Source organism: Gordonia sp. (in: high G+C Gram-positive bacteria) (genome assembly GCF_049647785.1).
Taxonomy (GTDB): domain Bacteria; phylum Actinomycetota; class Actinomycetes; order Mycobacteriales; family Mycobacteriaceae; genus Gordonia.
This window is the reverse complement of sequence record NZ_JBARYI010000100.1, coordinates 1-43698: the sequence shown is the minus strand read 5'-3', so window position 1 is coordinate 43698 and position 43698 is coordinate 1. Positions and strand designations below refer to the sequence as shown.

Here is a 43698-nt window from a genome sequence, read left to right as displayed (position 1 = left end):
TGGCTTCGCCGGGGCCGCCGAACATGGTGGCGAATAGGTGGCCGCCGTCGTCGGTGGGGAGTCGGAACTTTCCGCCGGCAATTCTTTGTTGGTACGTGTTGCGTGCGGCCGTGATTAGCTGGTCGATTTTTCCGGTGGCTCGGACTACTCGGGCGAGCGCGTCGGTCTCGTAGATGAACCGGCCGCGGTTCACGATGTAGCGGGTATTTGGCTGGGGTTTGTTTAGTTCCTTTTTCCAGGCTCCCTTTGTCCCGGAGTCTAGATGGACTTCTTGGAGTTGGGTCCGCGGTTTGGTTCCGGGCGCGGGTGCGTTCGGAGCCTTGCTCGGTCCAGTGGGGGGTGCTGGGCGAGTTGGGTTGGGGGCCTTCGGGGGAAGGCTTGGTGGGTGTGGGGTCTCGGGGAGTGGTTTGGGTTTAGGAGTTGGCGGTGTTGGGGCCGTTGGTGCGAGGTCGGGGGCGGGGTTGGTGGGGTTTGCCTTGGGGGTGGTCTTTGGGGGTGGGAGGTCGGGTGCCGGGTGTGGCGTGATGGGTCGTTCGGGGATTGTTGGCCGCGGTGCTTGTCTGGGGACTGCCGGCGTGCTCAGGGTCGTTCCGGGTTGGTGAGTTTTAGGCATCGTCGTTGACGGGATCGGTGCTTTAGGGCTCGGGGCACCGGTACTGATCTTCCGGGGGCGTCCTTTGAGTGCAGACAATCCCTTGACCGGTATGATGGCGAGGCCGACGCCAAGGATGAGTTTTCCGCTCGTTCCCCATGGGTCTTCCCCAGCGAAGTCTCGGAAGTCAACTCCGACGAGGGCTTCGGTGACCCACGCGTAGTGGTCTCCGATTGTGTCGGTGCGGACGAAGTCGGGGTCGGTGGCTTGCTTGTACTCGTTGTAATAGAAGATGGCACCACTGGTCATAATCCCAGTTTTTAGAAGGCCTTCGCCGAGACCCTTCCAAGTGTCGAATGTACCGTCTGGCCCTACGCCGACCATTGACTTTAGGCCGTTCACCGTGCCTTTTCCTGAGTCCCACGCACCGTCCCACAATTTCCGGATCCCTAAGCGGGTGTCTGGCGGATTCAGCGCGGCGTTGAGATCCTCACCCGGCTTGGCAGTTGCGGTCCGCCCGTCGGAGGTTTTCGCAGTCCGGTTACCGTCGGGCGAAGTGCTGATCTCGATCCAAGTCCCGTCGGAACCGCCAATTCGTTGAGTGACTGTGCCGTTATTCCATTTTGTGAGGACGCCGTCTTCATTCAGGCGACCGGAGGTGATTTTGCCATCTTTGCCATAGTTGATTCGCCCGATGACCTTGCCGGATTTATCAGTGATCTGACTTTGTTGTAGCCCAGTCTTGGCGTCGATGTAAGTGAAGGTGCGAGACCCTGTTTCCGGGTTGGTTGACATATAGACAGGTGAGCCAGCCGGATCCTTGTAGGTCGTCACCTTCTGGCCCGCGTCATTAATGAGCCATCCGGACCCGCGAGCGTCGATCTTTCCCGTCACCGAGGAAGCGCCCGAGGAATCTGTTTTGACCAGGGTCACACTTCCGTCGGGTGCCGTGCTCGAATGCTCCCAGTTCGATCCGATCTTCTGCGACACCGTGACTGTTTCACCGGTCGGACCATAGCTGCTGGTCACTGTCTCGCGGCCGTCCCACCGCTGAACAAAAGCCGAAGCCGCCCCGTCATTGGCCGGGTCAGCGCCGGGCGACCAGTTGGCCCCCGTCACCACCGCACCAGGCTCAAGTTGGGACTGGTAGCCCGACTGTCCGTCGGAATCGCTACTCCAGCGTTGGAATCCGCCCTCCCCGTTGGAGACCACCCGCTGACGGGACACGACATTGCCCGCCGCGTCATAAAAGACCTGATCAACGGTCTGATCGCCATTGCCTTCGGGGATGACATTGACGACCTTGCCGCCATTGAATGTCGTCTCCCAAGTGTGACCGGGCTCCTGCCCGGCAGCTTCCGTCAGGACCGCGCCGCCAACGCCTACCTGCTCTGCAACGGGAACCTCCGGACTATCGGCCAGTGCGACCCCCGGGGAACCGTCTCCGTCGGGGTCATCGACGGTGCACTCTCCGACGCCGTCGCGCTCCACCTCGAGCTTCTGGATATAGCCGGTTGGCAGAGTCGACGCCGGGGCTGCCACATCGCCAGTCTGAACATTCGTTCCGCCGAGCGTTTCGATCGGCGTCGAGCTGTAGTCCGGAACGGTGGTATTGCCCGATGGCGCAGGGACCCCAGCCGGTGCTGTGATTGACGGAACACTCATGGTGCTAGGTCCTCAGCTCTCAAGATGGTCGGTGAACAAGGTCTGCGCCAACCGGAGCATCGCGATCGAACCGGCCGGACCCAGCAATCTGTAATCAGGTGGCGGCGACCAAGACCAGGCATCCCTTGTGAGGTTCATATCGGCAAGCGCAGGCGTGAGGTCGACGACATTCGGAAATTGCACGGTATCTCTCTCATCGTGTGCGCCAAGCGTGACTACGGTCAGCCGACCAGCGTCGCGGAAACGTGAGAGTGGGTGCTGGCCTGTCCACAACCAGCCCGGCGGCACGGTATCCGGAGATACCCCAACGACGTGAGTGACCTTCCGAAGCGCTGGCTGCATGAGGTCATCGGCGACCGTCGGATCTATCACGGTGATCGTCGAGCGGAACCGTCGCGCCAGAACGTCGCACGTCAATTGGACTTCGAACTGTGCCAGGGATGGGTCGCCTATGCCTAGGGCTAGTAGCGCGATGGGGCCATCGGCAGGAAAACTCAAGTAGTCGTCGATCTCCTTGCGCGGCACCGTCGCAGAGTCGACGTCCATCAAATCTAAGAGCCGTCCGACATCGGAGCCCGCTCGCAGTGACCTCGCGCTTTGGCCTGTTGCAGAAGGATCAAACACTGCGACTTCTTGTCGCTTCACAGTCGTCCAAACGCGCGCGATCACCGCGGCAATAAGTGCCACCGGTGCGTCGCTACTCAGGGGCACGACCGCAATTTTGCGAGGACGCCAGTCAGTCACGGCAGTCCGCCGCTCAAACGCAACTGCTGCGCGCAGGCGGCGGTGGTCGCTGAACACCTCAACAAGGTACATCGCGGACTCCGCGGCTCAGTCAATCGAGGTACGGGGCACTAGTATCGACAGCGTGAGAAAGCTAGTGGATCTGCCTGGGATGCGCGTCGGATATCAGGCAGGCGATGACGCCGCGGGGGCCGACGGGGTCGCGGCGAATCTGGATCCGACGTGGCTGACCGGGGAACCGCCATGGCGCGAACTGTTCGACGCCTGGCTGGCAGAGGCGGTGGCCACGCGGATTCCCGAACCGAACGCGATGGTGATCGGGACGGTCGACGCAGACGGACACCCAGCAACGCGGACCGTGCTGTGCAAAGGCGTCAGTGACGCGGGGATCGTCTTCTTTACCGGCTACGAATCCCAAAAGGGGCTGGCGTTGGCCGCCAACCCGTATGCGTCCGTGACCTTCCCCTGGATCGCGATGGAACGCCAGGTCCACTTCCGTGGGCCCGTCGTCAAAGTGGATCCCGAAGAGACCCAACGCTATTGGGATTCGCGACCGCGCGGATCCCAACTGTCCGGGTACGCGTCGGCACAGTCGCAGCCCATCGGGTCGCGAGCTGAACTCGAGGAAGCGGCCCGCGCTGCCGCCGAGCGATTCGGCGACGACGAACTCATCCCGGTTCCCGAAGCCTGGGGCGGCTATCGGCTCGAACCAGAAATCGTCGAATTCTGGCAGGGCCGTGCCAACCGCCTGCACAATCGGGCGCGGGCCGTCCGGACCGCTGACGGATGGCGCCTCGAGCGGCTCCAGCCCTAATGGCCAAGCGGATATTCGCCGACACGCGACCGCTGCAAAATATCTACTTCCGGCGGCTCTGGACCGCCAACATCATTACGGTCATCGGCGCGCAGCTGACGGTGGTAGCCGTGCCCGCGCAGCTGTACGCCATCACCGGCAGCTCCGCCTACGTCGGCCTGGCGGGCATCTTCGGGCTCGTGCCGCTCGTCGTTTTTGGCCTGTGGGGCGGGGCCCTCGCCGACACCTACGACCGTCGCCGCATCCTCATCGTCACCACGATCGGTCTCATCGTCACGTCGGCGGCCTTCTGGGCGCAAGCGGCGGCCGACCTCAATAATGTGTGGCTGCTGCTGATGATCTTTGCTGTTCAGCAAGGCTTCTTTGCGGTCAACCAGCCGACGCGGACCGCCGTGCTGCCGCGCATCATTTCGATGGAACAGCTCCCCGCCGCGAACTCCCTCAACATGACGGTGATGCAGGCCGGAGCCATCGCCGGGCCGCTGGTGGGCGGGGCGCTGATCCCGTTCATCGGGTTCTCGATGCTGTACGCGGCCGACGCCGTGTTCCTGTTCGCGACGCTGTGGGCCGTCGTCACGCTGCCACCGCTGCCTCCCGAACACACGCCCGGTATGGACAAACCGACGGCCGGCTTCAAATCAGTGATCGACGGCCTTGTCTACCTCAAGGGCCACAAAGTGCTCCTGATGTCGTTCGTCGTCGACCTCATCGCCATGATCTTCGGCATGCCGCGCGCCCTGTTCCCGCAGATCGCGCATGAAAGTTTCGGCGGCCCCACCGACGGCGGCCTCGCCTTCGCGCTCCTCTTTATTGCGATCCCGCTCGGCGCGGTGGTCGGAGGCGTGCTGTCGGGATGGGTGTCGCATGTGCGACGGCAGGGTATGGCCGTCATCATCTGCATCATCATTTGGGGACTGTCGATCGTCGTCGCTGGCGGTGTCCTGATCTTTGCCCACGGCACCATGCTGCCGATCTTGCCGATTGTGATCGTCGCTTTGATGATCGGTGGTGCCGCCGACATGGCGTCGGCTGCGTTCCGTCAGACGATGCTGCAGTCGGCCGCCAACGACGACGTCCGCGGCCGCCTACAGGGTGTCTTCATCGTGGTCGTGGCTGGCGGACCGCGCATCGCCGACGTGACCCACGGTGCGTCGGCCGCGATGGTCGGCACCGCCGTGACCTTCGCTGGCGGCGGCATCCTGGTAGTAGTGCTCACGGTGGTCGCGGCCTTCGCAGTCCCGGTGTTCTGGCGCTACCGGACGTCGTTGAAAGAAACCGACGCCACTTAAAGGTCGTTCAGAAACTCGATCATGGCGTCGTTGACCTGCTCGGCAGCTTCCATCTGCACAAAATGACCGGCACCGGGAACGATCAACGACCGCCGCAGTCCGGGCGTCATCTGCGCCGTGAGATCCAGAGCTTTGCTGCCCATCATGGTCAGCACCGGGTCTTCTGCGCCAGCGATGAACAGGGTCGGGACGGTGACGGGTTGGTCGTGGAGTTCGGCCATCTGCTCCCAGACGAGGTCTTCGGCGCGGTACCAGTTGAGGCCGCCGGTGAAGCCGGTGCGGGTGAATTCGTCGACGTAATGGTCGAACGATTCCTGCGTCAGCCACGGCCAGGGGAGTGCGGGCGGATCGGGGAGAACGTCGAGGTAGCCGTTGCCTTCGGTCGGGAACTTCCAGCAATCGAGGTAGTTCCCGTCGCCCGACAGCGCGTGAAAAATCTTGCCGAGAAACTCGCGGGGCGCAGCGTCCAACTCGCGGTCGGCGACGCCGTACTCCTGGAAGTAGTGGAAGTGCACGAAGTGCTTGGACGCCATGTAGGCGAAACCGTCGGTCGGTCGGATCTTTTGCCGCGGCATGCGGGGCACGCTCAATTGGATGAGGGCCCGCACGCGGTCGGGTGCGAGCGCAGGGAGATCCCAGGTCAGGTGGGCCCCAAAGTCATGGCCGCCGAACACGGCATCGTCGATCCCGAGGGCATCGAGCAGCCCGGTGAGATCGGCGACAGTGTGCGTGCGGTCGTAGGCGGCAACGTCAGTTGGGGCGTCGGTGCCGCCGTAGCCGCGCGCATGTCGGGTGCGATGACCCGAAAACCGGCGTCCGACAACGCCGTCAACTGGTGCCGCCAACTGTAGGCAAGGCCAGGGAAGCCGTGGCACAACACAATCGGCGTACCTTCGCCCTGCTCGGTGACGCGCATGGTGATGTCGCCAACCTCGACGGAACGGTGAACCAGCGGCGCAGGCATAGGAAGGCTCCTTGTTTCGGGGCAGGTGGACGGTAGTCAGTTGGACGGCCCAGACTCCGCTTGACCTTACGTACGCGCCGTCGCTCCGCTCCGTCTTTCCCCTTTTCTGTCACGATTCGACCAGACCGTCACCAAACGATGCGTTCGGTGACGGTCTGGCGGACGCCGGACCCGTGGATGTGACAGAAAAGGGGAAAATCCCGGGGCACAAAGCCCCTGCTACGTGCCCTTAACGTTCAGGATCTGGCGAAGGGTGTGTTCGACGTCGACGAGGTCGCGGGCGTCTTCCATCACCTGGTCGATGTCCTTGTAGGCGTCGGGGATCTCGTCGACCCATGCTTCGCTGTGCCGGTATTCGATGCCGACCATGCGGGCGGCGAGGTCGTCGGCGGTGAAGCGGCGCCTGGCTTCGGTCCGCGAGAACCGGCGTCCGGCACCGTGCGGCGCCGAATCCAATCCGGCCTTGCTTCCTTTACCTCGCACCACATACGACCGTGTGCCCATGGAACCCGGGATGACGCCCCGGACACCGTCGCCGGCATGGATCGCACCCTTTCGGGTGAGCCACACCGTCTTGCCGTGGTGCTTTTCCTGCACCGTGTAGTTGTGGTGGCAGTTCACGCGGTCGGTCTCGATGCTGTCGCGGTCGGCGCCCGTCCAATGTTCGACGGCGCGCACAAAGCGGTCCATCATTTCGCCACGGTTCTCGAGCGCAAACTTCTGCGCCCACTTCAGGTCGGCGAGGTAGGCGCTGAACTCGGGCGTGCCCTGCGGCAGGTATGCAAGCTCGGGCGTCGGCAGCTCAATCCACCACTGCTTGCAGAGGCGTTCGGCGATCTTGATGTGCTTCTTCGCGATCTTGTTGCCAACCCCGCGAGACCCAGAGTGCAGAAACAGCCACACGTGGTCGCGTTCGTCGAGGCACAACTCAATAAAGTGGTTGCCGCCGCCCAGGGACCCCAGCTGCCGCTGCCACGTCGGCGAGTGACTCAGGTCGACGCCGGTGCGCTCGGCCAGTTCCGTCAGCTCGTCGAGGCGGGCCTGAGTGAAGTCGTAGCGGCCGGTCCCCGAGTTGTAGACGCCGGGCGACAGTGGGATCGCCGATTCCACCGAATCACGCAGCGCCGCCAGATCGAGGCCAGCGATGTCGGACGCGGTCAGGTGCGTTTCGACGGCGATCATGCCGCAGCCGATGTCGACGCCAACGGCTGCGGGGATCACCGCGTTCAACGTTGGGATCACGGTGCCGACCGCCGACCCCAACCCATGGTGGGCGTCGGGCATCAATGCGATATGCGAGTGCACGAAAGGCATTGATGCGGTCTGACGTGCCTGGGCCAGCGTCTTTTCTTCAAGGCTGGAGGCGTAGTTCAGGACCTTGGGTGCAATCATTTCGGGCATGGCGGTCATTTCTACCGGCGATCGCGTTGCCGGTCCACCCTTTTACTTTTAGTCGTTGACCTCGTTGGTGTTCCACGGCAGATTCGCGCGACGTTTGGCATGCACGGGGCAGTAATGGATCGGGTTGTCGCGCTCGGCACCCGACGGCAGGTTGCGGGCAGGTGTTTCCAGGAGTGGGGCGTCGGGGGCGACGCGGCCGGTCAAGCGATCATCGGCATCGCGGGCTCGGGGGTGGCGACGGTACCTCTTGGGCACCAGGCTCATCGTCGTGTGGACGAAGCGGCCAAACAATCGGAACCGGCGCTGATCGGCATCGGACCACTTCAGGCCCATCATTTCGCGGATCGGCTCGTCGTAGAGGCCGGTCGTAACCCACATGTAGAAGCGTTGAATCTGCTGAATCTGGATGCGCCACAGCCAGTTCGGGACAATCCCCGGCATCCACGGCGGCTTTGGCAAGGTGGTGATGTCGAGGACGGTGCGGACGGCCTGATGGTCGCGCAGCACGTACCGGCACATGTGGTCCCAATACTCAAGGAAGTCCTCGTACGTGTCCGGACAGGGCCGCATGCTGACGCCGTACTGTGCGTACCAACCGCGCGACTCGTCGAAGAGGCGACGCTTGTCGGCCTCGGAGATCGGCGGTCCGAAGGCCTCGGCGCAGCGGATATTGCCGTACCAAAACGTGGCGTGCGCCCAATAGAAGACGTCCGGGTCGAGCGCGTGATAGCGCTCGCCGTTGTCCATCGTCCCCTTGATGGTGCGGTGATAGTCGCGGACCGTGCGACCGGTTTCGGGCGTGCGGTCGAACACGACGCCGCTGATTGGGTACAGCGATCGGTTGAGTCGTTCCCATCGTTCGCCGAAGAAGTCGGAGTGGTCCCACACGCCTGCGGCCAGTTTGGGATGCATGTTTTGCATGGACCCCGACCACAGGCCCATCAGGATGCCGCGCCAGTCGCCGAAGTAGCGCCACGTCACCGAGTCGGGGCCCGGCGGGGCAAGGGATTCGGTCGACGGGGAACCAGCCTCAACCTGCGTCATGAGACGAACCTATCGATGCGTCTCAGTCCTGTCAATCGCCGCGCTATCGAAGGATTAGTCGGACTTCATCGCCCGCCACCAATTGCGCAGCCAGCCACAGGGATTCGGTCGTCAGCACGGCGACCACCGGGTATCCGCCGGTCACCGGATGGTCGGCCAGGAAGATCACCGGCTGCCCACTAGGCGGAATCTGAATGCCGCCGAGCGGCACGCCCTCCGACAGCATGCCCGGGAGGTCCCGATGCTCCGGAAGTGGGGCATCCCCGACGCGATCGAGGCGCACCCCCACCCGATTGCTCGCGGGCGTCACCTGCCAGTGGCCTTCACTCAGCACGTCGACGTCGATTAGTCGCGCATCGCGCGGTCCCACTTCGGCAACTAGTTCGACGACCCGTGGGCTGCTGCCAACGGGGGCGAGTTGCGTTGTTGGCCAATCGAGTTCGTCGGAACGCAGCCGAATCTCGTCGCCTGCGCGGAGCGGTCGGGGGCCAAGGTGCGAGAGCAAGTCGGTCGACGCAGAACCAAGTTCCTGCGGTGCCAGAATTCCCCCGCGGATAGCCACATAGTTGCGTGCACCGCGCGACGGAGTGCCCACCCGCACCACCGCCTCGGCGGGAACCTCGATGGTTGCGTGGCTACCGACCGGGACGTCGTCGACGAAGACGTCTACCGCCGGACCGGTCACTGCCAGTACGACCGCCCGCTGTGTCCGCGCCGACCATCCGCCGAGGGTGATTTCGATTCCTGCGGCATCCTCTGGATTGCCGACCAATCGGTTCGCCAACGCAAGGGCCGGAAGGTCGGCTGCCCCCGACCGTGCGACCCCCATATCGGCGAGCCCGGGGCGCCCAAAGTCTTGAATTGTGGCCAACAATCCGGGGCTTAAAACGGACAAAGACGCCGGTGTGACCGAGATCGCTCGGTGGTCTGCGTCGGTCATTTTTGGGTCGCCAGAATCGACGTGATTTTGCATGGCCGACGGTCCGTGTGTCGCTGCCGAATCGACGGCGACAAACCGCACCAGCATCCCCGCGGCGAGCATCGCCGGCTCTCGTCGGCTGGGTTCCCAAAGCGGCGCATCGGTGTGACCCAACAGGTACCAACCGCCGGGCCCTTCGCGCGGATAGATGGCGCCGTATCCGGCCGCGACGGCCACCGAACCGGCGGGCACGGATGGTCGAGATTGAGGACGTCGAGCGATCTGCGCGAGGAGTTTGACGTCGCGGAGGGGGCTCGCCGGGTGGGGAACCAAATATGCGAAACCCGGTGCAAAGCCCAGGAATTGGGCCCTCCAGATGATCCGGGCATGTGCTTGGGCGAGGTGATTGGGACTCACTCCGACGAGCTCGGCGGCCTCGGCGAGATCGGCCCCGTCGTACACCGTTGGGATGACGGCATCGGCCCCCACATCGGTGGCGGTCTCCGGTTCGCGATGGCTTGCGGCGAAGGCTCGCCGCGCCCGGCGAACGACCCGTCGTACGCCGAGCTCGTCGAGTCCAGAACCCGGCCGCGCCTCGATCAGGATCGCCTGTGCGGACGACACCACATCGCACGGTGCGAGCCGCCCGCGAAGCACTGCCGAACGAAGTTCATGTGCCACCGAGGTGGTCTCGGATTCGCTGAACGCGACGCCATGAAAGTCCAAGACGATCGCATCGCCGCCCGCACGGAGCTCTCGCATTCCAACACGGTACCCACTTATGAGTAAGCTGAGCACGCGACAAATGTCGCGGCGCTGAACATGGGACCCACGTGCGGCGTCCGAGTCGAACCACGACTAGGTTGTTACCCAGCAACTGCTCACCCGCGAGTTATAAGGGGTTTGTGTGTCCGTTGATAAGGACGTGACCAACCAGGCGACAGGTAAGTTCACCTATCCCGGTGGCGAAATTGACCTGCCCATCCTTAAGGCCACCGAGGGTAGTGACTCGGTTGAGCTGGGGAAGTTCCTGGCTGATACAGGTATGACGACGTTCGACGGAGGCTTCGTCAACACGGCAGCCACCAAGTCGTCGATCACGTACATCGACGGCGACGCAGGCATCTTGCGTTACCGCGGCTACCCGATCGAGCAGCTCGCCGAGGGCTCGACCTTCATCGAGGTCAGCTACCTGCTGATTTACGGTGAGCTCCCAACTCCGACGCAGCTGGATGAATTCACCAACCGCATCCAGCGTCACACCCTCCTGCACGAGGACCTGAAGCGTTTCTTCGACGGCTTCCCGCGCAACGCGCACCCGATGCCCGTCGTTTCGAGCGCCGTCAACGCGCTCAGCGCCTACTACCAGGACTCGCTCGATCCCAAGGATCCCGAGCAGGTCGAACTGGCAACCATCCGACTCCTCGCGAAGCTGCCGACCATCGCGGCCTACGCCTACAAGAAGTCGCAGGGCCAGCCGTTCCTGTACCCGGACAACTCGTTGAGCCTGGTCGAGAACTTCCTCCGCATGACATTCGGCTTCCCGGCCGAGCCTTACGAGGTGAACCCCGAGGTCGCCAAGGCCCTCGACATGCTGTTCATCCTGCACGCCGACCACGAGCAGAACTGCTCCACGTCGACCGTCCGCCTCGTCGGATCGTCGCAGGCCAACCTCTTCACGTCCATCTCGGGCGGCATCAACGCACTGTGGGGCCCGCTGCACGGCGGCGCCAACCAGGCCGTGCTCGAAATGCTCGACGACATCCGCGCTTCCGGCGGCGACACCAAGGCCTTCATGACCAAGGTGAAGAACAAGGAAGACGGCGTCAAGCTCATGGGCTTCGGGCACCGCGTCTACAAGAACTACGACCCGCGTGCTGCGATCGTCAAGAAGACCGCCGACCAGATCCTGGAATCCCTGGGTGTCAGCGACGAACTCCTCGACATCGCCAAGGGCCTCGAAGAGGTTGCCCTCAACGACGACTACTTCGTCGAGCGTCGCCTGTACCCGAACGTCGACTTCTACACCGGCGTCATCTACCGGGCCATGGGCTTCCCGACCCGCATGTTCACAGTGCTGTTCGCTCTCGGACGCCTGCCCGGTTGGATTGCGCACTGGCGTGAAATGCACAACGACCCGACCACCAAGATTGGCCGCCCGCGTCAGCTGTACACCGGCTACACCGAGCGCGATTTCATCCAGATGGGGGACCGTTAAATCATGAGCAAGCCTGAAGTTGATTTTCCCGAAGGCCCGGCACCGAGCAGCTTGGAGATCACCGACCTGGTGGTTGGCGAGGGCCCCGAGGCGCAGCGCGGCGGCACCGTTGACGTGCACTACGTTGGCGTTGAGTTTGAGTCCGGCGAAGAGTTCGACTCGTCGTGGGACCGCGGCCAGTCGGCCCGCTTCCCGCTGGAAGCGCTCATCCCCGGATGGCAAGAGGGCATCCCCGGCATGAAGGTCGGCGGTCGTCGTCGGCTGGTCGTGCCGCCGGAGCTGGCCTACGGTCCGGCCGGTGCTGGCCACCGACTGTCGGGCAAGACCTTGATCTTCGTGATCGACCTGCTTGGCGTCTAAATGATTGTTCTTGAAGAGCCGCGTCGCATCTGCGACGCGGCTCTTTGGTTTGGGTGAGCTTCGTAGTTGAATCCCCAATTTGGCCAAAAATGGCCGAATTTGCCCAGATGATCTCGGGTAGGGGATTCAAATACGAGCGAGGAGATTGCCAATGACATTCACCGCGATGGTTGCCCGCGAAAACGACGGGGTTATCACCCTGGCGCGGGAAGACGTCGACGAGTCGTTCCTTCCCGAAGGGGACGTCACGGTACGCGTGGAATATTCGTCGATCAACTACAAGGATGCGCTTGCGGTGACGCCGCGCGGCGGTGTGGTTCGCACCTATCCGATCATTCCGGGGATCGACGTCGCTGGCGTGGTTACCGAGTCGTCGTCGAACCTGTTTTCCCCGGGTGATCGGGTGGTCGCTCATGGGCATGCGATCGGCACCGCCCAGCATGGCGGGTATGCCGAGTACGCACGGGTTTCCAGTGATTGGACGATGAAACTGGATGCATTGAGCACCCGCGAAGCTGCCGCGATCGGTACCGCGGGCTTCACTGCGGCGATGAGCGTTCAGGCTCTCCTGAATCGGGGAGTGCAGCCGTCCGATGGGCCGGTGCTGGTGACCGGTGCCAGCGGTGGCGTCGGCACGGTGAGCGTTGACCTGCTGGCGAAGCGCGGTTTTGAAGTGATTGCGTCGTCGGGCAAAGCCGACGCCGTCGAACTTCTGACGAGCCTCGGGGCATCGTCGGTGATCGGCCGTCTCCCCGAGGATCCGGATGCGAAAATCCGTCCGCTCGACAAGCAACGTTGGGCGGCGGCCATTGATTGCGTCGGTGGTCGTACCTTGGCGTATGTTTTGGCCACGACGCAGTACGGCGGGACGGTCGCTGCGAGCGGGCTTACCGGTGGTGCTGGGCTGGAAACGACAGTGATGCCGTTTATCTTGCGCGGCGTGACGCTGGAAGGCATTGATTCGGTGATGGCGAGCACCGATGTGCGTCGCGGCTTGTGGCGGCGTCTCGAATCCGACCTTCGGCCCGCCCACCTAGACAAGCTCATCTACGAGACGAGCCTCGACGACTTGCCTGCGGCCTTGAGCAGCATTCTTGCAGGTGAAGCGACCGGCCGGGGGATTGTGAAGGCGATCTAGCTGAGGCGGTGCGACCCCGGTCGGGTGAATGTCCGAATGGGTCGATAGCATTTGCGCATGATTGTGAGCAATGCCATCGGACAGGTTGTAACGATCGAGCTGGCCCGCGAAGAGAAGCGAAATGCCCTTGACGAAGCGATGGTCGCTGACCTGTCGTCGGCTTTTACCGAGGCGGTTGAGGGCGGTGCCCGAGCGATTGTGCTGACCGGTCGCGGTGCAGTGTTCAGCGCTGGCGCGGACCTTTCCGGACCCGTCTACGACCAAGCGTTCATTACCAAGTTGGTTGCTCTCGTCGCGCAGATTGAGGCGACGCCTGTCCCGGTGATTGCCGCGATTAACGGTCCGGCGCTGGGTGCCGGTCTGCAGTTGGCGATGGCCGCCGACCTCCGGGTGATGGTGCCCGGTTCGGTTGTCGGGATTCCGGCGGCGAAGATTGGGGTGGCGGTTGACGAGTGGACGATTCGTCGGCTCGTTTCGCTGGCTGGTGACGGTCATGCCCGAGGCATGTTCTTGGGTTGTGAGCCGCTGTCGGCCGATAAGGCGCTGAGTGTTGGTTTCGCGAATCGTCTCGGTGACCTTACTGACGCCCAGCATTGGGCTTCGGAGATCGCCACCTACGCTCCGCTCACTCTCCGCCACTACAAGATGGTTTTGACCGGTGACGGTGCCCGCGACGAAGCCCCAGAAGACCGCACGGCCGCCCAAGTCGCGGCCTGGATGAGCGATGACCTCCAAGAGGGCCGTGTTGCCCGCACCGAAAAGCGCGCCCCCGTCTTCACCGGCCGCTAGCCGCCCGACCGGTATTTTTCGCTCCGCTCAACCGCCCCTTTTCTGTCACGATTCGACCAGACCGTCACCGATCACTGCGATCGGTGACGGTCTGGTCGCTTCGCGACGACGTTTTGCGTCAGAAAAGTGCAGATTTTTTGGGGCGCAAATTAGACGTGCAGCGGCACCTCGGTAACCTTTGTAAGTCTTTGCCTGTACCGAGAGGAACGTCGTGCGTAGAAGAGCCTGGGTAGGAGTTGCCCTCGCATCCGTGACACTGCTTTCGGGCTGCGGGTCCGACGACGCTTCCGCAGGTCCACAGGTGAAGACGCTCGGTGAGGCGTGCGATGTCCTCGGGCCATCAATCGCTGAGTTCACCCGACAGGCCGTGCGCTGGCAGCTACCTTCGGCACCGTCCGCGGATGGGCCGATCATCCCATTCGACACTTACGTGAAGATGGTCGACGACGCCGATCCCGACCAGCGTCGTGCGAAAGACCTTGCAGTGCAGATCAACCGCCTAACGCCAGAGATGAAGGCGGCGATCGACAACGGTAACGATGCGGCCGCACGGAAGGTCGTCGACTCTGCACGAAAGCTGGAGGACGAGTTCATTGCGGTCTGTTCCACCGACGCGACATGGACGGGGAAGAACGCCCTTGTCAGCATCCGCAAACAGCTGGACGAGCAGCCGTTGACTGGGACCCCGGTCCTCGCTCCGCCGTCGTAGGGTTCGCACGCTGTCACGTCGTAGATTTCCCGCGAGATAACGTCTCGGGCCCTCTCAGGCGGTTCTGCGGGCCCCGAATCTGAACCTTTCTGTCACAAAACCGTGGCCCCATTCGACCAGACCGTCACCGATCGCGGTGATCGGTGACGGCCTGGTCGAATCGTGACAGAAAAGCGGAATTGAGCGGAGCGAAATAGGCCGTCAGGGATGGCGGGCGTGGGGCTATTTGCCGAGGGTTTGGGTTAGGTAGGGGTTGGCGAAGGTGCGGTTGGGGTCGAACTTGTCGCGGATGGCGAGGAAGTCGTTGAACTTCGGGTAGACGGACTCGAAGTAGGCGGCGTCGCGGTTGTGCATCTTGCCCCAGTGCGGACGACCGCCATGCGCCATCATGATGTCTTCGACGTCACGGAAGTACGCGTGGGAATCCGCCACGTCGTCGCGGTGGTAGCGGTGCACGGCGATATATCCGCTGGCACGACCGTGTGCTGTCGACAGCATGAGGTCATCGGCAGCGGCGGCGCGCACCTCAATCGGGAAGCTGACCTTGTACTTGCGGCGATTGATCATCGACCGCACCTCGCGCAAAGCGTCCGGGACCGCCTCCAGCGGCACCGCGTACTCCATTTCGCGGAAACGGACGTCGCGGTCGGAGATAAAGATCTTGTCCGACCGGTCGACGTAGCGGCGGGCCGACAGTCCGCGCCCGGTGAGCTGGCTGATCGCCGGAACCAGTGCCGGAGCCTTGGAGCCGATGGTGCACAGGACTCGCAGCAAGTCGTTCGACAGGAGTTCATCATCGATGTAGCGGCGGACCTTGCCCGGCCCGCTCGCTGGCGTGCTCGCAGGTAGACGTGTGTTGGTCTTGGTAAGCGTGCAGGTGGTGTGCGGGAACCAGTAGAACTCGTAGTGGTCGACGTTGGCGACATTCTCAAGGAAATTGTCAATCGTCTCATCGGCGTCGCCGGGGGCTTCGATCGCTTCGATGGCGTACGCGTCGGTCACCTGCAAGGTGATTTCGGTGAGGATGCCGAGAGCACCGAGACCGAGGGCGGCGGCCTTAAGCTCGGGATCGTTCTCGCCAATGGTGCGGACCTTGCCTGTGCCGTCGACGAGGGTGACCCCGCGGATCTGCGTCGAGATGCCGCCAAACTGGCCGCCGGTGCCGTGGGTGCCGGTCGACGTCGCGCCCGAAACGGTCTGCCGGTCAACGTCACCGAGGTTGATCATCGCGAGGCCCAGCGGGTCCAGGATGCCGGGGATTTGGTGCAGGTTGGTTCCGGCACCCAGCGTGATCCGCTTGGTTTCGGGGTCAAAACTGCGTACACCCTTGAACCCGGCCATCGAGACCTGGATGCCGGGAGCGATGGCGATCTCCGAGAAACTGTGGCCTGCGCCGACGGGTTTGACGACATCGCCGCGCTCAGCAGCTGCGGCGACATCTGCGGCCAACTCATCAACGTTCTGCGGGACGATCAACCGGTTGGGGGTGCAGCTAGCGGTATTGCCCCAGTTGCTCCACGTTCCTGACGCTGCATTGCTCACAAGAAACACTTCCCTTCTCCACGGTAGGTCGGGACCACGTCGACGACCTTTGCCTCGCCGTCAGCACTGCGCTCAATGAGCGCGACTGACGCGGAACGCTCGCATACTTCACCCGATTTGGTGTGCCGGAACCAAACTCTATCGCCCACAGACAGCGACGCTGCAGCCTTACCCTGCAACGGCGTTTGCACTTCGCCTGCGGCCTCGGTGCCGACAAATTGCAGGTCGGCGGGCCACACGGGCTTGGGGAGACGGTCGGGGCCGGGAGGCCCGGAAGCGATCCAGCCGCCGCCAGCGCACGTCACGATTTCGTGGTCGGGTCGACGCAGCACGTCCAGCCCGAACGACAGTGCGGGCGCGGGCTGGAAATGTTTGTAAGTATCGAACAGGTGGCCGCCGAAGAAGCCGCTGCCCGCAGCGATGTCGGTGATGGCGGCGTCTTTCGCCGTCTCTTCGAGCGAACCGGTGCCGCCGCCGTTGACGAACTCAAGATCGGCGACCTCGCGCATGGCGGCAATCGCCTTCGCGCGCCGGTGGCGGAGTTCGCGCATCGACACGGCCTGCATCGCTTGCACGGCGGTATTCATCAGGGCCTTGCCAGCGACTTCGTTGCCGACGCCGGCGACCTGCGCCTCGTACGACATCGCACCGACGAGGCGGAAACCCTTGCGTGAGTCGATAGCTCGCGCAAGCCTTCGTGCCTGCTCGACGCTGTGAATGGGGGAGCGACGCACGCCAACGTGAATGTGGCCAGCGACGGCGCGCAGAGAGGCGTCGAGGTCGATGGCGATCCGAACGGTCGGACGCTTTTCCGGCGGCAGCACGGAGTCGACGATGTCGAGTTGTGCCACGTCGTCAACGAGCAGGGTGACTCGTTCGCAGGCGGTTTCGTCGGCGAACAACTCGGCGAGCGCGCCACGCTTCACCGACGGATAGCCGAGGAGCACATCGGTGATGCCCGACTCGACGGCCAGCCAGTGAGCTTCGGCGACGTCGTAGGCGAGGACGCCAGCGAAACCGTCACGGCCCAAGATGTCGTCGATGACCGAGCGCACGCGCAGCGATTTGCTGGCTACGCGGATCGGGACGCCACCGGCACGGCGGCGAAGGTCGGCGATGTTGTGTTCTAAGGCGCCAAGATCGAGGGCGATAACCGGGGAGTCGAGCCCGGCGCGCGCGACCGCGTCGTTGATTCCGCCCCAGTACGCTTCCGGGTCCGTGACGTAGGGCAAGCCGGTAGTCATTGCGCAGCACTCCTTTTAAATGCGAGCGTTTCGGAAGACCCGAATTACCCGTTACCGATTACGCTAGACAAGCGTGAGGTCTCTGGGAAACGCGGCTGCGGCGAGTGCATCGGCATTACAGGTGAAATTGGCAAAGAAGGCACGGATCTTGCCTCCGATGCGGGCTCTCGGTGCAAATCGTGAGCAAATCGCGCCGATGACCGCATCGTCGGACTTCGCCCGCGACGGTGTCTTCGCGAACCTGGATCCGGCCCCCGACATCGAGGGGCCCGACATGGGAATCGCGATGGACATGCTGCGACACCCAGGCAAACCGAACGCCCCAATTCCGGTACTGCGCCCGACGTTTCCGGCAACTCCGGACGGCATGTCTGTCACGTGGCTGGGGCATGCGAGTGCCGTCGTCGACCTCGACGGCGTCCGGATGGTCACGGACCCGGTACTGTCCCAGCGGTGTTCGCCGTCGCAATTCATCGGACCGAAACGCCTGCACCGTGCACCGTTGACCGCCGCTGAACTGCCACACCTCGACGTCGTCCTCATCAGCCACGACCACTACGACCATCTCGACACTCCGACAGTGATCGCGATTGCTCGAGCACAACCGGAAGCGATCTTCGTTGTCCCGATCGGGGTGGGTGCGCACTTGCAGGCGTGGGGGGTTGCGCCCGACCGCATTCGGCAGGCCGATTGGTACGAGCAGGTCGATCTCACGGTCCGCGGGACAACCATTCGCTTTCATGCCGCACCGGCACGGCACTTTTCCGGGCGCAGCGTCGCCCGGAATCTGACCCAGTGGGTCAGCTGGTCGGTGATCGGTCCACACCACCGGTTCTTTTTCTCCGGAGATACGGGGATGACGCAGTCGTATGTGCAGACCGGCCGGGATTTTGGGCCCTTCGATGTCACCCTGATTGCTATCGGTGCCTACGACCCGAGCTGGCCCGATATCCATTTGACTCCGGAAGAGGCCGTGGCAATCCACCAAATGCTCAACGGCGCGCCCGGACCAGGCATTCTGCTGCCAATCCACTGGGGTACTTTCAACTTGGCGCGCCACTCGTGGGCTGATCCGATGGTTCGGCTGACAACCGAAGCCCAGCGGCTCGGCTTCGACGTATGTGCGCCACGGCCCGGAGCCACGTTGGTCGCGGAAAACCGCACCGGCACAGCCTTTTTCGACGCGACATGGTGGGAGCGATGCGCATGACCACGCCGACGACAACCGAGCGAGACCCCGGACTGACGGCAGCTCAAGTCGCCGAGCAGGTCGCGGCGGGCCGCACCAACGTCGCCGATAGCAAGTCGGGGCGCACTGTCCTCGACATCGTGAAAGCCAATGTCTTCACCCGGATCAACGCGATTCTGGGCGTGCTCTTCGTCATCGTCGCATCGACCGGTTCGTTTATTAATGGGCTCTTCGGGCTGCTGATCATCGCGAACAGCGGCATCGGCATCATTCAGGAAGTCCGCGCCAAGCGGACCCTCGACCGACTGGCGATTGTCGGACAGGCCAAGCCGATGGTCCGGCGCGACGGCGTTGTCACCGCGATGGCTGCCGAAGAGGTGGTCCTGGGCGACATCATCGAATTGGGCCCCGGCGATCAAGTTGTTGTCGACGGCGAGGCAATCGAGTCCGAGGCCCTCGACATCGACGAGTCGCTCCTGACCGGTGAAGCCGATGCCGTCGATAAGGCCTGCGGTGACGAGATCATGTCGGGCAGTTTTGTCGTCTCGGGCTCAGGCGCCTATCGCGCCACCAAGGTGGGACCGGACTCGTACGCGAACAAGTTGGCCGCAGAGGCCTCCACCTTCACCCTGGTGTCGTCGGAACTGCGGTCGGGTATCGACCAGATCCTGAAGGTCATTACGTGGCTGCTGATTCCCGCAGGCATCTTGACGATCGTCAACCAACTCTTCATTAGCCAGAATGGGCTGCGCTCGGCGCTGCTCGGCATGGTCGCGGCGCTGGTGCCGATGGTCCCCGAGGGCCTCGTGCTGATGACGTCGATCGCCTTTGCTGTCGGCGTGGTCCGGCTCGGCAGACGCCAATGCCTGGTGAATGAGTTGCCCGCGATTGAAGGTTTGGCTCGCGTCGATATCGTCTGCACCGACAAGACCGGCACGCTCACCGAGAACGGCATGCGCTGCGCCGAGGTGCGCCTGGTGTGTGACGACGTCGAGCAGGCTGCGGTCGAAGCAGCCCTCTCGGCGATCGCCGCCAACGACCCGCACCCAAACGCCAGCATCGAAGCGGTTCAAGAAGCGTTTCCTGACGCCCCCGCCTGGACGACGTCGTCGATCCTGCCGTTTAGCTCGGCCAACAAGTTCTCGGGCATGTCGTTTATCGACGCGCAGCAGGCCTCTCAGGGTAACTGGCTGATCGGTGCGCCCGACGTGCTGTTGGACCCGGAATCGGAGACCGCGAAACTGGCCTCCGACCTGGGATCCACAGGGCTACGCATACTGCTGGTCGCAACAACTGACGTCCCGGTCGACACGGTGCCCAGCGGTGCGTCAAAGATCCCGGGCACCCTCGTGCCCACCGCGCTGATCGTGCTCGAACAGCGTGTTCGCTCCGACGCCCGCGACACCATCGAGTACTTCGAATCGCAGCATGTGGCCGTCAAGATTATTTCGGGCGACAACGCTCGTTCGGTTGGTGCTGTTGGCGCATCGTTGGGGCTCGGTTCCGCAGATACGGCCGTCGACGCCCGCGAACTGCCCACGGACGGCGACTCGCTGGCGGCGGTGATCGCTGACGCGGACGCATTCGGTCGCGTGCTGCCCGATCAGAAGCGATCCATGGTGAAGGCGTTGCAGGCCAAGGAACACACTGTCGCGATGACCGGCGACGGTGTCAACGATGTCCTGGCGCTCAAAGATGCCGACATTGGCGTCGCCATGGGTTCGGGTTCGTCGGCGGCGCGTTCGGTGGCGCAGATTGTGCTGCTCGATAACAAATTCGCCACCCTCCCGTACGTCGTCGGTGAGGGTCGTCGCGTCATCGGGAACATTGAGCGGGTCTCGAACCTGTTCCTCACCAAGACCGTGTACGCGGTCCTGCTGGCGCTGCTCATCGGCGGTGCCGGGCTCCTGGCCAAGCTGATGGGTTGGGCTGCCATTAGCTACCCGTTCCAGCCGATTCACGTCACCATTTCGGCATGGTTCACGATCGGTGTGCCAGCATTCGTCTTGTCGCTGGCCCCGAACAACGAGCGTGCCAAGCGGGGTTTTGTTCGCCGAGTGCTGACCCAAGCGGTCCCGAACGGCATCATCGTGGGGCTGGCAACGTTTGTGTGCTTCTTGCTGGTGAACCGGGACTATTCGGGGATGCTGGGGAGTTACGTGGGGCATTTAGCGACGAACCCGGGCGACGGTGTCGCGACGGTCGCTAACGCCAGCCAAACTTTGGGGGCAGTTCAAACACAGGCCGCAACAGCAGCTCTCGTCACGATGATTTCCATCGCCCTGTACGTGCTGGCGGTGGTGGCGCGACCGTACAACTGGTGGAAGATTGTGCTTCTCGCGGTGTCGGTCGGCATGTACGTGCTCATCTTTACGGTCCCGTTTAGTCAGCGGTTGTTCCACCTGGATTCGTCTAACGGACACATGATGACGATCGCCGCAGTTTGTGCCATTGTCGGCTGTATTGCAATTGAGGTTTCTACGCGAGTTTTGAGCCGAATCTTGGCGCGGACATCGTAGTATTACCTGCATGGACATGGATGGAATTGTTAACAAGGCAAAAGACGCGCTGAAGTCGAACCCGGATCTCATCGAGAAGGGTGGCGACATGATCGATAAGGTCACCGGCGGAAAGTTCGCAGACAAGGTCGACCAGGCGCAGGACGCGGCCCGCAAGGCTGTTGGCGCTGATGGTGAAGCGCCAGCCGCCGAATAGTAGCGAGCAACCTGATCTCAATGCGTTAAGTCAGTTTTGCTTTGGCATGCCGTCGGTATGCCGAAACGGACTGCGCGTCAGCTATCCAAAATCGCCACGGCCAATCTGCGGCGAGGCGGATACCGACGCGCGGTCCGTTTTTGATTTCAATGGGCTCGTTCGGGCGTTGCGGTGATAGATGAACGCCGTTCTCGGTTAAGAGGTCGGTCGCGAGATCGGCTTTCGTAATTCCCAAGGCGCGTGTCAGATTGCCCGGTCCTCGGGCCAACAGATCGTCGGCGACGTTGCCCCGTCGTTCTCTGGCGAGTTCAATACCGTCGACGATCCGTCCCGCACGCAACAGCACGGCAGATCCCTGGCCTTCCTCGCTGGTGACGATATTTGCGCAGAAATGCGTGTGGATCTGATACACGTAGAGCCGGAACGGCGGCCCGTACATGATCTCCGACCGCGGGGTCCGCTTATAGGCGTGTGAGGCGGGGTCGTCGGGTCCGTTATACGCTTCAACTTCCGTGACCTGCACGGACACCCCGTGGCCCACCAGGGTTCTGCCGAGGATTCCGCGCGCGGCAGCCAGGACTGGCGGCTCGTCGAGCCGAGAATTTCCATCCAAATCTACCTGTGACGGTGAGTTGCGGTTAGGGTATTCAGTCATGGCGAAGACCAGCGAATCCATTCATGTTGCGCTCTCCCCGGACGATACCTTTGCGTGCGTCGCGGACCTCTCGCGGTACTCCGAGTGGTTGGTGCTGCACGACGGATGGCGCAGTCCACTCCCACCGGCCGACGATCTGAAGAAGGGCACCAAGATTTCCTCGGTGATCGTCGCCAAGGGTATTCGAGTGCGTTTTGCGTGGGAGATTGAGAAGTTTGACCGGCCCAAGCAGGTGATGCTCAAGGGCAACGGCAAAGGTGGCGTGAAGGCCAAACTTGACCTCGTGATTACGCCCATCGGCGACGACTCCAAAATCACGTTCAACGTCGACCTTGGCGGTCTGCCACTGATCGGCCCGGCGGGCAAGGCGGCGATCGCCGCAGTCAAGGGCGACATCGCGAAGTCGTTGGTGAAGTTCAACGAGATCTACGGCCAGTAGTCGGCCCAAGTCTTGATGTTCGGCCAAACCATCGGCGTCGAGCATCACAAAAGGGGCCACCCGATCGCGTGTAGATGTCGACAATTAGCGGCATCGAAGGCGAAGGGGTGACCCCAATCGTGGATCGTTAGTCTTCGATGGGGCGGAATCCACCGGAGATAGCAGTCGGAACAGTCGCGAACCACAGGTCAGGTTTCACGACGTCGTACAGGACCTCGCCGGGCACGTAGAAGAGCCCGGTTTCGTTGACGGCCTTGATGGGGTAGCCCTCAGGTGCGCGCATCGGGTCGGCCGCGAGCGGACGCGTTGCGCCGATTGGCAGTGGCACGGCGCCACCTTCGGCCGGGACTCGGGCACCCGGACGAACGGGGGTTGCCGCAGCGGTCGCGGCAGCTGCGGACTTGGCGATCGAACCGGCTGCACTCGATTCGGTTCCATCGGCCAAGCCAGCGAGCCGCTTGGTGCGCTCAGGCGTGACTTCCGGGAAACCTGGGCCGGTTGCGGGTTTGACGGCCTTGTAGTCGTACGACTTCCGGCGACGCGTCCATGCGAGCAGGAACAGTAGCGGCAGCAGGAGGAGCAGCAGCCACCACCAAGGCGAGATGCCGCCGTTGTCAGCGTTCACATTCGGGGTGTCGACGTTGACCGTCGGAGCATCGATGCTGACGCTGGGGGCGGTCACGTCGACCGACGGAAGGCTCACCTTGGGCAGTTCAACGCCGGGCAGGCCGAAGTCAGCACCCCAGTTCGGGAGCTTCAGTCCGCTGAGCGATGCGGCGAGTGATGCGGGCATCGAGCTCCACTTGCCGGTCTTCAGGTCGAAGGTCAGGTCGCCGTTGGCGAAGCTCTGGGTCAGGTTGGTTCCGTCGACCTTCATCTCGGCGGTCGGAACTCCGAGGGTCTTGCCGAGTTCGGTGCTTGCCGCACTCATCGGTCCGCGAACCAACCATGCGCCGTCAGTCGGGGTCCAGAAGATCTTGGGGTCGCCCGTACCGGCAAATTCGGCGACGCGGCTGGGGTCGCCCACGGTGCTGTCGGCTTCGTTGGTGTCGGGGAAGCCGATGTCGGCCGGGCCATTATTTTGCTGCGTGTAACGCTCGTCGATGGCGCCGTAAAGGACCTTTGCGCCAGTCTTTTCGGACCAGAAAATGGTGCCGCCCGCAAAAACCTGCTTGAAGCCGTCGCCGCTTTCGGTGACCGATCCCTTTTTAGCCCCGAGTCCGGCGTCGTTAAAGCCGCGATCGACAGCACCTGATTCGATCTGCGACGACAGCTGGTTAATCGCTGTCGTGGCGTCGTCAACAGGTGCGGCAAGTGCGGTGGCGGGAACCAGCAGTGCGGAGCCGACCGCTACTGCGAGTCCTAAGGTGAGGGCGCTTAAACGCGTCTTCATCGCTAGATCCTCCTAGTCCGAAATGCGAAGCATTTGCTTCGGTTTTGACTGTAAGCCACAAAACGGCACGGTTCGGGGTTTTGCCTGGCTGACATGCCATTTTTACCATAAGTCATGGTCGGGCATATGTTGCCTTATGTTTAAGGCAAAAAGGGATGAGCGAAATTGGACTGTAGGGCTGAGTGTCGTAGGTATTAGTTATTGATCTCGCGGTGGAATCCACTTAATTGGTGCGCCGGATGCGCGTTTACTGACGGTTGCGTCGGGCGTGTCGAGAAAGTGATTACCGCCGACTGCGGCGATATGAGTGCTCCCGGCAGGATTCGAACCTGCGACACCCGCTTTAGGAGAGCGGTGCTCTATCCCCTGAGCTACGAGAGCGGAGACCGGTGGTGATGCGGGCAGATTGAACTTCTCGCCGCATCGGCCAGTCACGGTCGGCGGGCACGGTGGGGATTGTGTTGCCGACGGAAAGAGTCTACGTGAAGCCCCGCCTACACCTTGCTCAGGTCAACCTCTCGCGTCTTTTGACCCCGGCCAAGCGACCATCTCCGAGCTCGCCGACTACCTTATTGTCATGACCAAATCGACTACCGGACAGCTGACTGTGCTGGTCACCGGAGCAAGCTCGGGAATTGGCGAGGCCGTCGCACGGCAGTTCATCGCCCTCGGACACAAGGTATACGGGACCAGTCGGAACCCTGAGACGGTAAAGAACCCAATCCCCGGTGTCACCTACGTGCGCCTCGACAACGCCGATTACGCCACGGCTACCGCGTGCGCCCAAACCGTCGGCGACATCGACATCCTGATTAACAATGCAGGTGAAAGCGCTGCTGGCGCATTTGAAGACACCCCGATGGAGGCCGTCGAGCACCTCTTTCGAGTGAATGTTTTCGGGCCGATTGCGTTGACGAAGGCCGTGCTTCCCGGCATGCGCCGCCGCCGCACCGGCACCGTCGTGATGGTCGGGTCGATGCTCTCGAGTTTTCCCGTCGCCTTCCGAACCAACTACTCGGCGACCAAGTCGGCCCTCAAGGGGTACGCGATGGCGCTGCGCCGCGAGGTCGCGCCGTACGGAATCCGCGTCACCACCGTAGAACCCGGCACGATCGCCACCGGAATCGGCGATCACCGCACCATTCACATCGGCGATGATTCGGTGTATCGCGACGAGTACGAAACGGTCGCCGCGGCCACCAGACGCAACGAAAGTAAGGGCATCGCGCCGGAGAAGATGGCCGAGAAAATTCTGGAAGCGGCCCTCGCGTCGAATCCCAAACCGCTCTACGCGCGTGGCAACAGTGCACCGCTGGTGTTCAGCCTCGCTCGAATCGCCCCGCGTCAGTTGGTTCTGGACCTCACTGCACGCAAGCACGGACTGAAGAGGGTTCGCCGCTAGCCCAGGTTTCGATTTGCGTTGGGACATGCCGCGCGCTGCGGCGTGTCCCAACGCAAATCGCCTAGCGATCGAGAGTCACCATGGGTGGGCGACGGCATCTAAGACCGCGTCGGCGATTTCCTGTCGGCAGATGACGAAGTCGGGCATGTACGGTTGCGGATTGTTGTAAACGATGGGGCGACCATTGAGCCGACTGCAATGCAGGCCCGCGGCCAAAGCGACGCCGACCGGCGCGCAATTGTCCCACTCGTACTGGCCGCCGGAATGGACGTAGGCGTCCACATCGCCGCGCACGACCGCCATGGCTTTGGCGCCGGCCGAACCGATACGAACCGGGTTCAGTCCCACACGTTCGCAGACCGCCGCCGAATGGTACGAGTGCCCGTAGCGTGACACCGCGATTCGGCCCGACAGGGGACCATCGACCGCTGGGACTTCGTCACTGCGGAACACCTGCCCTTTGGCGGGGAGGGACACCGCGGACGCGACGGGTGCGCCGTTGATGGTGAGCGCAACGTGGACCGCCCAATCGGACGTGCCCATTGAGTATTCGCTTGTCCCATCGAGGGGATCGATGATCCACACCCGTTCTGCGGTGGAGCGATCGCCGACGTCCTCGGCCTCCTCCGACAGGACCGCGTCGCGTCGACGGTGCCTCCGCAGCACTTGGGAAATCCAGGCCTGCGCCATCGCATCGCCCACGTCGCCGAGTTGCTCGCCAGCGAGTAGCCCCTCATGTCGGACGCCGTTCAAGATCTCGCCAGCCCCCTCGGCAATCGCCGCGGCGAGTTGAGTGTCGGACATCGCAGGCGGAGAGTGACGCATCCTCTAACTAGAACACACCGGCCGCGCCGACCGTCCACAGATTGCCGGGGCGTGGCGCACACTGGGTTCATGCCGGAACTTCCCGAAGTGACCGCCATTGCGACGTTCCTCGATTCACGTATCGCTGGACTGCCGATTCGGCGCGTCGATATTGCCTCGCTGTCCGTACTGAAGACCGCAGATCCGCCGTACTCGGCGCTGGCTGGTCGAACCGTGTCGAGCGTCGACCGGATCGCCAAATACCTCGTTATCCGAACAGTGCCGGGCCCCGATGGCTCGCCGGATGAGGAGATCGATTTGGTGGTGCACCTTTCGCGCGCGGGCTGGGTGCGATGGAGTGAAGCGCTGTCCCAGGCGCCGCCCAAACCCGGTGGAAAGGGGCCGATCGCGCTTCGTGTGCACTGCGGCCTCCCGGGTGAGGGGTTCGATGTGACCGAGGCGGGAACACAGAAGCGACTGGCCGCGTGGGTCGTGCGCGATACCGCCGATGTGGAACGTATTGCCACCCTCGGGCCAGATGTGCTGGCACTGTCGAAGGAACAGTTCGCGCAGATCCTGGCTGGCCGCAACGCAAGGATCAAGAATCTGCTCACCGACCAGCGCGTCATCGCCGGCGTCGGCAACGCCTACTCCGACGAAATCCTGCACACCGCACAACTCTCGCCCTTCGCGACCGCCAGCAAGCTCGACGCCGCGCAGGTGGAAGCGCTTTATACGGCGACACGAACGGTGCTTCTCGACGCCGTCGAACGTTTGGAAGGTCAGGGCGTCGGGAACCTGAAGTCGGAGAAGCGCACCGGCCTGCGCGTGCACGCGCGGACCGGCATGCCGTGTCCGGTGTGCGGTGACACGGTCCGTGAGGTGTCATTCGCGGACCGCTCGTTCCAGTACTGTCCCACCTGTCAAACCGGTGGGAAGATCCTGGCCGACCGTCGGATGTCGCGCCTGCTGAAGTAGCTACTTGCGCACCTTGGTGCGGACCAGCAGGACGTTGTAGTCGTCCCAGCGGCTCGCGTTGAAATACAGTTCCGGGCCGCTACCGCGCAGTGCTGGCGAGTTGGGCAGCATCATCGGTGCATACAGTTCCAAGCTCGACGGCGCGATGCGCCGCGCGGGACTCCACGGGCCCTGCGGGTGCGCCGCAGTGCGTAGGAGAACTCCGCGCGGGCTGTCGAGCATCACGTACCGGTTTAGGTAAGGGCTCCACGCGACCGACAGTTCGGTGACGGGTCCGCGCACAATGGGGCGGGCCGAGTCGGGGGACGGAGTCCAACCGCGACCGTTCCAGTATTGGTAAGCACCAAGATTCAGGATGTCGTTGGGCCGGAAGCGGGCAATGTGTGCCGCGCCGAAGCGGCCGTTGGGAGTGCCGTACTGGTAGACCCAGCCAGCGTCCGGGCCGACCCCCTTGACGTAGGCGCCCTGCTGGAACTTGGCGTCGCCGTTGATGCCGAGGTTGGGGCGAATCGTGCCCTGGGGGGTGCGCCAGCTACGACCGTTGTCATTGGAAACCGCGGTCGCCGAGTAGTTGGTGAACCACGTGCTGGCCGGGCCCCACGAACGTACCGACATGAAGTTCACGTACTGCTTGCCGCCGATGGAGATGCCTGCGGTCGGGATGGTGGTTTTCTCGATGCCGTCGAAGCCGACAGCTCCAAACATCTCGCCGACGAAACCGCGGCCGTCCAGGCGCACACCGTCGGACAGGTTGCCGTCGCTGGACCTCAGCAGGGCATTGTGTCGCCACTGCTGGTCACTGGTCAGGCAGTTGCCGAACGTGTCGCCGAAGGCCATCAGAGTTTGGCCGCGGCCGTTGTCCCATGCGACGCCGACGTCGGTACCGGAAATGCCAAAGCGCTTGTACGTCTTGTTGGGACTGAGCGGGCCGGTGACCCACGACACTGTTTGCGTGCGGCCGTTGTTGAAGGCGGGCATCGCCTTTTGCGGTCCGGTCGCGGAGCCACCGCGCGGAAGGAACTTATTAATGACCGGGATGTTGACGCCCGTACCGCTGTTGCTGCAAGACCGAGCGTCGGCGGCACCGACGCCGGAAACGGCGGTCAGGGTCGAAGCGACGACGACGCAGGCGGCAAGGGCAGGTAGAACTCGGCGCATAGATCTCAATCTTCTCTACTGGTAGTGCATTGTCTTCCTTGCTATCAGTCGGGCTGGCAGGACACAGCCACTTGCATCACGATCCGGACTCGATGCCTCATCTGCGGAGTTTCGTTTCCACGAGTACGACGTTGTACTCAGCCCAGCGACTGCCGTTGAAGTACAACTCGGGTCCGGTGCCCTTCAACGCCGGAGACTGCGGCAGCATCATCGGGCCGTAAAGACCGTGGGTACTCGGCACCAGGATCCGCGGCAGACTCCACGGGCCTTGGGGATGCTCGGCCGTGCGGAAGTGCACGCCGAGAGTTCCGGTGTCGAGCATGACGTACTTGTTCAGGTACGGACTCCATGCGACGGAGAGTTCGCTGACGGGCGCGCCGACTACGCGCGCTTTGCTGGAGGTGATGCCGTCGATGGTCGGGGACCAACCCGAGCCAGTCCAGTACTCGAACTTGGTGAGGTCGAGGATGTCGGCCGGGCGAACTCGCGACAGATAGAGCGCCCCGTAGCGGCCGTTGGGGGTGCCGTATTGAAAGATCCATCCGGCCTCGTCGCGCTGGCCTGCCACATAGGCCGCTTGCTGGAACTTGGCGTCGTTGGCCTGCGCCGACGGCCACCCGACTGGCAACGGCACGGTGACGCCAGCGTTCACGCGGATCGTATCGAGCGGGGTGGTCCAAGTTTGACCGTTGTCGCTGGATACGGCGGTTGCCGAAAAGTTGGTCGCCCAGACGCCGGAGTCGCCCCACGATCGCACCGACATGTAGTTGAGGTATTGCTTGCCTGCGATGGAGATGGCCGAGGTCGGGATGGTCGTGACTTCGATGCCACTCCACCCGATGGCACCGATCATCTGGGTGGCGTAGCGCGGTGCGGCGGCAGTCACCGACGCGCCGGAGTTGATGTCGCCCGGGATGCCGTAGGGGACGGACAGGCCGTCGTGGAGGTCGTTGTCGTTGGTGCGCAGCAGCACATTGTGGCGCCACTGCTTACCGGCGACGCTGCAATCGCCAAAGGTGTCGCCGAAGGCGAGGAGCGTCTGGCCCGAACCGTTGTCCCACGCCACGCCGAGGTCCGTGCCGGAGATGCCGAATCGGTCGAAGGTGTCGTTCTTGCTTTTGGGGCCGGTTACCCAATCGATGATTCGAGTCACGCCGTTATTGAAATAGGGGGCCGGGCCCTGCGTCCCGGTGACGCCGCTAATAGATCCGCCGATGGAACCGCCGATGGAACCGCCGATGGATCCGGTGTCGAGGAAGGGCAGGCTCGAGCCGTTGGCGTTGCTGCCGCACGGGGCAGCGTCGGCGGTACCTGCGGTTCCGGCGAGAGGGACAACGGTGAGGCCTACTGCAGCGAGTGTGACCGCGGCCAGCGCGAGTGTGAGCGAGCGTGCGGGAAAGCGCATGCAACTCTCCTGGTATCAAAGTGACTCAAGTTACTAATGTGGCTAGAGTGGTAATGGTTTCATCAGGCCTGCGGCTCCGCAAGGCCTGGCCGGATCCGAGATGCTCTTGAAACCCGACCCGTTGACCGGGATGGCCCCACGCGGCAATGTCACAGAAACCGGTACATTCGGGCCATGTTGCGCGAGAAGATCATCATCACCGGAGCAAGTTCGGGTCTCGGCGAAGGCATGGCGCGCGAATTTGCCGCGCGCGGCCGCAGTCTGGGACTGGCCGCCCGCCGACTCGATCGTCTCGACGAACTTGCGGGCGAATTACGTTCGCAGGCAAAGCAAGTCGCGATATCCAAGCTCGACGTCACCAACGTTGAGTCAGTGCCCGTCGTATTCGACGCGCTCGCCGACGAACTCGGCGGACTCGATCGTGTCATCGTCAACGCGGGACTCGGCAAGGGTGCGCCCATCGGAACCGGTCACGCCGCCGCCAATATCGAAACGATCGAAACCAACCTCGTCGGTGCCCTCGCTCAGATCGAGGCAGCCATGAGCATCTTCCGCAAACAGAACGCCGGGCACCTGGTGCTTGTCAGTTCGATGAGCGCGGTCCGCGGGATGCCGAAAGCGCAAGCGGCCTACTCGGCGTCGAAAGCCGGGCTGTCCGCGCTCGGGCAGGGACTGCAGGCCGAAATGGCTCGCACCCCAATCAAGGTGACCGTGCTTCTGCCGGGCTACATCGAGACCGATATCAACCGCGGCGTCAAAACATCAATGATGACTGACACCGATACCGGAGTGAAGGCGATGGTCGCGGCCATTGAAGCCGAACGCACACGTGCCGCCGTCCCATCCTGGCCTTGGACTCCTATTTCGTGGGGTCTGAAATTCCTGCCGGACGCCCTGTCTTCCAAGTTGATCTAGCCACCTGTCGGCAAGGCCTAAACGAAACGCATAATGTGGAACCAATGATGACCAATCTCCGAGGACGACTCGACGGGGGCGATGACACCGACATCACCTCTACCGTCTCCTGGCACGCGTTGGCCGCCCACCAGCAGCACGTGTACTCCCTGCACCTGCGCGAGCTGTTTGTCATGGAGCCCGACCGAGGCCGCGAAATGGTGGTCGACGCCGGCGACGTCCACCTGGACTTTTCGAAGAACCTGATCACCCACGAGACGGTCGAACTCCTTTCGGCGTTGGCGCGCGAAGCCGGCGTCGAAGAAAAGCGCGACGAAATGTTCGCCGGAGCCCACCTCAACACGTCCGAGGACCGGGCGGCGCTGCACATCGCCCTGCGACTGCCCCGCGGCGCAGAGTTGCTCGTCGATGGGCACAATGTGGTCGACGACGTCCACGCCGTTCTCGACGCCATGGGGGATTTCACCGACCGCGTCCGCAACGGTGAATGGACCGGGCACACCGGCAAGCGCATCACCGACGTCGTCAACATCGGGATCGGTGGCAGCGACCTCGGCCCCGAAATGGCGTACGACGCCCTCCGCTTCTATCGCCATCCGGAAATTACCGGACACTTCGTGTCCAACAGCGATCCGTCCGACGTGATGTCGGTCCTCAACGGCCTCAACGCGGAAACCACGCTGTTCGTCGTGTCGTCAAAAACCTTCACCACCCTGGAAACCATCACCAATGCCACCGCCGCCAAGCGGTGGCTGTTGCGTGAACTCGGCGCGACCGGCGATTCCGACATCGTCGCCAAACACTTCGTCGCAGTGAGCACGAATACTGACGAGGTCGAGAAGTTCGGCATCGACACCGACAATATGTTCGGCTTCTGGAACTGGGTTGGCGGTCGCTACTCGATCGACTCGGCAATCGGACTGTCGTTGATGATTGCGATCGGTCGCGATCACTTCGCCGACTTCCTCGCTGGCTTCCACGCCATCGACGAACATTTCCGCACCGCGCCGCTGGAAAAGAACGCACCGGCACTGATGGGCATGATTGGCCTTTGGTACTCCAACTTTTGGGATGCGCAGTCGCAGGCCGTGATGCCTTACTCGAACGACCTCGCGCGATTCCCCGCCTACCTGCAGCAGTTGACGATGGAGTCGAACGGGAAGTCCGTCACCACATCAGGCCATCATGTGACGACGCCGACCGGATCGATCTATTGGGGTGAGCCCGGCACCAATGGTCAGCACGCCTTCTTTCAACTGCTGCACCAGGGCACCTGGCTGATTCCCGCCGATTTCATCGGGTTCGCGAAGCCGCTCGAAGACCTGCCTGCCGCTGATGGTCGCAGCATGCACGACATTCTCATGAGCAACTTCTTCGCCCAAACCGACGTCCTCGCGTTCGGCAAGACGGCCGACGACATCGCCGCCGAGGGGGTGCCGCCAAAGTTGGTGCCGCACAAGGTGATGCCGGGCAACCGCCCGTCGACGTCGATCCTCGCACCGCAACTCACGCCGTCGGTCCTCGGGCAACTGATCGCGCTGTACGAGCACGAGACGTTCGTGAAGGCGATGGTCTGGGGAATTAACCCCTTCGATCAGTGGGGCGTCGAATTGGGTAAGAAACAGGCCAACGAACTCGTCGGAGCCATCAGCGACCCCGAACCGCCCGCCACCATGCCCGACTCATCAACCGACGCCCTCGTGCGCTGGTACCGCGAGCAGCGCGGCCGACGGTCGTAGGGGCACAGGAACCGAACCGTTCTGCGGAAAATTCTGCGGGAAAGGCGGGGCTAGCGGCCGAGGGGGCCGCGGCCTAGGCGCAGCAGCAGCATGGCCAGGGTGTGGCCTTCGGTGCCGAGGGCAGAGAAGCGGTCCAGAACCTTCATTTCGCGGCTGTGCACCAGACGCGGGCCGCCCGTTGCCATGCGATGCGCGCCGATCTTCTTCGACACGGCGCTGCGACGCTCAATGGCGGCCAAGATGATCGCGTCCATCCGATCGATTTCGGGACGCAATTCGTCAATGTCGTCGGGGAGCAGGCTCACATCGGACGACAGATTTAGGGCGTCGAGGTCGAGGGCAAACAGTTCCGCGTCGGACGTCGTGTTATCTGCCGGGTTGGTCTCGCGCTGCTGCTCATCGTTGCCACTCACAGAGCCAATTTTGCCACGCGGGGTTCGCGGGGTGGACGGCGAGTGGTGAACAATGCGGGGATGACGACCGACACAATCACTGCCAGACGGGTCGGGGCCATTGCGCTCGGACTGATCGCCGCACAACTGGTAGTGCGCGCTGTCCTGGTGATTTGGGGCAACTTCTACTGGGACGACCTCATTCTGATCGGTCGCGCAACATCAAATCCGATCCTGTCCTGGGACTTCCTGGGGTACAGCCACGACGGTCATTTCATGCCGGGTGCATTCCTCCTGGCTGGCCTGACGACGGTCCTCGCACCGGTCCAATGGTGGCTACCCGCCGTGACGCTGGTGGTATTGCAGGCGATCGCGTCGCTGGCGGTGTGGCGGATGATCTCGATCATCGCCCCGCGCGCCCGCGGTTGGAGCCTGGTGGCGCTGACGTTCTATCTCTTCGCGCCAATGACGGTGAGCGCGTACGTGTGGTGGGCGGCGGGCCTGAATACGCTGCCGATGCAGGCGGCGATGGCTGTCGTGGTTGCCAACGTGGTGGTTTTGGTGCGCGATCGACCGGATGCCGAGCGGAGTCGACGTCTCACGATTGGTGCTGCCGTGGCGTTCGCCGTCGGGTTGCTGTTCTTTGAGAAGTCTCTGTTCATCCTGCCGGTCGCGGTCGTGGTGGCAGTGCTGGTGATGCGATCGACGCGAGATCCGCGCGCCGATGACGACGACTACCGAAACTCGCCGCTCACCCAGGCCTTCTTGCGGGCCCGGACCCTGTGGCTGGTTCTTGCCACCATGTTCATTGCGTGGATCGTGTTGTTCTTTGCCACTTCCACGGCCACCGCCGGCGAACACTCGCTGGCGCAGACGGCGAAACTGGTATGGCGCAGCATCAATGAAGCGATCATTCCGTCGCTGGTCGGTGGACCGTGGGTGTGGGACCGATGGACGCCGTCGCCGCCCATGGGTTTCCCCAGCATTTGGATGATTGTCGCGGGCTGGGCGGTGCTGGTCGCGGTGGTCGTCCTGACCTCCAGGAATCGGCGGGGCGCGCCAGCGATCTGGGTGTTTGCACTCGGCTACGCGGTTCTCGCGCAGGTCCCGGTGATGTGGAATCGGTCGAGCGATAACACGGCCCTCGAACTCGCGCAGACCATGCGCTACCTGCCCGACACTGCGCTGGTGCTGGCAATTGCTTTGGCGCTGATCGCTGCGGCCCCGCGCAAGGGTGGCGCACATGTCGCGGCCCCGGCGGCTGTTGATCGTCGTCCCGCGGGGATTGCGACGGCCGCATGCGTGCTGTTTGCGGTGTCGGCGATGGTCTCAACCATGTCGTTTGGGCAGTCGTGGCGTGACGACCCCACCGGTGACTACATCGCGACGGCCCGCGAATCCCTCGCCCAGATGGATGGCAAGACGATGTTCGACCAACCGCTGCCGATCGAAGTGTTGCTGCCGGTCGCGTTCCCAAACAACATGATTAGTCACGTCTTCGGTCGGCTCGACCAGCGTCCGGAGTTCGGGACTGTCACCGACGAACTGAAAGTGCTCAACCCGCGCGGGCAGTTGGTGGCAGGTGCGGTGACGCCGCAGCGAACCTTCGACGCCAGCCGGGGTAGCTGCGCCAAACCCAGCATTGATGGACCCACGGCGTTGTCGCTGAGTGGACCGCTGATTGTCTGGCGTTGGACCGTCGGATTCAGTTACTGCGCCAACCAGGACGGGATCGTCGAATTGGCTTTGGGCGGTGGCAAGGCGGTGCGGGTCCCGGTGAAGCAGGGCCTGCATCCGGTGTATGTCCAAATCGATGGCAGTGGACTCAAGTTGCGCGTCCGGCCGGTCACTCCCGGGCTGCGACTGCACACCGGAGAGGGGCGAGTCGGCGAAGCGGTGATGGCGGAGTACGCACCGTAACCGGAGACCGGATCTGTCGGAGGTCGCAGGTAATCTGAATAGGCCATGAACTCTTCACTTGCCGCCCTCGACGAATCCACTCTGAGCGTCCGAGGACGTGAACTTCTCGACGGACTCAATCCGCAGCAGCGGGCTGCGGTCTTGCACACGGGTGCGCCGTTGCTGATCGTCGCAGGTGCAGGGTCAGGTAAGACGGCTGTCCTGACCCGCCGGATTGCGTTCCTGCTCGCTGAACGCGGTGTCACCCCAGGTCAGATCCTTGCGATTACCTTCACGAACAAGGCCGCCGCCGAGATGCGGGAGCGCGTCATCGACCTCGTCGGGCCGCGCGCGGCATACATGTGGGTCTCGACGTTCCACTCCACCTGCGTGCGGATCTTGCGCGCGCAGTCAGCCCTGCTTGGCAATCGGAACTCCAACTTCTCCATCTACGACGCCGACGACTCCCGTCGGCTGCTCGGCATGGTGGTGCGCGATCTCGATCTCGACCCAAAGAAGTTCAGCCCGCGCGGCGTCGGCACCCAGATCTCCAACTTCAAAAACGAACTCAAAGGCCCCGACGACGCCGCGGCCGAAGCATCGGCCGAAGGTGAGGGGGCGGCAGCGGGCATCATCGCCCAGATCTACGCCGAATACCAGCGCCGCCTCGCGTCGGCCAATGCCTTCGACTTTGACGACTTGATCGGAGAGACCGTCTCCCTGCTGCAACGGCATCCGGCAGTTGCCGAATACTATCGGCGCCGCTTCCGCCATGTGCTGATCGACGAATACCAGGACACCAACCACGCCCAATATGTGCTGGTCCGGGAACTGGTCGGTGCCGACGTCAACACCGAATCTGACGTCGAACCGTCGGAACTGTGCGTGGTTGGCGATGCCGACCAGTCGATCTACGCCTTCCGTGGTGCCACCATCCGCAACATCGAGCAGTTCGAGGTCGACTATCCGAACGCCGAAACCATCCTGCTGGAGCAGAACTACCGATCGACGCAAACCATCCTGTCGGCGGCCAACGCGGTGATTTCCCGCAACGGCAACAGGCGCGAGAAGAAACTGTGGACCGACTCGGGCACCGGCGACCCAATCGTCGGCTACGTCGCCGACTCCGATCGCGACGAAGCCGCGTTCATTGCTAAAGAGATTGAAGAACTCGTCGACTACTCGATCGGCGGCTCATCGACGCATACCTACGCCGACATTGCCGTCTTCTATCGCACCAATACCGGGTCACGCCCGCTTGAGGAAGTCTTTGTTCGGCACGGCATCCCCTACAAGGTGGTCGGCGGAACCAAGTTTTACGAGCGCAAGGAGGTCCGCGACATCGTCGCCTACCTGCGCGTAGTCGCCAACCCCGACGACGCCGTTAGCTTGCGACGCATCCTGAACACGCCGCGCCGAGGTATCGGCGATCGCGCGGAAGCCGTCGTGGCCGTGCACGCCGAGAACCTCGGAATCACTTTCTATCAAGCGCTCATCGACGCCACCGAGAACCGCGTCGCCCTCTTGAATACGCGGGCCGTTAAACAGATCACCGGATTTGTGAACATGATCGAGGGCCTGCGCAGCGATTTCCTGATGGCATTCGGTGCCGTCGGCGGGGATGCGGACGAGGCCATTGCCGACGCCACGACCGAAGGCGCCGATGTCGGTGACCTCGTGGACGCGATCGTCGACCGCAGCGGCTACCGCGAGGAGTTGGAAGCCTCCAACGACCCGCAAGATGCCGCGCGCATGGACAACCTCAACGAACTGATCGCCGTCGCCCGTGACTTCAGCGTCGAGGCGGCTCAGAGCGCCGAAGAAGAAACCGATCTCGACGATCAGGTGGAGCCCGGCGACGTGGTCGGCGACGGTGAACCTGAGCCGGGGTCCCTCGCTGCATTCTTGGAAAAGGTCGCGTTGGTTGCCGATGCCGATCAAGTACCCGACGAAGGTGAAGGCGTCGTCACAATGATGACCCTGCACACGGCGAAGGGCCTGGAGTTCCCGGTGGTCTTTGTGACCGGCTGGGAAGACGGACACTTCCCGCACATGCGTGCCCTCGGCGACCCGGCCGAACTAAGCGAGGAGCGTCGTCTGGCTTACGTCGGCATCACCCGTGCCCGGCTAAAGCTGTATTTGACGCGAGCCCTGTCGCGCGCCTCGTGGGGGCAGCCGGTGTCGAATCCCGTATCCCGATTCCTGGAGGAAATCCCGGCGCACCTTCTCGACTGGCGTCGGGTCGAACCGAAGCGCGGTATGCGTGAGTTCGGCTCCCGCGGCGGCAGTTTCGGCTTCGGTTCGACGACGGGCGGCAGCAGTACCGAGTCCGGTTTGGGTTCGGGCTTCCGCGGGCGGTCGTCGTACTCGTCCGATCCGACGCGGGGTCGCAACAAGATGGTCAACTACGAAGTTGGTGACCGGATGAACCACCCGCAGTACGGGATGGGGAAGGCAGTCGCGAAAGAAGGCAGCGGAGTCACCGAACGGATCACGTTCGACTTCGGCGGCAAGGTTGGTCGAGTCACTTTGATGACAACCGGCGGACTACCTGGCGAAAAGCTGTAGTTTGGCGGAAGCCGTGGACCTAGAGCGAAAAGGCGCTCTGGCGAAAAGGCGGTAGAGCGAAGGGACCTATCCGGTGAGGGCGGAGAGGCGAATGCCCATCTTCGCAAGCCACACGGCAGGATCGACCTTGACCATGGATCCGCCCTTGGGGATCCAGCGCTCGAAGTGCAGGTGCGGGCCGGTGGAGAAGCCTTCGGAGCCGACCATGCCGATGGTGTCGCCCGCTGTGACCGTCTGTCCCTTGTGAACGAGTACGCCCGACGATGCCATGTGGCCGTACATGGTGATGGTGCCGTCGGCAGCCTTGATCTGAATCCAGTTGCCGTAGCCGGAGGCTGGTCCCGCGTCGACAACGACACCGTCGGTGGCGGCGTGAATGGGGGTACCCAGCGGTGCCGCCATGTCGATTCCGCCGTGGAACGAACCCCAGCGGGGAGCGAAGGCGGACGTGAGCTGGTAGCTGCCGAGGGGCAGTGGACTCGAGATCAGCGGCTTCTGCTTGGCGGCGATTGCGGCAGCCTGAGCCTTGGCAAGGGCAGCGCCCTGCTTGAGCTGAGTCTTGTAGGTGTTCATGTCCGACTCAGCCGAGGCGGCAACCACGCCGACGGGGCCGTCGTCGTTGGTGACGTTGCTGGCGTTCGCGATGCCGAGCGCGTCGGCGGGAGCGGGGTCGGCCGGTGCTTCGGCGATGGGGCTGGCCTGATCGCTCGAACCGGAACCGGTCACGGCAATGGCGGTAGCGCCAGCGGCAATCGCAAACAATGCGGTGCGGGCGCGGAGGGCAGACGATGGTGCCGCCAGGCGGTGCTTCGGCTTATTGCGCTCAGGCGCAGGTGCGCCGGCCGGGCGGGGTGCCACGTCGACTGCAGTCTCGCGAGGAAGCAGAATTTCGGTGGTGCTGACGTTGTCGTTGCCGAGGGGGCCGGCAGTGCTGCCGAGTCCGATGCGCAGATTCTTCGACAGCTGCGGGAAATCGCGCGTCGAAGGAGTGTCGGTAGAGGTGGACAAATCGGACGGAGAGGGAGTGTGGTCCTGGCGGGCTGCTGTGCCGTCACGGTCGAGAAGGCTCCGTGTTGCCAAGTTGTTCACCTCAAAAATCTAGTCCTGCATTCATCGGCGGGCGGGTCGCTCGTCGTGACCTAGTCGTTACCAACCTCAATGACGGTAACCAAAGGTTGGCTTGAAGTCCACCGGTTGGTTTTGTGACGTCCCGGATCTCGTGATGATTTGGCCTTATTTAACGTGCACACGGGGTTACTCGCCAGTAGCGGGTGAGATGTCGCACAAGGAGGGGGCCGCGTGTGAATACGACACGGTGGGGGCACTAGGGTTGCCTATGGTCCGCGCTACACCGAAGCGGGCAATTAAATTACTTCAGATGGTGAGCTGAATGGATCTCTTCGAATACCAGGCGAAGGAACTGTTCGCCAAGCATGGGGTACCCACCACACCGGGTCGGGTCACTGACACTGCCGCCGATGCGCGGGCTATTGCCGAGGAAATCGGCAAGCCTGTGATGATCAAGGCGCAGGTCAAGGTCGGCGGCCGCGGCAAGGCGGGTGGCGTCAAGTACGCCGCAACCCCTGATGACGCACAGACGCACGCTGAAAACATCCTCGGGCTCGATATCAAGGGCCACGTCGTTAAGCGACTCCTTGTCGCCGAAGCCAGCGACATCGCCGAGGAGTACTACATCTCGTTCCTGCTCGATCGCGCCAACCGCACCTACCTGGCCATGTGCTCGGTCGAAGGTGGCATGGAGATCGAAGAGGTCGCGGCAACCAAGCCTGACCGCTTGGCCCGCATCGCCGTTGACGCCGTCAAGGGCGTCGACCTGGCATTCGCCCGCGAAATCGCCGAGCAGGGTCACCTGCCCGCTGAGGTCCTCGACGCGGCAGCCGTGACGATCCAGAAGCTGTGGGAAGTCTTCGTCGCCGAAGATGCCCTGCTGGTTGAGGTCAACCCGCTCGTCCGCACCCCGGACGATCAGATCCTCGCACTCGACGGCAAGGTCACCCTCGACGAGAACGCAGAGTTCCGTCAGGCCGACCACGCTGAGTTCGCTGACATCGATGCGACTGATCCGCTTGAGCTCAAGGCCAAGGAGAACGACCTCAACTACGTCAAGCTCGACGGCGAAGTTGGTGTCATCGGCAACGGTGCAGGTCTGGTCATGTCGACCCTCGACGTTGTTGCCTACGCAGGCGAAAACCACGGTGGCGTGAAGCCGGCGAACTTCCTGGACATTGGCGGCGGCGCATCGGCCGACGTCATGGCCGCTGGCCTCGACGTCATCTTGGGTGACGCACAGGTCAAGAGCGTCTTCGTGAACGTCTTCGGTGGCATCACCGCCTGTGACGCTGTTGCCAACGGCATCATCGGCGCGCTCGCCAAGCTGGGCGACACCGCAAGCAAGCCGCTGGTGGTTCGCCTCGACGGCAACAAGGTCGAGGAGGGTCGCAAGATCCTGGCTGAGGCCAACCATCCGCTGGTGACCGTGGCTGAAACCATGGATGCCGGTGCCGACAAGGCCGCCGAGCTGGCGAACAAGTAGGAGACCACAAGACTCATGTCGATCTACCTGAACAAGAACAACAAAGTCATCGTCCAGGGCATCACCGGCGGCGAAGGCACCAAGCACACCGCGCTGATGCTGAAGGCCGGCACCAATGTCGTCGGTGGCGTCAACGCCCGCAAGGCCGGAACCACGGTCTCGCACGTCGACGCTGACGGCAATGCGGTTGAGCTGCCCGTCTTTGCTTCGGTTGCCGAGGCAATGGAGAAGACCGGGGCTGACACCTCGATCGCCTTCGTTCCGCCAGCCTTCTCGAAGGACGCCATCATTGAGGCCATCGACGCGGAGATCCCGCTGCTCGTGGTCATCACCGAGGGTATCCCGGTGCAGGACTCGGCTTACGCCTGGGCCTACAACGTGGAGAAGGGCGCCAAGACCCGCATCATCGGGCCGAACTGCCCCGGCATCATCACCCCCGGTGAGGCACTGGTCGGCATCACGCCGAACAACATCACCGACAAGGGACCGATCGGCCTCGTGTCGAAGTCGGGCACCCTGACCTACCAGATGATGTACGAACTGCGTGACCTCGGTTTCTCGACTGCCATCGGCATCGGCGGCGACCCGGTCATCGGTACCACTCACATCGACGCCATCGAGGCCTTCGAGAACGACCCGGAGACCAAGCTGATCGTCATGATCGGTGAGATCGGTGGCGACGCTGAAGAGCGCGCGGCCGACTACATCAAGGCCAACGTCACCAAGCCGGTCGTCGGCTACGTGGCTGGCTTCACCGCTCCGGAAGGCAAGACCATGGGCCACGCTGGCGCCATCGTGTCGGGCAGTTCCGGTACGGCGCAGGCCAAGAAGGAAGCCCTCGAGGCAGCCGGTGTCAAGGTCGGCAAGACGCCGTCCGAGACCGCAGCGTTGGCTCGCGAGCTCTTCGCGGCACTGTAGATCGAATCTGCTGGCACTCGCGGCCAGACACAAGCTAAACCCCGGGGCGGCATTGCCACCCCGGGGTTTTTGCTGTGAGGCATAATTGATCGGTGATAACAGGATTGGTTTCGGGTGCGGTAACTCGCGTGCTCGGCATACCGCGGGCGGTGATTCGCGGCGTGCTGTCTGAGGCGATTGAGTTCCTCACCGTGGAGATCGACCTGACCGAAGTGCTTGTGTCTGCTGTCGACCTCAATCGAGTGTTGAAGGAAGTGGATCTGCAGGCGGTCGTCGAGCGACTCGACCTGAATGCGCTGCTGGCAACCCTCGACTTGCAGAAGATCCTCGAGGGCATCGACCTCAACCCGTTGCTCGAATCCCTCGATCTGAACCCCGTGGTGCAGAAACTAGATCTGAACGGCCTTATCGCGGGTGTGGATCTGAACAAGGTGGTCGGAACCATCGACATTGACGGCGTTCTCGAACGCGTCGATCTGGTGGTCGTGGGTAATCGGGTCATTGAGGGCGTCGACCTGTCGTCAATCGTCCGCGACGCCAGCTCAACAGTCACGACAGAAATGATCTCCGACGTCCGGAGCGGTAGCGAGCGAGCCGACGATGCCGTGGATGGCTTCGTCGATCGAGTGTTGAGGCGGAAGCCAAACCATGAAGGGTGATCGGCGGGTCGCCGGAATTGTCACCAGGGTCATCGCCGCTGTCATCGACTGCTTCGTGATTATCGCGGCCCTCGGCATCGGGTACCTGATTACCGCATTCATTCTGTTCTCCATCAAGGGCACCAGGTTCAGCTTTCCGGAGGTGAGCTGGTGGTTCACCACAACGACGTTTTTCGCCAGCTCGTTTGTTTACCTCGTGGTCTGCTGGTCCATAACGGGACGCACCATCGGGAACGTGCTGATGGGGCTTCGCGTAGTGCGGATCAGCGGTCGACGACTGCATTTTGTTCAGATCCTGTTGCGCGCGGCCGCATACTTGATGTTTCCATTCGGCTTGTTCTGGGTGGCGCTGTCGCCGCGACGTCTGTCACTGCAGGACGCGCTGCTGCGGACCAAGGTGGTTTACACCAGCGACGACTAACGAACCCGGCCGGGATCGGGCATCATCGGGCGTATGCGTACCGATAGGCCTGATGCTTCGACGTTGATCGACGCCGTCGTCGACCCTGGTTCGTTTCAGTTGTGGACGCCGCCCGACGAACCGGAGTCGGTCGTCACCGGACGCGCCACTGTCGCTGGGCATGCAGTGGTGCTCGTGGTCAGCGAATTTGCAATCGCGGGTGGTTCCATCGGCACAGTGGCGGGGGCCCGCATTGTCGAGGCTATCGGCCGAGCGACGGCGCAATCGCTGCCGCTGGTTGCGCTGCCAGCTTCCGGCGGCACGCGAATGCAAGAGGGGACACCCGCATTCCTGCAGATGGCGGCAATCACCGCCGCCGTGAACGACCACCGCGACGCGGGGCTGCCGTACATCGTTTACCTGCGCCATCCGACCACTGGCGGGGTATTCGCATCGTGGGGCTCCCTCGGGGACATTACTTGGGCGCAGCCCGGGGCGCTCACCGGTTTTCTCGGACCCAAGGTGTACGAGGGGATCTACGGGGAGTCGTTCCCCGCGGGTGTCCAGACCGCCGAGAACCTGCTCAGCCACCGACTGCTCGACGATGTCTTCGCCGCGGAGGAACTCGGGTATCGGCTCGCGCGGGTGATCGGCGCACTCGACCCGGCGCCCGATAGTGTTCCGGCCGAACGGTCGCACAGCCTCCTGGCCAGGCCGGTCGACGACGCGTGGTCGGCGGTGGTGGCGACTCGTCGTGATGGCCGGCCCGGCCTCGTCGAACTTGAAGAACACCTCGGCGCCGTGCCCATCGCCGGTCCCGGTCCGGTGCGAGTATCGATTGTCCGGTTTGGTGGTAGGCCGACCATCCTGGTCGGACAGGACCGGGCGATTCAGGCTGCGGGCGAGCCCATCGGGGCCGACGACCTGCGGATCGCGCGCCGAGCCATCGCCTTGGCTGCCCGGTGGCGATTGCCGCTGGTGACCGTCGTCGATACCAGCGGTGGGGAGCTTTCGCAGGCTGCGGAAGAATCGGGTCTCGCGCGGCAGATCGCGGCGTCGACCTCGGAGCTGCTGTCGGCACCGGTTCCGACGGTGTCGATTCTGCTCGGGCAGGGGACCGGTGGTGCTGCGCTGGCGATGTTCCCGGCCGACCGCGTGATTGGGGCGGCCGATGCCTGGCTTTCTCCGTTACCGCCGGAGGGTGCCAGCATCATCATGCACGGCGATACCGACCATGCCCCTGAGATGGCACGCGCCCAACACATTTGGGTGCCGGAACTGTCCGAGCTGGGCATCGTCGACCAGGTTGTCAATACCCTTGACGAGGTCGTGACGGCAGTCGATGAGTGGGTGGCGTCCGGTCCGCGGCCGGATCGGGCGGGTCGTGTTCGCGTCGGGCGATAAACTGGCGACGACATGACTTCCGAAATCGCCCCGTCGCCGCGTCCAGCCACCAGACGTGAGCAGGCGAAGGCGGCTCGCCGCGTAGAGATTTTGGCGGCTGCCGCGCAGCAGATGGCGCAGCGGGGCTACGCGGGCGTGCGGTTGGAAGATATCGGTGCCGCCGTTGGGATTAGCGGCCCAGCCATGTACCGGCATTTTGAATCGAAGTCCGAATTGCTCGACACCATCCTGGTCGACGTCAGCCAACGACTCCGCGACGGCGGTCAGCTCGCCGTCGAAGAGGGTGGCACCCCGACCGAGGTGCTTCAGCGATTGATCGGCTTCCATATTGATGTGCTCGTGACCCGCCCCGACCTCATTAGCATTCAAGATCGGGACCTGTGGTCGCTGTCGGACGATGCCCGCCACCAGGTGCGTCGACTGCAGCGCAGCTACGTTGAACTGTGGGTAGATGTGTTGGTGCAGCGGGCGGCCGACCGCGGCGTCGAACTTGAGGCTGTTGAAGCACGAGTGCGGACGCATGCCATGTTCGGTCTGCTGAACTCGTCGCCGCGCCTTCCGGCCTTCCCTCTCGATCGCCTCCGTACCCTCCTGTCCGCCATGGCCATGGGTGCCTTGGACGGCTAGTCGCTCCGCTCCTGCCGTTCTCGCATGATGCGTCGATTCCCGCACTATGTCAG

General features: G+C 63.1%; 37 protein-coding genes, 1 tRNA gene and 1 pseudogene. 23 read left to right on the top strand and 16 right to left on the bottom strand.

All coding sequences use genetic code 11. From position 1 onward, the window contains the following. Positions 1-2257 (bottom strand): DNA/RNA non-specific endonuclease (locus tag WBA38_RS18215; protein ID WP_424323260.1); only part of this gene is annotated, 2257 nt, incomplete at its 3' end. A gap of 12 nt (positions 2258-2269) precedes the next feature. Then, positions 2270-3058, bottom strand: coding sequence for a hypothetical protein (locus tag WBA38_RS18210; RefSeq protein ID WP_424295043.1), 789 nt, complete (start codon positions 3056-3058; stop codon positions 2270-2272). A 94-nt stretch (positions 3059-3152) separates the two neighbouring features. Between WBA38_RS18210 and pdxH the strand changes: the two genes are divergently transcribed. Both pdxH and WBA38_RS18200 read left to right on the top strand, forming a co-directional pair. Then, complete coding sequence (gene pdxH / locus WBA38_RS18205; RefSeq protein WP_424295048.1) at positions 3153-3815, top strand: pyridoxamine 5'-phosphate oxidase; 663 nt, start codon at positions 3153-3155, stop codon at positions 3813-3815. After that, positions 3815-5104: an MFS transporter gene (locus tag WBA38_RS18200; protein ID WP_424295044.1), complete on the top strand. Its 1290-nt coding sequence runs from the start codon at positions 3815-3817 to the stop codon at positions 5102-5104. Before pdxH ends, WBA38_RS18200 begins: the two co-directional genes overlap by 1 nt. On the opposite strand, the pseudogene WBA38_RS18195 reads toward WBA38_RS18200, so the two are convergent. From WBA38_RS18195 to WBA38_RS18180, 4 genes and pseudogenes are all read right to left on the bottom strand, one after another. Next, positions 5101-6068 (bottom strand): annotated as a pseudogene (locus WBA38_RS18195) (alpha/beta fold hydrolase). The gene WBA38_RS18200 and the pseudogene WBA38_RS18195 overlap by 4 nt on opposite strands. A 219-nt stretch (positions 6069-6287) precedes the next feature. Next, positions 6288-7469 (bottom strand): RtcB family protein, encoded by a 1182-nt coding sequence (locus tag WBA38_RS18190; protein ID WP_424323261.1) that lies wholly within the window; start codon positions 7467-7469, stop codon positions 6288-6290. A 48-nt stretch (positions 7470-7517) separates the two neighbouring features. Then, on the bottom strand, positions 7518-8513 hold the full coding sequence (locus WBA38_RS18185) for an oxygenase MpaB family protein (protein WP_424293404.1): 996 nt from the start codon (positions 8511-8513) through the stop codon (positions 7518-7520). 43 nt (positions 8514-8556) lie between these two features. Continuing rightward, complete coding sequence (locus WBA38_RS18180; protein ID WP_424293405.1) at positions 8557-10194, bottom strand: 5-oxoprolinase/urea amidolyase family protein; 1638 nt, start codon at positions 10192-10194, stop codon at positions 8557-8559. A gap of 145 nt (positions 10195-10339) precedes the next feature. Between WBA38_RS18180 and WBA38_RS18175 the strand changes: the two genes are divergently transcribed. The 5 genes from WBA38_RS18175 (at position 10340) to WBA38_RS18155 (ending at position 14646) form a co-directional block, all read left to right on the top strand. Next, entirely contained in the window at positions 10340-11650 is a 1311-nt protein-coding gene (locus tag WBA38_RS18175; protein WP_424293406.1) for a citrate synthase, read from the top strand. Between the two features lie 3 nt (positions 11651-11653). Next, a complete protein-coding gene (locus WBA38_RS18170) occupies positions 11654-12010 on the top strand; it encodes an FKBP-type peptidyl-prolyl cis-trans isomerase (RefSeq protein ID WP_424293407.1) in 357 nt (118 codons plus the stop codon). 151 nt (positions 12011-12161) lie between these two features. Continuing rightward, positions 12162-13148, top strand: a complete 987-nt coding sequence (locus WBA38_RS18165) for an oxidoreductase (protein WP_424293943.1) — start codon at positions 12162-12164, stop codon at positions 13146-13148. A gap of 57 nt (positions 13149-13205) precedes the next feature. Then, entirely contained in the window at positions 13206-13937 is a 732-nt protein-coding gene (locus tag WBA38_RS18160; RefSeq protein WP_424293944.1) for an enoyl-CoA hydratase, read from the top strand. A 250-nt stretch (positions 13938-14187) separates the two neighbouring features. Beyond that, positions 14188-14646, top strand: coding sequence for a hypothetical protein (locus WBA38_RS18155; protein WP_424295500.1), 459 nt, complete (start codon positions 14188-14190; stop codon positions 14644-14646). Between the two features lie 222 nt (positions 14647-14868). On the opposite strand, the gene WBA38_RS18150 is transcribed toward WBA38_RS18155, so the two are convergent. Next, the gene (locus WBA38_RS18150) at positions 14869-16188 is read right to left on the bottom strand and encodes a D-arabinono-1,4-lactone oxidase (protein WP_424295498.1); all 1320 of its coding nucleotides are present in this window, start codon (positions 16186-16188) and stop codon (positions 14869-14871) included. Beyond that, the gene (locus tag WBA38_RS18145) at positions 16185-17432 is read right to left on the bottom strand and encodes an alanine racemase (RefSeq protein ID WP_424295497.1); all 1248 of its coding nucleotides are present in this window, start codon (positions 17430-17432) and stop codon (positions 16185-16187) included. Before WBA38_RS18145 ends, WBA38_RS18150 begins: the two co-directional genes overlap by 4 nt. 157 nt (positions 17433-17589) lie before the next feature. Between WBA38_RS18145 and WBA38_RS18140 the strand changes: the two genes are divergently transcribed. Genes WBA38_RS18140 through WBA38_RS18130 form a run of 3 tightly spaced genes read left to right on the top strand, consistent with a single transcriptional unit; the run spans position 17590 to position 21336 of the window. Then, a complete protein-coding gene (locus WBA38_RS18140; protein WP_424295502.1) occupies positions 17590-18642 on the top strand; it encodes an MBL fold metallo-hydrolase in 1053 nt (350 codons plus the stop codon). Continuing rightward, entirely contained in the window at positions 18639-21140 is a 2502-nt protein-coding gene (locus WBA38_RS18135; RefSeq protein ID WP_424295495.1) for an HAD-IC family P-type ATPase, read from the top strand. Before WBA38_RS18140 ends, WBA38_RS18135 begins: the two co-directional genes overlap by 4 nt. A gap of 10 nt (positions 21141-21150) precedes the next feature. Then, complete coding sequence (locus WBA38_RS18130; protein ID WP_424295493.1) at positions 21151-21336, top strand: antitoxin; 186 nt, start codon at positions 21151-21153, stop codon at positions 21334-21336. Between the two features lie 25 nt (positions 21337-21361). Here the strand turns inward: WBA38_RS18130 and WBA38_RS18125 are convergent, their stop codons facing one another. Beyond that, positions 21362-21991 carry a DNA-3-methyladenine glycosylase gene (locus WBA38_RS18125; RefSeq protein WP_424295492.1) on the bottom strand — a complete coding sequence of 210 codons (630 nt, stop codon included), beginning with the start codon at positions 21989-21991 and terminating at the stop codon, positions 21362-21364. On the opposite strand from WBA38_RS18125, the gene WBA38_RS18120 reads away from it, so the two are divergent. Next, positions 21990-22430, top strand: coding sequence for a type II toxin-antitoxin system Rv0910 family toxin (locus WBA38_RS18120; RefSeq protein WP_424295490.1), 441 nt, complete (start codon positions 21990-21992; stop codon positions 22428-22430). The genes WBA38_RS18125 and WBA38_RS18120 overlap by 2 nt on opposite strands. A 127-nt stretch (positions 22431-22557) precedes the next feature. Here WBA38_RS18120 and WBA38_RS18115 read toward each other — a convergent pair whose 3' ends face one another. Together WBA38_RS18115 and WBA38_RS18110 are read right to left on the bottom strand one after the other, a co-directional pair. After that, a complete protein-coding gene (locus tag WBA38_RS18115) occupies positions 22558-23823 on the bottom strand; it encodes an LGFP repeat-containing protein (protein ID WP_424323259.1) in 1266 nt (421 codons plus the stop codon). 308 nt (positions 23824-24131) lie between these two features. Further along, positions 24132-24204, bottom strand: a tRNA-Arg gene (locus WBA38_RS18110). 196 nt (positions 24205-24400) lie between these two features. Between WBA38_RS18110 and WBA38_RS18105 the strand changes: the two genes are divergently transcribed. Then, positions 24401-25225: an SDR family oxidoreductase gene (locus WBA38_RS18105; protein ID WP_424295840.1), complete on the top strand. Its 825-nt coding sequence runs from the start codon at positions 24401-24403 to the stop codon at positions 25223-25225. 75 nt (positions 25226-25300) lie between these two features. Here the strand turns inward: WBA38_RS18105 and WBA38_RS18100 are convergent, their stop codons facing one another. Beyond that, complete coding sequence (locus WBA38_RS18100; RefSeq protein ID WP_424295041.1) at positions 25301-26050, bottom strand: 3'(2'),5'-bisphosphate nucleotidase CysQ; 750 nt, start codon at positions 26048-26050, stop codon at positions 25301-25303. Between the two features lie 69 nt (positions 26051-26119). On the opposite strand from WBA38_RS18100, the gene WBA38_RS18095 reads away from it, so the two are divergent. Further along, positions 26120-27007: an Fpg/Nei family DNA glycosylase gene (locus WBA38_RS18095; protein WP_424295039.1), complete on the top strand. Its 888-nt coding sequence runs from the start codon at positions 26120-26122 to the stop codon at positions 27005-27007. Here the strand turns inward: WBA38_RS18095 and WBA38_RS18090 are convergent, their stop codons facing one another. Together WBA38_RS18090 and WBA38_RS18085 are read right to left on the bottom strand one after the other, a co-directional pair. After that, the gene (locus WBA38_RS18090) at positions 27008-28165 is read right to left on the bottom strand and encodes a DUF4185 domain-containing protein (RefSeq protein ID WP_424295038.1); all 1158 of its coding nucleotides are present in this window, start codon (positions 28163-28165) and stop codon (positions 27008-27010) included. It lies immediately after the preceding gene. A gap of 97 nt (positions 28166-28262) precedes the next feature. Beyond that, the gene (locus WBA38_RS18085; RefSeq protein WP_424295036.1) at positions 28263-29570 is read right to left on the bottom strand and encodes a DUF4185 domain-containing protein; all 1308 of its coding nucleotides are present in this window, start codon (positions 29568-29570) and stop codon (positions 28263-28265) included. 174 nt (positions 29571-29744) lie between these two features. On the opposite strand from WBA38_RS18085, the gene WBA38_RS18080 reads away from it, so the two are divergent. Then, complete coding sequence (locus tag WBA38_RS18080) at positions 29745-30485, top strand: SDR family oxidoreductase (protein WP_424295034.1); 741 nt, start codon at positions 29745-29747, stop codon at positions 30483-30485. 44 nt (positions 30486-30529) lie between these two features. Further along, a complete protein-coding gene (gene pgi, locus WBA38_RS18075; RefSeq protein WP_424295032.1) occupies positions 30530-32224 on the top strand; it encodes a glucose-6-phosphate isomerase in 1695 nt (564 codons plus the stop codon). Between the two features lie 50 nt (positions 32225-32274). Here pgi and WBA38_RS18070 read toward each other — a convergent pair whose 3' ends face one another. Continuing rightward, positions 32275-32637, bottom strand: coding sequence for a chorismate mutase (locus WBA38_RS18070; protein WP_424295031.1), 363 nt, complete (start codon positions 32635-32637; stop codon positions 32275-32277). Between the two features lie 60 nt (positions 32638-32697). Here WBA38_RS18070 and WBA38_RS18065 point away from each other — a divergent pair, with 60 nt between their 5' ends. Both WBA38_RS18065 and WBA38_RS18060 read left to right on the top strand, forming a co-directional pair. Beyond that, complete coding sequence (locus WBA38_RS18065; protein WP_424295029.1) at positions 32698-34536, top strand: hypothetical protein; 1839 nt, start codon at positions 32698-32700, stop codon at positions 34534-34536. 45 nt (positions 34537-34581) lie between these two features. After that, positions 34582-37083 (top strand): UvrD-helicase domain-containing protein, encoded by a 2502-nt coding sequence (locus tag WBA38_RS18060; protein ID WP_424295027.1) that lies wholly within the window; start codon positions 34582-34584, stop codon positions 37081-37083. A 66-nt stretch (positions 37084-37149) separates the two neighbouring features. On the opposite strand, the gene WBA38_RS18055 is transcribed toward WBA38_RS18060, so the two are convergent. After that, on the bottom strand, positions 37150-38172 hold the full coding sequence (locus tag WBA38_RS18055; protein ID WP_424295026.1) for a M23 family metallopeptidase: 1023 nt from the start codon (positions 38170-38172) through the stop codon (positions 37150-37152). Between the two features lie 301 nt (positions 38173-38473). On the opposite strand from WBA38_RS18055, the gene sucC reads away from it, so the two are divergent. From sucC to WBA38_RS18025, 6 genes are all read left to right on the top strand, one after another. Then, on the top strand, positions 38474-39637 hold the full coding sequence (gene sucC / locus WBA38_RS18050) for an ADP-forming succinate--CoA ligase subunit beta (protein WP_424295024.1): 1164 nt from the start codon (positions 38474-38476) through the stop codon (positions 39635-39637). Between the two features lie 15 nt (positions 39638-39652). Beyond that, the gene (sucD, locus tag WBA38_RS18045; protein ID WP_424295022.1) at positions 39653-40555 is read left to right on the top strand and encodes a succinate--CoA ligase subunit alpha; all 903 of its coding nucleotides are present in this window, start codon (positions 39653-39655) and stop codon (positions 40553-40555) included. Positions 40556-40647: 92 nt separating this feature from the next. Beyond that, positions 40648-41214, top strand: coding sequence for a hypothetical protein (locus tag WBA38_RS18040; protein ID WP_424295020.1), 567 nt, complete (start codon positions 40648-40650; stop codon positions 41212-41214). Continuing rightward, positions 41204-41635 (top strand): RDD family protein, encoded by a 432-nt coding sequence (locus WBA38_RS18035; protein ID WP_424295018.1) that lies wholly within the window; start codon positions 41204-41206, stop codon positions 41633-41635. Before WBA38_RS18040 ends, WBA38_RS18035 begins: the two co-directional genes overlap by 11 nt. A 33-nt stretch (positions 41636-41668) precedes the next feature. Then, positions 41669-43018, top strand: a complete 1350-nt coding sequence (locus WBA38_RS18030; RefSeq protein WP_424295016.1) for a carboxyl transferase domain-containing protein — start codon at positions 41669-41671, stop codon at positions 43016-43018. Positions 43019-43030: 12 nt separating this feature from the next. Continuing rightward, a complete protein-coding gene (locus WBA38_RS18025) occupies positions 43031-43645 on the top strand; it encodes a TetR/AcrR family transcriptional regulator (protein WP_424323258.1) in 615 nt (204 codons plus the stop codon). Positions 43646-43698: the final 53 nt, after the last annotated feature.

Excerpts from the sequence above, each read along its gene's own strand:
- WBA38_RS18060 (WP_424295027.1), top strand. The coding sequence starts at position 34,582 with ATGAACTCTTCACTTGCCGCCCTCGACGAATCCACTCTGAGCGTCCGA.
- WBA38_RS18180 (WP_424293405.1), bottom strand. The coding sequence starts at position 10,194 with ATGCGAGAGCTCCGTGCGGGCGGCGATGCGATCGTCTTGGACTTTCAT.
- WBA38_RS18025 (WP_424323258.1), top strand. The coding sequence starts at position 43,031 with ATGACTTCCGAAATCGCCCCGTCGCCGCGTCCAGCCACCAGACGTGAG.
- WBA38_RS18105 (WP_424295840.1), top strand. The coding sequence starts at position 24,401 with ATGACCAAATCGACTACCGGACAGCTGACTGTGCTGGTCACCGGAGCA.
- WBA38_RS18140 (WP_424295502.1), top strand. The coding sequence starts at position 17,590 with ATGCGGGCTCTCGGTGCAAATCGTGAGCAAATCGCGCCGATGACCGCA.
- WBA38_RS18185 (WP_424293404.1), bottom strand. The coding sequence starts at position 8,513 with ATGACGCAGGTTGAGGCTGGTTCCCCGTCGACCGAATCCCTTGCCCCG.
- WBA38_RS18085 (WP_424295036.1), bottom strand. The coding sequence starts at position 29,570 with ATGCGCTTTCCCGCACGCTCGCTCACACTCGCGCTGGCCGCGGTCACA.
- pdxH (WP_424295048.1), top strand. The coding sequence starts at position 3,153 with ATGCGCGTCGGATATCAGGCAGGCGATGACGCCGCGGGGGCCGACGGG.
- WBA38_RS18165 (WP_424293943.1), top strand. The coding sequence starts at position 12,162 with ATGACATTCACCGCGATGGTTGCCCGCGAAAACGACGGGGTTATCACC.
- WBA38_RS18200 (WP_424295044.1), top strand. The coding sequence starts at position 3,815 with ATGGCCAAGCGGATATTCGCCGACACGCGACCGCTGCAAAATATCTAC.
- pgi (WP_424295032.1), top strand. The coding sequence starts at position 30,530 with ATGATGACCAATCTCCGAGGACGACTCGACGGGGGCGATGACACCGAC.
- WBA38_RS18170 (WP_424293407.1), top strand. The coding sequence starts at position 11,654 with ATGAGCAAGCCTGAAGTTGATTTTCCCGAAGGCCCGGCACCGAGCAGC.
- sucD (WP_424295022.1), top strand. The coding sequence starts at position 39,653 with ATGTCGATCTACCTGAACAAGAACAACAAAGTCATCGTCCAGGGCATC.
- WBA38_RS18030 (WP_424295016.1), top strand. The coding sequence starts at position 41,669 with ATGCGTACCGATAGGCCTGATGCTTCGACGTTGATCGACGCCGTCGTC.
- WBA38_RS18115 (WP_424323259.1), bottom strand. The coding sequence starts at position 23,823 with ATGAAGACGCGTTTAAGCGCCCTCACCTTAGGACTCGCAGTAGCGGTC.
- WBA38_RS18145 (WP_424295497.1), bottom strand. The coding sequence starts at position 17,432 with ATGACTACCGGCTTGCCCTACGTCACGGACCCGGAAGCGTACTGGGGC.
- WBA38_RS18080 (WP_424295034.1), top strand. The coding sequence starts at position 29,745 with ATGTTGCGCGAGAAGATCATCATCACCGGAGCAAGTTCGGGTCTCGGC.
- WBA38_RS18135 (WP_424295495.1), top strand. The coding sequence starts at position 18,639 with ATGACCACGCCGACGACAACCGAGCGAGACCCCGGACTGACGGCAGCT.
- sucC (WP_424295024.1), top strand. The coding sequence starts at position 38,474 with ATGGATCTCTTCGAATACCAGGCGAAGGAACTGTTCGCCAAGCATGGG.
- WBA38_RS18120 (WP_424295490.1), top strand. The coding sequence starts at position 21,990 with ATGGCGAAGACCAGCGAATCCATTCATGTTGCGCTCTCCCCGGACGAT.
- WBA38_RS18095 (WP_424295039.1), top strand. The coding sequence starts at position 26,120 with ATGCCGGAACTTCCCGAAGTGACCGCCATTGCGACGTTCCTCGATTCA.
- WBA38_RS18130 (WP_424295493.1), top strand. The coding sequence starts at position 21,151 with ATGGACATGGATGGAATTGTTAACAAGGCAAAAGACGCGCTGAAGTCG.
- WBA38_RS18160 (WP_424293944.1), top strand. The coding sequence starts at position 13,206 with ATGATTGTGAGCAATGCCATCGGACAGGTTGTAACGATCGAGCTGGCC.
- WBA38_RS18065 (WP_424295029.1), top strand. The coding sequence starts at position 32,698 with ATGACGACCGACACAATCACTGCCAGACGGGTCGGGGCCATTGCGCTC.
- WBA38_RS18035 (WP_424295018.1), top strand. The coding sequence starts at position 41,204 with ATGAAGGGTGATCGGCGGGTCGCCGGAATTGTCACCAGGGTCATCGCC.
- WBA38_RS18125 (WP_424295492.1), bottom strand. The coding sequence starts at position 21,991 with ATGACTGAATACCCTAACCGCAACTCACCGTCACAGGTAGATTTGGAT.
- WBA38_RS18090 (WP_424295038.1), bottom strand. The coding sequence starts at position 28,165 with ATGCGCCGAGTTCTACCTGCCCTTGCCGCCTGCGTCGTCGTCGCTTCG.
- WBA38_RS18100 (WP_424295041.1), bottom strand. The coding sequence starts at position 26,050 with ATGCGTCACTCTCCGCCTGCGATGTCCGACACTCAACTCGCCGCGGCG.
- WBA38_RS18190 (WP_424323261.1), bottom strand. The coding sequence starts at position 7,469 with ATGCCCGAAATGATTGCACCCAAGGTCCTGAACTACGCCTCCAGCCTT.